The 45,448-nt window shown below is 77.4% G+C and carries 40 protein-coding genes; 20 read left to right on the top strand and 20 right to left on the bottom strand.

Going from position 1 to position 45,448, the window contains the following annotated elements:
• Positions 1 to 117: 117 nt before the first annotated feature.
• The 6 genes from ACRYR9_RS09530 to ACRYR9_RS09505 all read right to left on the bottom strand — a co-directional run bounded on the left by ACRYR9_RS09530 (position 118) and on the right by ACRYR9_RS09505 (position 7,482).
• Positions 118 to 516 (bottom strand): DUF3040 domain-containing protein, encoded by a 399-nt coding sequence (locus tag ACRYR9_RS09530; RefSeq protein ID WP_432495151.1) that lies wholly within the window; start codon positions 514 to 516, stop codon positions 118 to 120.
• A gap of 68 nt (positions 517 to 584) precedes the next feature.
• A complete protein-coding gene (locus ACRYR9_RS09525; RefSeq protein ID WP_432495149.1) occupies positions 585 to 1,889 on the bottom strand; it encodes a DNA polymerase Y family protein in 1,305 nt (434 codons plus the stop codon).
• A gap of 33 nt (positions 1,890 to 1,922) precedes the next feature.
• Positions 1,923 to 2,663, bottom strand: a complete 741-nt coding sequence (locus tag ACRYR9_RS09520; protein ID WP_432495147.1) for a methyltransferase domain-containing protein — start codon at positions 2,661 to 2,663, stop codon at positions 1,923 to 1,925.
• A gap of 85 nt (positions 2,664 to 2,748) precedes the next feature.
• Entirely contained in the window at positions 2,749 to 6,483 is a 3,735-nt protein-coding gene (locus ACRYR9_RS09515; protein ID WP_432495145.1) for a PHP domain-containing protein, read from the bottom strand.
• Between the two features lie 90 nt (positions 6,484 to 6,573).
• Positions 6,574 to 7,032 carry an SAV_6107 family HEPN domain-containing protein gene (locus ACRYR9_RS09510; RefSeq protein WP_432495143.1) on the bottom strand — a complete coding sequence of 153 codons (459 nt, stop codon included), beginning with the start codon at positions 7,030 to 7,032 and terminating at the stop codon, positions 6,574 to 6,576.
• A 30-nt stretch (positions 7,033 to 7,062) separates the two neighbouring features.
• Entirely contained in the window at positions 7,063 to 7,482 is a 420-nt protein-coding gene (locus tag ACRYR9_RS09505) for a DUF6504 family protein (protein WP_432495141.1), read from the bottom strand.
• 331 nt (positions 7,483 to 7,813) lie between these two features.
• Here ACRYR9_RS09505 and ACRYR9_RS09500 point away from each other — a divergent pair, with 331 nt between their 5' ends.
• The 6 genes from ACRYR9_RS09500 to ACRYR9_RS09475 are packed head-to-tail and all read left to right on the top strand — an operon-like array spanning position 7,814 to position 13,469.
• On the top strand, positions 7,814 to 8,389 hold the full coding sequence (locus ACRYR9_RS09500; RefSeq protein WP_432495139.1) for an aminoacyl-tRNA deacylase: 576 nt from the start codon (positions 7,814 to 7,816) through the stop codon (positions 8,387 to 8,389).
• Positions 8,386 to 9,315 (top strand): alpha/beta fold hydrolase, encoded by a 930-nt coding sequence (locus tag ACRYR9_RS09495; RefSeq protein ID WP_432495137.1) that lies wholly within the window; start codon positions 8,386 to 8,388, stop codon positions 9,313 to 9,315. The genes ACRYR9_RS09500 and ACRYR9_RS09495 overlap by 4 nt, the downstream gene beginning before the upstream one ends.
• A gap of 10 nt (positions 9,316 to 9,325) precedes the next feature.
• Positions 9,326 to 10,045, top strand: a complete 720-nt coding sequence (locus ACRYR9_RS09490; RefSeq protein WP_432495135.1) for a monooxygenase — start codon at positions 9,326 to 9,328, stop codon at positions 10,043 to 10,045.
• 60 nt (positions 10,046 to 10,105) lie between these two features.
• Positions 10,106 to 10,879: a carotenoid biosynthesis protein gene (locus ACRYR9_RS09485; protein ID WP_432495133.1), complete on the top strand. Its 774-nt coding sequence runs from the start codon at positions 10,106 to 10,108 to the stop codon at positions 10,877 to 10,879.
• Positions 10,876 to 11,994: a glycosyltransferase family 2 protein gene (locus ACRYR9_RS09480; RefSeq protein WP_432495131.1), complete on the top strand. Its 1,119-nt coding sequence runs from the start codon at positions 10,876 to 10,878 to the stop codon at positions 11,992 to 11,994. Before ACRYR9_RS09485 ends, ACRYR9_RS09480 begins: the two co-directional genes overlap by 4 nt.
• Complete coding sequence (locus tag ACRYR9_RS09475; protein ID WP_432495129.1) at positions 11,991 to 13,469, top strand: phytoene desaturase family protein; 1,479 nt, start codon at positions 11,991 to 11,993, stop codon at positions 13,467 to 13,469. The genes ACRYR9_RS09480 and ACRYR9_RS09475 overlap by 4 nt, the downstream gene beginning before the upstream one ends.
• Positions 13,470 to 13,477: 8 nt before the next feature.
• Here the strand turns inward: ACRYR9_RS09475 and ACRYR9_RS09470 are convergent, their stop codons facing one another.
• Positions 13,478 to 14,167 carry a CDP-alcohol phosphatidyltransferase family protein gene (locus ACRYR9_RS09470; protein ID WP_432495127.1) on the bottom strand — a complete coding sequence of 230 codons (690 nt, stop codon included), beginning with the start codon at positions 14,165 to 14,167 and terminating at the stop codon, positions 13,478 to 13,480.
• Between the two features lie 85 nt (positions 14,168 to 14,252).
• Here ACRYR9_RS09470 and ACRYR9_RS09465 point away from each other — a divergent pair, with 85 nt between their 5' ends.
• The 3 genes from ACRYR9_RS09465 to ACRYR9_RS09455 are packed head-to-tail and all read left to right on the top strand — an operon-like array spanning position 14,253 to position 17,957.
• Positions 14,253 to 15,383, top strand: a complete 1,131-nt coding sequence (locus ACRYR9_RS09465; protein ID WP_432495125.1) for a polyprenyl synthetase family protein — start codon at positions 14,253 to 14,255, stop codon at positions 15,381 to 15,383.
• A complete protein-coding gene (gene crtI, locus ACRYR9_RS09460) occupies positions 15,383 to 16,960 on the top strand; it encodes a phytoene desaturase family protein (RefSeq protein ID WP_432495123.1) in 1,578 nt (525 codons plus the stop codon). The genes ACRYR9_RS09465 and crtI overlap by 1 nt, the downstream gene beginning before the upstream one ends.
• Before the next feature lie 52 nt (positions 16,961 to 17,012).
• Positions 17,013 to 17,957, top strand: coding sequence for a phytoene/squalene synthase family protein (locus tag ACRYR9_RS09455; RefSeq protein ID WP_432495121.1), 945 nt, complete (start codon positions 17,013 to 17,015; stop codon positions 17,955 to 17,957).
• Positions 17,958 to 17,986: 29 nt separating this feature from the next.
• On the opposite strand, the gene ACRYR9_RS09450 is transcribed toward ACRYR9_RS09455, so the two are convergent.
• Positions 17,987 to 18,379 carry an Rv2175c family DNA-binding protein gene (locus ACRYR9_RS09450; protein ID WP_432495119.1) on the bottom strand — a complete coding sequence of 131 codons (393 nt, stop codon included), beginning with the start codon at positions 18,377 to 18,379 and terminating at the stop codon, positions 17,987 to 17,989.
• Positions 18,380 to 18,616: 237 nt separating this feature from the next.
• Between ACRYR9_RS09450 and ACRYR9_RS09445 the strand changes: the two genes are divergently transcribed.
• Positions 18,617 to 19,798 (top strand): lytic transglycosylase, encoded by a 1,182-nt coding sequence (locus tag ACRYR9_RS09445; protein ID WP_432495117.1) that lies wholly within the window; start codon positions 18,617 to 18,619, stop codon positions 19,796 to 19,798.
• 52 nt (positions 19,799 to 19,850) lie between these two features.
• Positions 19,851 to 21,821 (top strand): Stk1 family PASTA domain-containing Ser/Thr kinase, encoded by a 1,971-nt coding sequence (pknB, locus tag ACRYR9_RS09440; RefSeq protein ID WP_432495115.1) that lies wholly within the window; start codon positions 19,851 to 19,853, stop codon positions 21,819 to 21,821.
• Positions 21,822 to 21,944: 123 nt separating this feature from the next.
• Here the strand turns inward: pknB and ACRYR9_RS09435 are convergent, their stop codons facing one another.
• The 3 genes from ACRYR9_RS09435 to ACRYR9_RS09425 all read right to left on the bottom strand — a co-directional run bounded on the left by ACRYR9_RS09435 (position 21,945) and on the right by ACRYR9_RS09425 (position 25,360).
• Positions 21,945 to 23,342 carry a class II 3-deoxy-7-phosphoheptulonate synthase gene (locus ACRYR9_RS09435; protein ID WP_432495113.1) on the bottom strand — a complete coding sequence of 466 codons (1,398 nt, stop codon included), beginning with the start codon at positions 23,340 to 23,342 and terminating at the stop codon, positions 21,945 to 21,947.
• Between the two features lie 64 nt (positions 23,343 to 23,406).
• The gene (locus ACRYR9_RS09430) at positions 23,407 to 24,510 is read right to left on the bottom strand and encodes a 6-phosphofructokinase (RefSeq protein ID WP_432495111.1); all 1,104 of its coding nucleotides are present in this window, start codon (positions 24,508 to 24,510) and stop codon (positions 23,407 to 23,409) included.
• A 109-nt stretch (positions 24,511 to 24,619) separates the two neighbouring features.
• A complete protein-coding gene (locus tag ACRYR9_RS09425; protein WP_432495109.1) occupies positions 24,620 to 25,360 on the bottom strand; it encodes a lysophospholipid acyltransferase family protein in 741 nt (246 codons plus the stop codon).
• Between the two features lie 156 nt (positions 25,361 to 25,516).
• On the opposite strand from ACRYR9_RS09425, the gene ACRYR9_RS09420 reads away from it, so the two are divergent.
• Entirely contained in the window at positions 25,517 to 26,116 is a 600-nt protein-coding gene (locus ACRYR9_RS09420) for a hypothetical protein (protein WP_432495107.1), read from the top strand.
• A gap of 41 nt (positions 26,117 to 26,157) precedes the next feature.
• On the opposite strand, the gene ACRYR9_RS09415 is transcribed toward ACRYR9_RS09420, so the two are convergent.
• From ACRYR9_RS09415 to ACRYR9_RS09400, 4 genes are all read right to left on the bottom strand, one after another.
• Positions 26,158 to 26,919 (bottom strand): endonuclease/exonuclease/phosphatase family protein, encoded by a 762-nt coding sequence (locus ACRYR9_RS09415; protein ID WP_432495105.1) that lies wholly within the window; start codon positions 26,917 to 26,919, stop codon positions 26,158 to 26,160.
• Position 26,920: 1 nt separating this feature from the next.
• Complete coding sequence (locus tag ACRYR9_RS09410) at positions 26,921 to 28,000, bottom strand: ROK family glucokinase (RefSeq protein WP_432495103.1); 1,080 nt, start codon at positions 27,998 to 28,000, stop codon at positions 26,921 to 26,923.
• A gap of 53 nt (positions 28,001 to 28,053) precedes the next feature.
• The gene (locus tag ACRYR9_RS09405; RefSeq protein WP_432495101.1) at positions 28,054 to 29,067 is read right to left on the bottom strand and encodes an ROK family glucokinase; all 1,014 of its coding nucleotides are present in this window, start codon (positions 29,065 to 29,067) and stop codon (positions 28,054 to 28,056) included.
• A 132-nt stretch (positions 29,068 to 29,199) separates the two neighbouring features.
• The gene (locus ACRYR9_RS09400; protein ID WP_432495099.1) at positions 29,200 to 29,736 is read right to left on the bottom strand and encodes a hypothetical protein; all 537 of its coding nucleotides are present in this window, start codon (positions 29,734 to 29,736) and stop codon (positions 29,200 to 29,202) included.
• 177 nt (positions 29,737 to 29,913) lie between these two features.
• On the opposite strand from ACRYR9_RS09400, the gene ACRYR9_RS09395 reads away from it, so the two are divergent.
• Positions 29,914 to 31,713, top strand: coding sequence for an AMP-dependent synthetase/ligase (locus ACRYR9_RS09395; RefSeq protein WP_432495097.1), 1,800 nt, complete (start codon positions 29,914 to 29,916; stop codon positions 31,711 to 31,713).
• 19 nt (positions 31,714 to 31,732) lie between these two features.
• Positions 31,733 to 33,106: a hypothetical protein gene (locus tag ACRYR9_RS09390; protein ID WP_432495095.1), complete on the top strand. Its 1,374-nt coding sequence runs from the start codon at positions 31,733 to 31,735 to the stop codon at positions 33,104 to 33,106.
• Here ACRYR9_RS09390 and ACRYR9_RS09385 read toward each other — a convergent pair.
• The 3 genes from ACRYR9_RS09385 to ACRYR9_RS09375 all read right to left on the bottom strand — a co-directional run bounded on the left by ACRYR9_RS09385 (position 33,009) and on the right by ACRYR9_RS09375 (position 35,882).
• On the bottom strand, positions 33,009 to 34,208 hold the full coding sequence (locus tag ACRYR9_RS09385) for a glycosyltransferase family 4 protein (RefSeq protein WP_432495093.1): 1,200 nt from the start codon (positions 34,206 to 34,208) through the stop codon (positions 33,009 to 33,011). The genes ACRYR9_RS09390 and ACRYR9_RS09385 overlap by 98 nt on opposite strands.
• Positions 34,205 to 35,539: a hypothetical protein gene (locus tag ACRYR9_RS09380; RefSeq protein ID WP_432495091.1), complete on the bottom strand. Its 1,335-nt coding sequence runs from the start codon at positions 35,537 to 35,539 to the stop codon at positions 34,205 to 34,207. Before ACRYR9_RS09380 ends, ACRYR9_RS09385 begins: the two co-directional genes overlap by 4 nt.
• An 82-nt stretch (positions 35,540 to 35,621) precedes the next feature.
• Positions 35,622 to 35,882 (bottom strand): hypothetical protein, encoded by a 261-nt coding sequence (locus tag ACRYR9_RS09375; protein WP_432495089.1) that lies wholly within the window; start codon positions 35,880 to 35,882, stop codon positions 35,622 to 35,624.
• Positions 35,883 to 36,012: 130 nt separating this feature from the next.
• Between ACRYR9_RS09375 and ACRYR9_RS09370 the strand changes: the two genes are divergently transcribed.
• Both ACRYR9_RS09370 and ACRYR9_RS09365 read left to right on the top strand, forming a co-directional pair.
• The gene (locus tag ACRYR9_RS09370) at positions 36,013 to 37,821 is read left to right on the top strand and encodes a DEDD exonuclease domain-containing protein (protein ID WP_432495087.1); all 1,809 of its coding nucleotides are present in this window, start codon (positions 36,013 to 36,015) and stop codon (positions 37,819 to 37,821) included.
• Between the two features lie 9 nt (positions 37,822 to 37,830).
• On the top strand, positions 37,831 to 38,109 hold the full coding sequence (locus ACRYR9_RS09365) for an Lrp/AsnC family transcriptional regulator (protein WP_432495084.1): 279 nt from the start codon (positions 37,831 to 37,833) through the stop codon (positions 38,107 to 38,109).
• Positions 38,110 to 38,150: 41 nt separating this feature from the next.
• Here the strand turns inward: ACRYR9_RS09365 and trpD are convergent, their stop codons facing one another.
• On the bottom strand, positions 38,151 to 39,266 hold the full coding sequence (trpD, locus tag ACRYR9_RS09360; protein ID WP_432495082.1) for an anthranilate phosphoribosyltransferase: 1,116 nt from the start codon (positions 39,264 to 39,266) through the stop codon (positions 38,151 to 38,153).
• 225 nt (positions 39,267 to 39,491) lie between these two features.
• On the opposite strand from trpD, the gene ctaE reads away from it, so the two are divergent.
• From ctaE to qcrB, 4 genes are all read left to right on the top strand, one after another.
• Entirely contained in the window at positions 39,492 to 40,151 is a 660-nt protein-coding gene (ctaE, locus tag ACRYR9_RS09355; RefSeq protein WP_432495080.1) for an aa3-type cytochrome oxidase subunit III, read from the top strand.
• Between the two features lie 58 nt (positions 40,152 to 40,209).
• On the top strand, positions 40,210 to 41,043 hold the full coding sequence (gene qcrC, locus ACRYR9_RS09350; protein ID WP_432495078.1) for a cytochrome bc1 complex diheme cytochrome c subunit: 834 nt from the start codon (positions 40,210 to 40,212) through the stop codon (positions 41,041 to 41,043).
• Positions 41,044 to 41,116: 73 nt separating this feature from the next.
• On the top strand, positions 41,117 to 42,151 hold the full coding sequence (gene qcrA, locus ACRYR9_RS09345; protein ID WP_432495076.1) for a cytochrome bc1 complex Rieske iron-sulfur subunit: 1,035 nt from the start codon (positions 41,117 to 41,119) through the stop codon (positions 42,149 to 42,151).
• On the top strand, positions 42,148 to 43,824 hold the full coding sequence (gene qcrB, locus ACRYR9_RS09340) for a cytochrome bc1 complex cytochrome b subunit (RefSeq protein WP_432495074.1): 1,677 nt from the start codon (positions 42,148 to 42,150) through the stop codon (positions 43,822 to 43,824). The genes qcrA and qcrB overlap by 4 nt, the downstream gene beginning before the upstream one ends.
• Positions 43,825 to 43,907: 83 nt before the next feature.
• Here the strand turns inward: qcrB and ACRYR9_RS09335 are convergent, their stop codons facing one another.
• On the bottom strand, positions 43,908 to 45,128 hold the full coding sequence (locus tag ACRYR9_RS09335) for a L,D-transpeptidase (RefSeq protein ID WP_432495072.1): 1,221 nt from the start codon (positions 45,126 to 45,128) through the stop codon (positions 43,908 to 43,910).
• Between the last annotated feature and the right edge of the window lie 320 nt (positions 45,129 to 45,448).

The following is a 45,448-nucleotide window of genomic DNA, read 5'->3' as shown; positions in this document are numbered from 1 at the left end:
CCGCACGCCACGACGGCGTGCGGGCCCCTCAGCGCCACCGATCAGCGGGGAGCCCGCTGATCGGTGGCGGTCAGCGCGAGCCCCTGCGCGGGGTCGGTTCCCCGTGGAGCCGGGCGCTCACCACTGGCCGCCGCGACGGCGGTCCCAGCGCTGCTCCATGCGGTTCATGAAGGACCCGCTGCGCCGGGTCCGGCCGGGCCGGGCCGGTCGCGGCGGAGCGGCACCGGGCTGCCCGTCGACGGAGCCCCCCGCTCCCCGCGCCGGCGAGAACGCCCAGATCGCGCCGGCGAGCATGACGATGAAACCGCCCGCTCCCAGCCATATCTGGCTCGTGCTGACCCCGGCGACGAGGAGCACGAGTCCGGCCACGACGGCTGCGACGCCGATGACGAGGCGCCGGCGAGCGGCGCGACCGTGGCGGGAACCCCGCATGGCGTTGGCGAACTTGGGATCGTCCGCGGACAGCGCACGTTCCATCTGCTCGAGCAGACGCTGCTCATGTTCCGAGAGCGGCACCTGTACCTCCTGGCGTGCGCACGTTGTCTGTTGAGGATAAGTCCCGCGGACGGTCGGCGAAACTCGGGTTAGCACATGGTCCACCACTCGGAGCCGCCGGGTAGTGCTCCCGGGGGCTCCCACTCCTGCAGGGCTCCAACGTCCGGGGCACCGAGCGGAGTTCCGCACCACGGCGCGTCGCCCTGCGCGGGCTCCAGCAACGTGGCCGGTCTCACACTCCCGGCACCGAAGCGGGCACCGGCCCGGTCCACCGCGCCGTCGGCCTCGCGCCAGCCGAGCACCCGCTCCCCCAGCCGCAGCTGGTGCGGCTGCCCCGCGGCGGGCGCCAGGCCCTCCAGGCGCACCCCGACCCCGCGCAGCCGGGCCCGCTGCAGGCCCAGCCCGTCGAGGAGGTCCCGGGCCGTGGCGTGCACGAGCCGGGTGACGTCCGTGCGCTCGGGCAGCGTCCGGGAGCGGGTGAGCGCGGTGGAGTCCGCGAAGCGGACCCTGAGCACCACCGTGCGGCCGGCCACCCCGGCGGCCCGCGCCCGCGCCGCCGCCCGCGCGGCCACCCGCAGCAGCTCCCGGTGCACGACGCGCGGGTCGTCGACGTCGCGGGTGAAGGTCCGCTCCGCGCCGGTGCCGCGCACCGCGGCGGGCACCACCGCCCGCTCGTCACGCCCCCAGGCCAGGGCGTGCAGGCGGCGGCCCGGCCCGTCCCCCAGCGCCCGGGCCAGCGTGGTGACCGGCGTGTGCGCGAGGTCGGCCACCGTGCGCAGGCCCAGCCGCTCCAGCACCCGCGCGGTGGCGGCACCCACCCCCGGCAGCGCCCCGGCAGGCAGGGCGTGCAGGAACGCCACCGTCCGGGCGGGCCCGACCAGGGCGAACCCGTCGGGGGCGGCCGCCGCGGACGCCAGCTCGGCGACGAGCTTGGTCGCGCCGGCCCCCACCGAGCAGGTCAGGCCCTGCTCGTCGGCCACCGCGTCGCGCACCAGCTCCCCCACCCGGGCCGGGCCGCCCAGGCGGCGCACCGCCCCGGAGACGTCGACGAAGGCCGCCCCCGGGCCGAGCGGCTCGACCACGGGGGTCAGGGAGCGCAGGACCTCCAGGACGCCCGCCCACGCTCGGGCGTGCTCGGCCTCGTCGGCGGCGAGCACGGTGAGCTCCGGGCACAGCCGTCGCGCCCTGCTCAGCGGCACCCCCGGGTGCAGGCCGCGCCGGCGCGCCTGCGCGGTGGCGCACACCACCACGCCGCGCCCGCCGGCGACGACGACGGGGGTGCCGTGCAGCTCCGGGCGCCGCCGCAGCTGCACGCTCACGCGGAAGTCGTCCACCGCGACGTGCAGCACCGTGCACCCGGCCTCGTCCGGGGACGGGGCCGGCGCCGGGCTCACCCGCCCCGCCCGGCGGCGCGCCGGGCGCCGGCCTCAGCGGCGGGCGTGCAGGTGCAGGTGCCCGGCCAGCGCCAGCAGCTCCGGCGAGCGCGCCGCGAGCGCCTCCAGCTCGCGCAGCAGCGCGGCGCCGTCCTCGGCCTCCGCGCAGGCGGCGGGCACCAGCTCGCTGAACGTGCGGGTGCCCTCCACCTCGGTGACGGTGAAGCCGGCCGCCTCGGCCAGCTCCGTCGCCGAGGCGCGGTCGAAGCGCCGGCGCAGCGGGTCGGTGCCGCCCCAGCGGTGCTCGGTGCCGGACAGGGCGTGCAGGGCCTGCGGCAGCTGCCCGGCGAGCACCCGCGCCAGGACCGTGGCCGGCCACTGCGCCACCAGCAGGCTGAGGCGCCCGCCCGGGCGCAGGGTCGCGTGCGCCGCCCGCAGCGCCGCGGCGGGGTCGTCCACGACCTCCAGCACCCCGTGGCACAGCAGGACGTCGGCGCTGCCCGCCGGCAGCAGGGTCGACAGCTCGGCCGCGTCGCCCTGCACGGAGCGGACCCTCTCGGACAGGCCGGCCTCGGTGGTGCGCCGCTCCAGCGCCGCCAGGGCGTCCGGGGAGGGGTCCACGACCACCACCCGGTGGCCCAGCGCGGCGACCCGCACGGCCAGGCCGCCGGTGCCGCCGCCGAGGTCGACCACCGAGCGCGCGGCGCCGGCGTCGTCACCGGCGTCGGCGAGCAGGCGCTGCACCCCGTCCCAGAGGACGGTCGACGTGCGGGGGCGGCCCCGTTCCTTCGCCACGCGTTCCTCCCAGCGCTCGCGGACGGGCCCCACCCTAGACACCGGGGAGCCGCCGGCCGCGGCGCCACCCGCGGCGCGGCGCCGCTCAGCACCCCGGGCCCTGCGGGCCGGCGGGCCCGAGCCCGCGGACCCCGCCCGCGCGGGCGGCCGCGCGGGTGTCGCGCACGTCGTGACCGGGCGGGCGCAGGTCGGCGTACGGGGACTGCCGGAACCCGCTGGGGTGCACCAGGACGCGCCCCGCCCCCACCGGCGGCGCTGCACCGCCTCCCGGCCCGCCCGCCGGTGCGGGTGGCAGCGCGGGCGGCAGCACCCCGCCGCCCGCGCGCCAGTCCCGCCACAGGCCGGTCAGCTCCCACGCCCCGGTGGCGCGCAGCGACACCCCCCGCGGGCCCGTGCGCCGCAGCACCCCGCGCACCAGCAGCAACCAGGAGGAGAAGACCGTTCCCGCCCACTGCTCCAGGGCGTCCTCGAAGAACGCGGCGTCGGCCGGGCCCGTGGGGTCGTCGAGGGTCAGGAACACCACCCGCCGCCCCGAGCGCACGGGCGGGGTCTGGGTGGCGACCTTCGCGCCCGCCACGAGGAACTCCGAGCCGTTGCGCCGGCGCAGCAGGTCGCGCGCCGGGGTGACGCCCAGGGCCCGCAGCAGCGGCAGGTACGAGGTCAGGACGTGGGCGCTGACGTCCAGCCCCAGGACCTCCAGCTCGGCGCGCACGCGCTCGGCCCCGCCCACCTCCGGCAGGCCGGCGGCGGGCAGGTCCTCGGGGCCGTCGCCCAGGTCCAGGGCCAGCTGCCCCGCGACCGCCGCGCCGGCGCGGCGGCGCCCGGCGCGCTCCAGCTCGGCGACCTGCAGCAGCAGGTCCCGGCGCGTGGTGCGGCCCCGCCGGCCGGCGCCGGTGGCACCGCCGGTGCCGTGCAGGCGGTCCAGGGCGCCGGCGAGCACGAGGTGCTCGGCGACCGGCCGCGAGGGGCGGGCCCGCTGCCACAGGTCCGACAGGGAGCGGTAGGGCTGCCCGGCCACGATGCGGGCGACCTCGTCGGCGGAGGTGCCGCGCACCTCCGTCAGCGGCAGCCGCACGCCGTACCCGGTGCCGTCGGCCACCCCCGCGCCGAGCTCGGCGGGACGGCGGGCCGGGGCCTCCCCGGGGACGGGCTCGACCCGCTCGACGCGGTAGGCGTCTCCGGAGGCGTTGACGTCCACGCCCAGGACCTGCACCCCCAGGGTGCGCGCGTCGGCCAGCAGGAGCCGCTTGGGGTACATGCCGGGGTCGTGGGTGAGGACCCCGGCGAGGAACGCCGCGGGGTGGTGGGTCTTCAGCCACGCCGACTGGTAGGTCGGCAGCGCGAAGGCGGCCGCGTGGGCCTTGCAGAACCCGAAGGAGGCGAAAGCCCGCAGCACCCGCCATATCCGCTCGACCGTCTCCGGGGCGTAGCCGCGCTGCAGGGCGCGGCGCCGGAAGCGCGGCTCGAGCTCCTCCTGGCCCTCGCGGGTGCCCAGCCGGCGGCGGTGCTCGTCCGCCAGGGCGCGGTCGTCGCCGGTGGTGGCGCTGAGGATCTCGATCACCTGCTCGTGGAAGACGACGACGCCGTGCGTCTGCTCCATGACCGGGCGCAGCCGCTCGTCGAGGACGTCCGCGGGCGACCACCCCTGCCGGGCGCGCAGGAACGGGGTGACCATGTCCGACTGCACCGGCCCGGGGCGGAACAGGGAGATGTCGACCACCAGGTCGGCGAACGTCTCCGGCCCGAACCTGCCGATGAGCTCGCGCTGGCCGGGCGACTCGATCTGGAAGCAGCCCAGGGTCCGGGTGGAGCGCACCAGCCGGAACGTCGCCGGGTCGTCGAGCGGGACCTGCGCGCGGTCGTCGAGGTCGAGCTGCTCGCCCTCCACGCGCGCCACCTCCCGCACCGCGTGGGCCATCGCCGACTGCAGGCGGATCCCCAGCACGTCGAGCTTGAGCAGCCCCAGGTCCTCCACGTCGTCCTTGTCGAACTGGCTCATCGGGAACCCCCGGGAACTGGTCTCCACGGGGGTGCGCCGCAGCAGCCCGGGCCCGGACAGGACGATGCCGCAGGGGTGCAGCGACACCTGCCGGGGCAGGCCGTCCAGGCGCTCGACGAGGTCGAAGAGGGCGTCCAGCCGCTCGGCGCCCAGGCCGCTGCGCCGCAGCTCGGGCAGCTCGGCGGCGGCGGCGCGGGCCTCACCGGCCCGCACGTGCGGGAAGGCGGTGGCCACGGCGTCGACCTCGGCGGGCGGCAGGCCCAGCGCCGCGCCCACGGCGCGCACGGCCTGGCGCACCCGGTAGGTGCCGACGCTGGACAGGCAGGTGGCGCGCTCGCCGCCGAAGCGCTCCAGCACCGCGGCGCAGACCTCCTCGCGGCGGGCGGCCTCCACGTCCAGGTCGATGTCGGGCAGCTGCCCGCGGCGGGCGTTGAGGAAGCGCTCCACCAGCAGCCCGTGCGCGAGGGGGTCGACGCCGGAGATCCCCAGCAGGTGGTTGACGAGGCTGCCGGCGCCGGAGCCGCGGGCGGCCACGCGCACGCCCAGGGACCGGGTGAGGTCGCAGACGTCGGCGACGGCGAGGAAGTAGCTCGCGAAGCCCACCTGCGCGACGGTGCTCAGCTCCGCGTCCAGGCGGTGGTGCACCGCGGCCAGGTGCCGTTCGCCGGCGCCGGGGTAGCAGCGGCCCACGCCCGCCGCGCACCGCGCCCGCAGGACGGCGTCGGGGTCGGTGCCCGGCGGCAGCCGCAGGGCGGCGAGGTCGGGCAGGTGGTGCGCCCCGACGCCCAGGTCGGCCGCCGGGTCCAGGCGGGCGCGCTCGGCCAGCGCCGCGGTGGCGGCCAGCAGCTCCCGGGCGAGCCGGTCGCCGCCGCCCGCCGCGCGCGCCACCCGCCCGGCGGTGCGGGCCATGCCGTCGCCGTCCACGAGGTGGCCCTGGGCGCTGACGCGGTCCAGGTGCCGGGTGCCCAGCGGCACGAGCCGGCGCACGGCGTCGAGCAGGTCGGCCGTGACGGCCCCCTGCGGGGTGGCGTGGCGCACGGCCGCGGTGAGCACGGCGGGCACCCGCTCAGCGCGCGCCAGCGCCAGCAGCCGCGCGGCGTGCTCCAGGCTGCCGGGGGTCCCCGGCGGGCCGTCGTGGCAGAGCACCTCCACGTGCAGGCACCCCTGCGGCAGCGCCGCCCGCCAGCGGCGCAGCACCGCCCGGGCCAGGTCGTCGCGGCGGGCCAGCACCGCCCGGCCGACCTCGGAGGCCGGGCCGAGGAGCACCGCGAGCGCCGCGCCGCCCGCGGGTGCGGCGGCGTGCCGGGAGACCGGCTCCACGCCGGCGACCGGCCTGCCCCGCGGCCCCGCGAGGTGGGCGGCGCCGACCAGCCCGCACAGGGCCGCCCACCCGTCCCCGGCCCCGGCGCCGCGGCCCAGCCCGCTGCCCGCGCCGAGGGCGAGCACGGTGGCGCGCGGCAGGCGGGGATCCACGGCGGCGCCCCCGCGCACCGGGGTGCGGCGGGGCCGGGCCGGGTCCCGGGCGGGGCCACCGCCGGAACCGGCGGGCCCGGTGGAGGGGTCGGCCCACGGGGGCGGGCCGGCGACCAGCCCGGTGGGTGCGGTGGCGAGGTCGACGCCGAGGACGGGTGCCACCCCGGCCGCGGTGCAGGCCCGGACGAACTTCACCGCGCCGTACAGGCCGTCGCGGTCGGTGAGGGCCAGGGAACCCATCCCGAGGTCCGCGGCGCGGGCCACCAGCTCGGCCGGGGACGACACGCCGTGGCGCAGGGAGAAGCCCGAGGCGACGTGCAGGTGGGTGAAGGGGGCGGTGCTGGGCACGCGGGGGTCCTCCCGGCGGGTGGTGCGCCCGCGGGGAAGGACGGAGCAGCGGTGGGGCGGTGGGTCGGGCGAGGCGGTGGGGCGGGCGGCTCAGCTGGCCAGCGGGTGCAGCCGGCTGAGCCCGAGCTGGGCCTCGACGACGCGGTGGAAGCCCACCGCGTCGTCGAGGAGGGCGTCGGCCGCCGCGGCGTCGACGACGCCGGTGCGGCCGGCCTCCACGCGGGCCCGCAGGGGTGCGGTGGCGGCGAAGCGCCGCGCCCACTGCTCGAGCTCGGGGTCCAGGCGCGGCAGCATCTCCCACACGCTGCGCGGCTGGCTGCGCCGCGGGGCGGTGGGCCTGCCGTGCACGGCGACGAGCGCGGCGCCGGCGCGCAGGGCGGACAGGTGGGCGTGGACGTAGCGCTGGGCCGGGTCGCTCGTGCCGGCCGCTGCGCGCAGTTCGGTCTCGCACCGCTCGAGCAGGTCCAGCGCGGCGGTGGTCAGGGGGCGGGGGCGGTCGGCGGTACCCTCGGGGGCGGCGCCGGGGGAAGAAGCCCTCGGGGTGGTCATCGCGGTTCACCTCTCCGGTGCGTCCGGACGTCAGTCGCTGACGCGCAGCAGCTGCCACGCGCCGTCACCGTCCTGGGTACCAGCCGCCTCCGACACGACCGCCCGCTCACGGGCTGCGGTGCCCGCCGGCACGGGGTGCGCCAGGTCGTAGACGCCCACCGGGGCCCGTCCCACGGCGGCCTCCACGCGGAACACCTCGCGCTCCAGGTCGCCCAGGGCCAGGAGGGGCCGCGAGCTCACCGATGCCTCTCCGCCCGGCTCCTCGCCGTGCAGCGCCGCCACCGCGGGCTGCTCCCACCAGGCGCTGCGCTCGCGCCAGCGGCCCAGCACGGCGCGCACCAGGTAGAGCCTGCCGCGCCAGACGAACTGCACGGGAGCCTGTTCCGGGGCACCGGGAGGGCCCCCGCGGACCCCGCACCGCACGTGCACCTCGTCCGAGAACCGTCGCACCGCTGCTTCCCCCTCCTGCTCCAGCCGGCGCCGCGGGCCTGCCGCGGCGGGCGAGCCGGGGGAAGCGGCTCGTCGCGGGACGCCCGGGGCGCGGGCCGCGGGGCTTCCCCTCCCCCCGGACCGCGCCGCCGGGCGGCCACGGCGTTCGAACACGAGTTCGAACGCTCTTCGAAGCTACACCACGGGCGCCCCTCGGCGTCAACGGAACGACCGTCGTCCACAGGTCTGCCGGGCGGGCGGCACCTGCTGCTCCCCCGGTGCCCCGCAGCGGGTTCCCCGGCGCGCCCGCTCGGCGCGACGCCGGACCGCGACGGCCCTACCGTGAGGGTGCATGAGGTGGACGACCGCCGGTCGCACCGCCGCCGCGGGCGGTCTGCTCGCCGCGCCCGCTCCCCCCACGGCCCCCGAGGACCCCGCCGCGCCCGCGCCGCCCGCCGGCGAGCACCCCGCCGTGACGGCCACCGCCCGCGCCCTCGCCGGGCTGGACGCCACCGGGGAGGTGGTGCGGGTCCCGGCGGGACTGCGCACGAGCGCCGAGGTGGCCCGGCACCTGGGCGTGGCACCGGCGGCCGTCGCGCGCAGCAGCCTGCTGCGGGCCCCGGGAGGACAGCTCGTCCTCGTGCTGGCCTCCGGCGCCCACGACCTGTTCCCGCCCGTGCTCGCCGCGGTGCTGGGCGTGCCGCGGCTGCACCCCGTCGGCGAGGTGGAGACCGTGCGCCTCACCGGGTCGCCGCCGGGGTGCACCTCCCCCGTGGGGCTCACCGAGCCGCTGCCCACCTACGTCGACGTGACGCTGGCCGTGCACCCGGTGCTGTGGGTGCCCGCCGGTCACCCGAGCGCCCTGTTCCGCACCCGCTACGACGAGCTGCTGAGGCTGGCGGGCGCCCACCCGGTCGAGATCGGGTGAGCGCCCTCCTGGAGGGCCTGGCCGTCCGGGAGGTGGGCAGCGCCGGCCCCGGCGCGCCCCGCGTGCTGCTGGTGCACGGTCTCGGCGGCGCGGCGAGCACCTGGTCGCTGGTGGCGCCCGCCCTGGCGCACGACCACCGCCTGCTGCTGGTCGACCTGCCCGGCCACGGGGACAGCCCGCCCCCCGGCCCGGCCGAGGGGCCCGGCGCCATGCGCGCCGCCGAGCTGGGCCGGCGGTTGCGCCGCGCGGCCGTGCGGCTGCGCGCGGCGGAGGGCTCGGCGGTGCACCTGGTGGGGCACTCCCTGGGCGGCTGGGTGTGCCTGGAGGCCGCGGCGGCCGACGGCGCGCGCGACCCCGACGGCCTGCTGGGGCCGGCGCCTGCGGACCCCGCCGTGGCGAGCGTGGTCGCCCTCGCACCGGCGGGGCTGTGGGCCGCCCCCCGCCGCCGCCCCCCGCTGCTGCCCACCGGTCAGCGCTTCGCGCGCTGGTACGCGAACGCCGCGCCGCACCTGCCGTTCGACCCGCTGCCCACCCGGTGGGGACGCACCCTGGCGTTCGCGGCCACGAGCGCGGCACCGCGCGAGCTGCCGGCCGCCCTGGCCCGGGAGGCGGTGCTGTCCGTGGCCTCGGCCGCCGGGTACGCGGCAGCGGACGCGGGCCTGGCCGCGGGCGCGTTCACGCGCGGGGCCGACGTGCGGGTGCCGGTCGTGGTCGTGGCCGGGCGGCGCGACCGGGTGCTGCCGCCCTCGCACCTGCTGCGCACGAGCGCACCGCCGCACGCGCGCTGGCTGGAGTGGGACCGCTGCGGGCACGTGCCGGCGTGGGACCGCCCGGCCGACGTCGCGGAGCTGGTGCGCGAGCACGTGCGGGACGTCGGGCGGGGGGCCGACCGGACCGCCGCGGGGGGCGGCACCGGGCCCGCGTAGCGTCGCGCGGGTGCCCACCCCCCGCGCCGCGGAACGCCCGGCCCTGGTGACCCTGGACGTGTGGGGCTTGGCCCCGCGCGCCGTCCCCGGCGCGCTGGCCCGGATGGCCCTGGACCGCCCCCTGCTGGCCCGCGCGCCCGGTGCGCGCTTCGCCAAGCTGCTCGGCACCGGCGACGGGCGCACCTTCACCGTGCGCGACGCCGACCCGCTGCGGTGGGCGGTGCTGGTGGCGTGGGCCTCGGAGGAGGACGCGCTCGCCTTCGAGTCCTCGGCGACGGTGCGGGCGTGGCGGCGCCTGGCCCGCGAGCGCCTGCGGGTGGAGATGACGCCCCTGACCAGCAGGGGCCGCTGGGGCGGCCGGGAGCCGTTCGGGGGTGAGGACCTGCGCGCGGCGCGCTCGCACGAGGGCCCGGTGGCGTCGGTCACCCGGGCGCGGCTGCGGCCGCTGCGGGCGGCCTCGTTCTGGCGGGCGGTGCCGCCGGTGTCGGCGGAGCTGCACCGGGTGCCGGGGCTGCGCTGCGCGCTGGGCGTCGGCGAGGCCCCGCTGGGGTACCAGGGGACCTTCTCGGTGTGGGAGTCCACGGCGGCGCTGCGGGAGTTCGCGCACCGGCGCGCCGCGCACGTGGACGTGATGGACCGCACCCCGGCGGCGGGCTGGTACGCCGAGGAGCTGTTCGCCCGGTTCGCGGTGCGCTCGGTCACCGGGACGCTGGCCGGCCGGGCGCCCTGACGGCCGCGGCGGGCGACCGCCCCGGGAGGCGGTGTCCGGAGCCCTCCCTAGAGTGGCGAGGTGATCTCCCGATTCGCCCCCGCCCTGGCCGGTGCGCTCACCGGCGCCGCGGTCCTGTCGCAGGTCGCGCACCCGCTGCTGCGGGGAGAGGCGCTGCGGCGCACCACCATCGGCTCGGTGGGGGTGTTCTGCGCCGCCGCGGTGACCGACGCCACCCGCCGCGCGGGCGTGCGCGGCGGCGCGACGGCGCTGGCGGTGGCGGGCGGGCTGGGCCTGGTGGCCGAGGCGGTCGGCACCCGCACCGGCCTGCCGTTCGGCCGCTACCGCTACGCGGGGACGCTGGGCCCGCAGGTGCTGGACGTGCCGGTCGCGGTGCCGCTGGCGTGGACGATGATGGCCTGGCCGGCGGTGCAGCTGGGGCGCCGGCTGGCCCCCCGCGGCCGGGGGCGGCACGCGGTGGCCGTGGGCACGGCCGCGTGGACGCTGGCGAGCTGGGACCTGTTCCTGGACCCGCAGATGACGGCCGCCGGGCACTGGAGGTTCGAGACCCCGCACCCGCACCTGCCCGGCCTGCCCGGCATCCCGCTGAGCAACTACGCCGGCTGGCTGCTGACCGCGACGAGCATCTGCGCGGCCCTGCACGCCCTGGTGCCCGAGGAGCGGGAGGTGGCGGTGCCGCAGGCGGTGCCGGGTTGGCTGCTGGGCTGGACCTGGCTGGGCTCGACCCTGGGCAACGCGGTCTTCTTCCGCCGCCCCGCGGCCGCGGTGTGGGGCGGGCTGGGGATGAGCCTGACGGTGGGCCCGTACCTGCGCTCGCTGCGGCGGCGGGCGTGAGCCGGGTGCGCGCGGCGCTGCGCGCGCTGACGTGGACGGGCTCGGCCGCGGCCACCGCCCTGACCGCCCACTCCCTGCTCAACGCGCGGGCGCTGCGCACCCCCTCGCTGGACCCGCCGCCCGTCGCCGGCCGGGTCAGCGTGCTGGTGCCGGTGCGCGACGAGCAGGCGCGGGTCGGCGCCTGCCTGGCGGCGCTGCTGGACCAGGTGGGCGTGCCCGATCTGGAGGTCCTCGTCCTCGACGACGCCTCCACCGACCGCACGGCCGAGGTGGTGGCGGCCGTGGCGGCGACGGACCCGCGGGTGCGGCTGCTGCGCGGCGACGGCCCGCCGCCGGGCTGGCTGGGCAAGCCGCACGCGTGCGCGGCGCTGGCGGCCGCGGCCACCGGCGAGGTGCTGGTGTTCGTCGACGCCGACGTGGTGCTGGCCCCGCACGCCCTGGCCGCGGGGGTGGACCTGCTGCGCGGCACCGGGCTGGACCTGGTGTGCCCGTACCCGCGCCAGCTGGCGCACACGTGGAGCGAGCGCCTGGTGCAGCCGCTGCTGCAGTGGTCGTGGCTGACGACGCTGCCGCTGCGGGCGGCGGAGGTCTCCCCGCGCCCGTCGCTGTCGGCGGCGAACGGGCAGTTCCTGCTGGTGGACGCGGCGGTGTACCGGCGCGCCGGCGGGCACGGCGCGGTGCGCGCGGCGGTGCTGGACGACGTGGAGCTGCTGCGGGCCCTCAAGGCCGTCGGGGGTCGCGGCGGGGTCGCCGACGGCACCGAGCTGGCCACGTGCCGCATGTACGAGAGCTGGCCGGCGCTGCGCGAGGGGTACGCCAAGTCGCTGTGGTCGGCCTTCGGCTCCGCGCCGGCGGCGCTCGCGGTCTCCGCGGGGCTGGTGCTGACGTACGTGCTGCCGCCGCTGGTGGCGCTGGGCGGCTCGCGCGCGGGAGCGGTGGGGTACGCCGCCGCGGTGGTGGGCCGCTACGCCGCGGCCGAGCGCACCGGCGGCCGCTCGCTGCCGGACGCGCTGGGGCACCCGGCCTCGGTGGCGCTGCTGGTCGGCCTGCTGGCCGACTCCTGGCGCCGGCACCGGCGCGGCGGGCTGACCTGGAAGGGGCGGGCGCTGCCGTGAGCCGGGTCGTGGTGGTCGGCGCCGGGCTGGGCGGGCTGTCGGCCGCGGCGCGGCTGGCCGCGCTGGGGCACGAGGTCGTGCTGTGCGAGCGGGCGGAGCAGGTGGGCGGCAAGCTCGGCTGGTTCAGCCGCGACGGCTTCTCCTTCGACACCGGTCCCTCGCTGCTGACGCTGCCGGCCGTGCAGCGCGACCTCTTCCTCAAGACGGGCGCACCGATCGAGTCGGTGCTGGACGTGGTGCCGCTGGACCCGGTGGCGCACTACCGCTTCGCCGACGGCACCGAGCTGGACCTGCCCGGTGGCGGGCTGCCGCGGGTGGCCGCCGCGCTGGACGCCGCGCTGGGCGCAGGCACCGGCGAGCAGTGGACGCGCTTCCTGCGCCGGGCGGGCGCGGTGTGGGACGTGGCGCGCGAGCCGTTCCTGGAGTCGCCGCTGCAGGGGCCGCGCACGCTGCTGCGCCTGGCGCGCAGCACCTCGGACGTGCGCACGGTGGCGCCGTGGGCCTCGCTGCGCTCGCTGGGGCGGCGCTACCTGCACGACGCGCGGCTGCGGGTGCTGCTGGACCGCTACGCCACCTACTCCGGCTCGCACCCGGCGAAGGCGCCGGCCGCGCTGGCGACCGTGCCGTTCGTGGAGCAGGCGTTCGGCGCCTGGTACGTGCGCGGCGGGCTGCACCGCCTGGCGCTGGCGGTGGCCGAGCGGGCCCTCGAGCGCGGGGTGCGGGTGCGCACGGGCGCCGCGGTGGAGCGGGTGCTGGAGGCCGGTGGCCGGGTCGCGGGGGTCCGCCTGGCGGGGGGCGAGGAGCTGCGCGCCGACGTGGTGGTCTCCGCGGTGGACGCCGCGCACCTCTACCGCGACCTGCTGCCGCGCCCGCGGCTGCGGCCGGACCCGCGGCGGCGCTCCTCCTCGGGGTTCGTGCTGCTGCTGGCGCTGGAGGGGCGCACCCCGGGCCTGCGCCACCACACCGTGCTGTTCCCCGACGACTACGACGCCGAGTTCGCCGACCTGGCGGCGGGCCGCCCGGTGGCCGACCCGACCGTCTACGTCAGCGCCCCCGACGACCCGGCGCTGCGCCCCTCGGACGGCACCGAGGCGTGGTTCGTGCTGGTCAACGCCCCCGTGCACGACCCCGGCGCGCCCGCGCCGGGCGGCACGGACTGGGCGGACGAGCAGCTGGTGCAGCGGTACACCGGGCAGGTGCTGGCGACGATGGCCCGCCGCGGCCTGGACGTGCGGGGGCGGTTGCGCTGGTGCGAGGTGCGCACCCCCGCGGACCTCGCGAGCGCCACCGGCAGCGACGGCGGCGCCATCTACGGCACCTCCAGCGACGGCGCCCGCTCGGCGTTCCTGCGCCCGGCGAACCGCTCGCCGGTGCCGGGGCTGTTCCTCGTCGGGGGCAGCGCGCACCCGGGGGGCGGGCTGCCGCTGGTGGGGCTGTCGGCGCGCATCGTGACCGACCTGATCGGCCCCGCCTGACCCTCGGGTCAGAGCCGGCGGCCCAGCGCCACCGCGACCTGGACGAGCCCGACCGCGCCCAGCACCGCCCACGCGGCGGCGCCCAGCAGCGCCCACGGCGCCTGCCCGGGAGCGATCGCGGTGGCCGCGGCGCACCCGGCCGCCACGGCGAGGCGCACCGGTCGCTCGGCGACGCTGACGACGCCCACGTCGTCCACGCCCAGACCCTGGGCGCGGGCGCGCACGTACTCCTGCAGCTGCGCCAGGCCGCCGGCGAGCGCCGCCAGCCAGGCGGGGGCGCCGCAGCCGAGCAGCACCAGGGCGCAGGCGGCGTCGCCCACCCTGTCGCAGCAGGCGTCCAGCAGGGCGCCGCGGTCGCTGGTGCGCCGCCGCAGCACCGCCACGGCGCCGTCGAGGTTGTCGAGCACCCCGCCGGCGGCGACGAGGACGGCGACGGCCACCGCGGGCGCCCCGCCGGGCCCGGCGGTCAGCGCCAGCCAGGCGGCCGCGGCGGCCAGCGCGGTGCCCGTCAGCGTCACCGCCGCCGGCGGCACCCGCGCGACGGCGAGCGGGCGGGCCAGGACGTGCGCGCCGCTCAGCCAGGCACGCACCAGGCCGGTGGCGGCGGCGCCGCCGTGCAGCTGCGACCACCGGCGCAGGTACTCCTCGCGACCGGGCACGCCGGCACCGCGCGTTTGAGGGTCGCGCTGGGTGGGCACGAGGTCCACGGTAGGCGCGCTCACGGCCGGGCCCGCTCGCGCACGCCCGGTCGCCGCGTCCTGCCCCCCTGCCTAGAGTGCCCCTGTGCCGCCGCCCCCCACCGCGCCCTCGACGGTTCCCGACCCCGCCCGCCGCGCCGCCGCGCTCGGTGTGCGCGAGCGGGTCGAACAGGTCCTGACCGGCTTCCTCGACGACCAGCGCCGCGTGCTCGGCGAACTGGGCGACGACTGCGAGCCGCTGCTGGAGGCGGTGACGACGCTGCTGGCCGGCGGCAAGCGGCTGCGCCCGGCGTTCTGCTACTGGGGCTTCCGCGGCGCCGACGGCGGTGTGCCGGACGGGTCCGAGGTGGGCGTCGTCACCGCCGCCGCAGCGCTGGAGCTGTTCCAGGCGGCGGCGCTGCTGCACGACGACGTCATGGACGACTCCGACACCCGCCGCGGCAAGCCGGCCGCGCACCGCTGGTTCGCCGGGCTGCACGCGGACGCGGGGTGGGACGGCAGCGCCGAGCGCTTCGGCCTGGCCGGCGCGGTGCTGGCCGGCGACCTGTGCCTGGCGTGGAGCGACGAGCTGTACCAGCGTGCGCCGCTGGCCACCGACGCCCTGCGCCGCGGCCGGCGCGTGTTCGAGACGATGCGCACCCAGCTGATGGGCGGGCAGTACCTGGACATGCTGGAGCAGGCGTCCTCGGTGCGCCTGGGCCCGGCGGGGGCGGTGGAGCGGGCCCGGCGGGTGGTGCGGTTCAAGAGCGCGAAGTACTCGGTGGAGCACCCGCTGCTGCTGGGCGCGACGCTGGCGGGGGCGGCGGAGCCGCTGCTGGCGGACCTGTCCCGCTTCGGCCTGGCGCTGGGCGAGGCGTTCCAGCTGCGCGACGACGTCCTGGGCGTCTTCGGGGACCCGGGCGAGACGGGCAAGCCCGCCGGGGACGACCTGCGCGAGGGCAAGCGCACCGTCCTGGTGGCGCTGGCCGTGCAGGCCGCCTCCCCCGCCCAGGCGGCGGTGGTGGCCGAGCGCCTGGGCGACCCGGCGCTGGACGCGGACGGGGTGGCGGCGCTGCGCCAGGTGCTGGTGGACACCGGCGCCCTGGACGGGGTGGAGCGGATCATCGAGGAGCAGGTGGACGTGGCGTGCAGCACCCTGGACGCCGCGCCCCTGACGGAGCCGGCGCGCGAGGCGCTGCACGAGCTGGTCGTCGCGGCCACGAGCAGGAGGTCCTGATGGCCGGGTCGACGGGGTCCGCGGGGCTGTCCCGGGCGCTGGACTGGCTGCCGGGCCGCACCCGGCGCGTGAGCGGGCGCACCGACCGCGTCGTCGTCGTGGGCGCCGGCCTGGCGGGGCTGTCGGCGGCGATGCGGCTGGCCGCGGCCGGGCGCGAGGTGACGGTGCTGGAGCGCGAGGACGTGCCCGGCGGGCGCGCGGGGCTGTCCGTGAAGGACGTGCCGGACGGGCAGTACCGCTTCGACACCGGCCCGTCGGTGCTGACGATGCCGGACCTGATCGCCGACTGCTTCGACGCGCTCGGCGAGCGCGTGGAGGACTGGCTGGACCTGCGCCCGGTGGACCCGCTGTACCGGGGCACCTTCGCCGACGGCTCGCGCCTGGAGGTCTCCGCCGAGGTGGAGCGCACCGCGCAGGCGATCGCGGAGCTGTGCGGGCCGGCGGAGGCCGACGGGTACCGCCGCTTCGTCGCCCACGTGGGGGACCTGTACCGCTACGAGATCCGCGACTTCATCGACTCCAACATCGACACCCCGCTGGACCTGCTCAAGCCGAACCTGGTGCGGCTGCTGGCCGCGGGCGGGTTCAAGAAGATGGCCCCCGAGGTCGGCAAGCACCTCAAGGACCCGCGCACGCAGCGGATGTTCTCCTTCCAGGCGCTGTACGCGGGCATGTCGCCGTACGACGCGCTGGCGCTGTACTCGGTCATCGCCTACATGGACACCGTGGCGGGGGTGTTCTTCCCGAAGGGCGGGATGCACGCCATCCCCACGGCGATGGCCGCGGCGGCGGAGAAGCACGGCGTGCAGTTCCACTACGGCACCGAGGTGGCGCGGGTCGAGCGCACCGGCCGGCGCGCCACCGGGGTGATCACGACCGACGGGCGCCGCTTCGGCGCCGACGTGGTGGTGCTGAACCCGGACCTGCCGGTGGCGCACCGCGACCTGCTGGGCACCGACCCGTGGCGGGTGCGGCACCTGACGTACTCGCCGTCCTGCTACCTGATGCACGTCGGCTCCAGCGCCGACTACCCCGACCCGGTGCACCACTCCATCCACTTCGGCGCGGCCTGGGAGCAGGTCTTCGAGGAGCTGGTCGACGGCCGGCTGATGAGCGACCCGTCCATCCTGGTCTCGCGCCCCACCGTCTCCGACCCGGGCCTGGCCCCGGCGGGCAAGCACGTCTACTACGTGCTCTTCCCGACCCCGTCGCTGGCCGCGGGGCCGTCCCCGATCGACTGGGACCGCCTCGCCCCGCGCTACCGCGAGCACGTGATGGGGGTCCTGGCCGAGCGCGGCTACCCGGGCTTCTCCGACGCGGTGGAGGCCGAGGACGTCATCACCCCGGCGGACTGGGAGCGGCAGGGCATGGCGGCCGGCGCCCCGTTCGCGTCCTCGCACGCGTTCCGGCAGACCGGGCCGTTCCGCCCCGCCAACCTGTGGGGCGAGAACGTCGTGTTCACCGGCTCGGGCACCCAGCCGGGCGTCGGCGTGCCGATGGTGCTGGTCTCCGGCCGCCTGGCGGCCGAGCGGATCACCGGCCCGGACCCCTCCTACCGCTCGCGGGCCTGGCGCTGAGCACCGCCCCCGCGGCTCACGGCGCGCACCGGCACCTGGCACGATCCGCGCCGTGAGCACCCGCGACCTCGACGCCGCCGCCCGCACCGACCCGCAGCTGCGCGACCCGCAGCTGCGCGCGGCCTTCGAGCTGTGCCGGACGCTGCACGCCGAGCACGGCAAGACGTACTACCTGGCCACGCTGCTGCTGCCGCCCGCCAAGCGGCCGTACGTGTGGGCGCTGTACGGCTTCGCCCGCTACGCCGACGAGTTCGTGGACTCCCTCACCGACCCGGACCCCGCCGCGCTGGTGGAGTGGTCGGACGCCTTCCTGGCGTCCCTCGACGCGGACGGCCCGGCGGACCCGGTGGGGCGGGCGATGGCGGCCACGATGCGCCGCTGGGGCATCCCCCGGGAGCACGTCGAGGCGTTCCTGACCTCGATGCGCATGGACATCACCGAGACCGGCTACGCCACCTACGAGGACCTGCGCCGGTACGTGCACGGCTCCGCGGCCGTCATCGGCCTGCAGATGCTGCCGGTCCTGGAACCCGTCGCGCCCGGCGCCGAGGAGCCGGCGCGGGCGCTGGGCGAGGCGTTCCAGCTGTCCAACTTCATCCGCGACGTCGGCGAGGACCTGGACCGCGGGCGGGTGTACCTGCCCCAGGAGGACCTGGACGCCTTCGGCGTCACGCGCGAGGACCTGCTCGCCGGCCGGCGCGCCGGCACGACCCCGCCCGCGGTGCGCGAGCTGCTGGCGTTCGAGATCGCCCGCACCCGGGAGCTGTACGCGGTCGCGGAGCCGGGGATCGCGATGGTGCACCCCACCAGCCGCGACTGCCTGCGCACCGCCTACGAGCTGTACGGCGGCATCCTCGGGGCCGTGGAGGCCGCCGGCCACGACGTGCTCGGCCGGCGCGTGCGGGTGGGGCTGCCGCGACGGCTGGCCGTGGCGCTGCCCGGCCTGGGCCGCGCCCGCCTGGCCCGCCGCCGGGAGGCGCGCTGGACGGCCGCCTGAGCGCCGCGCGCACCCCCGGTGTGCGCGCCTCAGAAGGACAGCGCCTGCGCCCGGCGGCGCACCTCGGTCTTGCGGTTGGCCTTGAGCGCGTCGATCGGCGTGCCGGGCAGCGTGTCGTCCGGCGTGTAGAGCCAGCGGATCGTCTCGACGTCGCTGTAGCGGGAGTCGGCCAGCACCGACAGCGTGCCGCGCAGGTGGTGCAGCGGGCCCTCCGGCGTGACGAACGCGGCGGGGATCGACGCCACCGAGCGCTCGCCGCGCCGCACGGCGAGCAGCTCGCGCTCCTGCAGCCAGCGCCGCACGGTGCGCAGGTCCACGCCGGCGACCTCCGCGGCGTCGGGGACCGTCAGCCACTCGGGGACCAGGGCGTCCAGTTCGTCGCCCGGCTCACGGGCGATCTCGGCTCTCAGCGGTGCGACCACCCCCCCAGCGTGCCACCTCCCGGGGACTCGTTCCACGGGCCCGCCCGCGCGCCTCCCCCACCCGCGCCGCGCCGTGATCCACCGTGGTGACCGGTGCGCCCGCACCGCTCGGGTAGGTTGCGAGCGCCGGCCGCCGCGAGGGACCAGCAGGGCACCAGCGCGGGCACCGGCAGCCGGCACCACGAACACCTCGGCAACGAGCACCCCAGCACCGGACGACCTCGGGAGGACCCCCGCATGGCCGAGCACGGCGACGACCCGACCAGCACCGACGAGCCCCGCCGCCGCAGCCGCTGGCTCGCCGCGGCCGCGCTCGTCGGCGCGGCGGGCCCCACCGCGGTCGTGCCCGCGGGTGCCGCCTCCGCGGCCACCGGCGCCCAGGTGCCCGCCGCCGCACCGACCGTGGCGCACGCCGCCGCGGCCGCCGGCGACGGCGACCCCGTGGTCGTCGTCCGGCGCGGGGACACCGTCAGCGGCATCGCCGTGCGCACCGGCAGCACGGTCGCGGCGATCACCGAGGCCAACGGCCTCGGCCCGCAGGCGCGCATCGTGGAGGGGCAGCGGCTGCGCGTGCCCGCCCCCACCGCCGCCTCGAGCTCCGCGGCCGCGGAGCACACCGTGGTGGCCGGCGAGACGCTGACGTCCATCGCGGCGCAGCACGGCACCACCGTCGCGGCGCTGCGCGAGGCCAACGGGCTGGACGCGCGCGGCTTCATCCGCGCCGGGCAGGTCCTCAAGGTCGGCGGCGGCGCGAGCACCGGCACGACGACCGGCACCACCGCGTCCGACACCTACACCGTGCGCGCGGGGGACACCCTGTCGCACATCGCCGCGGCCACCGGCACCACGGTCGCCACCCTGGTGGAGCTCAACGGCCTGGACCGCACCGGTTTCATCGTCGAGGGCCAGGAGCTGCGGCTCGCGCAGCGCCCGACGGCCACCCCCGCCGCGCCGCCCGCCTCCGAGCAGGCCGGCTCCCTCGCGGCGGCCGTGGAGGCCAACCGGGCGCGGCTGGCGCAGGCCGACATCCCCAGCCGCGACGAGATGCGCGAGATCATCCGCTCCACCGCCGTGCGCCTGGGCGTGGACCCCTCCCTGGCGCTGGCCATCGGCTACCAGGAGTCCGGCTTCAACATGGGCGTGGTCTCGCACGCCAACGCCATCGGCGCCATGCAGGTGATCCCCACCTCCGGGGAGTGGGCCTCGGACCTGCTGGGCGAGGAGATCGACCTCTTCGACGCCCGCGACAACGCCAAGGCCGGGGTCGCGATCCTGCGCACGCTCGTGGCGAGCAACCCGCCGGACATCGCCATCGCGTCCTACTACCAGGGGCAGGCGTCGGTGCGCTCGCGCGGCATGTACGACGACACGCGCCGGTACGTGGCGAACGTGCAGACCCTGCAGGCCCGCTTCCGCTGACGCGCGCGGCGGTGCCCGGGCCCGCCCGCGGGTCTGCCTAGACTCGCTGACCGTGGACGCCATCCTCTCCGACCCGCTCGTCGGGCGCGTGCTGGACCGGCGGTACCTGGTGCTCAGCCGCATCGGCCGCGGCGGCATGGGGGTCGTGTACCGCGCCGAGGACCAGCGGCTGGACCGCGAGGTGGCGCTGAAGGTGCTGCGCGCCGACCTCGCGCACGACCCCGTGGCGCGCCAGCGCTTCGTGCGCGAGGCGAAGTCCGCCGCGCGCCTGGCGCACCCGGGCGTGGTGTCGGTGCTCGACCAGGGCGTCGACGACGGCGCCGAGCGCGGCGACGGCCAGGAGACGGCGTACCTGGTCATGGAGCTGGTCACCGGCCGCACCCTGCGCGACGTCGTCCACGAGGAGGGGTCGCTGACGGTCGGCGAGGCGCTGGACGTGACCGCCTCGGTGCTCGACGCGCTGGGCGAGGCGCACCGCAAGGGCCTGCTGCACCGCGACGTCAAGACCGGCAACGTCCTCGTCGGCGACGACGGGCGGGTCAAGGTCAGCGACTTCGGCCTGGCCCGCTCGGCGGGGCCCACCCAGGCCAGCACCGCCGCGACCGGCCCCGACCTGCTGGGGACCGCCGAGTACCTGGCCCCCGAACAGGTCTCGCGCGGCATCGCCGACGCGCGCAGCGACGTGTACGGCGTGGGCGTGCTGCTGTTCGAGGTGCTCACGGGAGCTCCCCCCTTCACCGGCGACACCCCCATCCGCGTGGCGTACCAGCACGTCTACGACGACCCGCCGGTGCCCTCGACGCTGGTGCCGGGCCTGCCCGCGGCGGTGGACCGCCTGGTGCTCGACGCGCTGGCCAAGGACCCCGACGACCGCCCCCACGACGCCGGCGAGATGCTCGCGCAGGTGCGCCAGGTGCGTGCGGGTCTGACCCCCGAGGAGCTGGCCGTCCGCTCGGCGCGCCCCGCCGCCGGCGGGGGCAGCGCCACGGTGCGCCTGGACCTGGCCGCGGACGCCCCGGCGCTCGCGGCCGGTGCCCGGGGCGGGGAGCACGGGGCGGAGGGTCCCGGGGACGGTGCGGCCGAGGGCGTCCCGGCTCCGGCGGCGAGCGCCGTCGCGGTGCCCGGGCGCCGCCGCGGCCGGCGCGGGGTGCTGGCGATGGTCCTGACCCTGGCGGTGCTGGCCGTCGCCGCGGGGGTGTCGTGGTGGTTCATGGCCGGGCCCGGCGCCTTCACCACCGCCCCGGACGTGGCCGGCCGCAGCCCCGAGGCAGCCGCCCAGCAGCTGCGCTCGGCCGGTTTCCAGGTGGACCGGCGCGAGGAGTTCAACGACACCGTGCCCGCGGGCACGGTGATCGGCACCGACCCGGCCGCCGGTGAGCGGGTGCGCGAGGACGGCACCCTCACCCTCGTGGTCAGCCGCGGCGTGCAGCACTTCGACGTGCCCGAGGTCGCCGGGCGCGAAGCCGCCGACGCCGGGGCGGCGCTGCGCGAGGCGGGCCTGGCCGTCGGCGCCGTCGTCGAGGAGTTCAGCGAGGACGTCGCGCAGGGCCGGGTGATCCGCACGGACCCCGCCGCCGGCACCTCCGTCCCGCACGACTCCCCGGTGGGGCTCGTCGTCTCGAAGGGCCGCCAGCCGCTGGCCGTGCCCGACGTGGTGGGCCAGTCCCTGGAGGACGCGCGCACCCGGATCGCCGAGGCGGGCCTGGTGGCGGGCGAGCCGACGCGGCGCACCAGCGAGACGGTCGCGGCGGGGCGGGTGGTCTCCCAGGAGCCCGCCGACGGCACCCTGTTCCGCGGCGACACCGTCGAGCTCGTGGTGTCCACCGGCCCGCCGCTCGTGGAGGTGCCCGGCGGTCTGCAGGGCGAGCAGCTCGCCGAGGTCCGCGCCACCCTGGAGGGCCTGGGGTTCACGGTTCGGGTGGAGGAGGTCCTCGGCGGCATCTTCGGCACCGTGCGCTCGGTGGACCCCGGCTCCGGGCAGTCGGTGCCCAAGGGCTCCACGATCACGGTGACGGTGGTCTGAGAGCCCGTCGCGGCCGGGACGCCGTGCCACGAGGGGCGGAGCACGGGGACGACGCACGAGGGCCCCGCCGCGGCGAACCGCGGCGGGGCCCTCGTGCCGGCTGCGGGCCGGGCCCGCGGGACCTCAGCGCTGCGCGAGCATCTCCGCGGCGAGGAACGCCAGCTCCAGCGACTGCTGGTGGTTCAGGCGCGGGTCGCACAGCGACTCGTAGCGGGTGGCCAGCGCGGCGTCGTCGATGTCCATGGCGCCGCCGAGGCACTCGGTCACGTCGTCGCCGGTGAGCTCCACGTGCAGGCCACCGGGGACGGTGCCCAGCGCGCGGTGCACCTCGAAGAAGCCGCGGACCTCGTCCACGACGTCGTCGAAGCGGCGGGTCTTGTACCCGCTGGCGGAGGTGATGGTGTTGCCGTGCATGGGGTCGCACACCCAGGTGACCTGAGCACCGGCCCGCGTGACGCCCTCCACCAGGGCGGGCAGCGCCTCGCGGATCGTGGAGGCGCCCATGCGGGTGATGAAGGTCAGCCGGCCCGGCTCGCGGTACGGGTCGACCTTGTCCACCAGGGCCAGGGCGTCCTCGACGGAGGTCTTGGGCCCCAGCTTGATCCCGATCGGGTTGCGCACGCGGGAGGCGAAGTCGACGTGCGCGCCGTCGAGCTGGCGGGTGCGCTCGCCGATCCACACCATGTGGGCCGACACGTCGTAGGGGCCGCCGCGGCGCACGTCGTCGGCCGCGGACTCCCCGGCCAGCGGGGGCTCCTCGTCCAGGGTGCGGGTCAGCGGGCGCTCGTAGTCCAGCAGCAGCGCCTCGTGGCTGGAGAAGAACTGCACCGTCTTCAGGGCGTCGAAGTCGGCGCCGCAGGCGACCATGAACCTCATCGCCTTGTCGATGTCGCGGGCCAGGGCCTCGTAGCGGACGTTCGCGGCGGTGGAGGCGAACCCGCGGTTCCACTCGTGGACCTTGCGCAGGTCGGCGTAGCCGCCGGTGGTGAACGCCCGGATGAGGTTCAGCGTCGCCGAGGACGTGTGGTACGCCCGCAGCAGCCGCTGCGGGTCCGGGGTGCGCGAGTCCGGCGTGAAGGCGTAGTCGTTGACGGCGTCGCCGCGGTACGCCGGCAGGGTCACGCCGTCGCGGGTCTCGTCGTTGCTCGAGCGCGGCTTGGAGAACTGCCCGGCCATCCGGCCGACCTTGACCACCGGCAGGCCGGCCCCGTAGGTGAGGACCGCGGACATCTGCAGCATGGTCTTCAGGCGGCGGCGGATGCCCGCGGCCGTGGCGCCGGCGAAGGTCTCGGCGCAGTCCCCGCCCTGCAGCAGGAACGCCTCGCCGCGGGCGGCGGCCGCCAGCTGGGCGCGCAGCTGGTCCGCCTCCCCGGCGAACACCAGCGGGGGGTACGAGGCGAGCTCCGCCTGGACCTCGGCCAGCGCGGCGGCGTCGGGCCACTGCGGCTGCTGGGCGGCGGGCAGGTCCGGCCACGTGATCGAGGAGGCGGCCGTGGGCGCGGTGCTCGTTCCAGTGCTCACGCGGCCCAGTCTCCCACCCCGGCGGTGCTGCCGGGGACGCCTGGGGAGGGGCCGCCGCAGCGGTTCACCAGCGCAGGCCCGCGGTCTCGGCGCGCCGCTCGGGCGGCACCGTGCGCAGCACGCCCGTGGCCTCGGCCAGCGGCACCTGGACGACGTCCACCCCGCGCAGCGCCGCCATCGTGCCGAGGTCGCCCGTCGCCAGCGCCGTGACCGCCGAGAGCCCGAAGCGGGTCGCCAGGACCCGGTCGGCGGCCGAAGGCGTGCCGCCGCGCAGCAGGTGGCCCAGCACCGTCAGGCGCATCGACACCCCCGGCAGCCGCTCGGTCAGGGCGCGCTGCAGCTGCTCCCCGGCGCCGCCGAGCTGCACGTGCCCGAACGCGTCGCGCTCGGCGGTGCGCAGCGCCTGCTCCCCCAGCACCTGCGCGCCCTCGGAGAGCACCACCAGCGGTGCGTCGCCGCGCTCGAGCACCTCGCGCAGCGTCGCGGCGACCGCGTCCAGGTCCACCGCGTCCTCCGGCAGGAGGGTGACGTGCGCCCCCGCCGCGGTGCCGGTGTGCAGCGCGATCCACCCCGCGTGCCGGCCCATGACCTCCACGAGCATGACCCGGTGGTGCGAGGCGCCGGTGGTGACCAGCCGGTCGCACGCCTCCACGGCGGTCTGCACCGCGGTGTCGAAGCCGAAGGTGGCGTCGGTCGCCGACAGGTCGTCGTCGATGGTCTTGGGCGCGCCCACCACGGGCACGCCCGCCTCGTGCAGCGCCGTGGCCACCCCCAGGGTGTCCTCCCCGCCGACCGCCAGCAGGGCGTCCACGCCCAGGCGGGCCATCGACGCGCGCACCCGCTGCACGCCCTGCTCGACGCCGTCGGCCAGCGGGTTGGTGCGGCTGGAACCCAGGACCGTGCCGCCGCGCGCCAGCAAGGGGCGCACGTCGGCCTCGCCCAGCGGCACTGCGTCGCCGTCCAGGACGCCGCGCCAGCCGTCGCTGAAGCCCAGGAAGCGCATCCCGTGGCGCTGGGTGCCGGCCAGGACGGCCGCGCGCAGGACCGCGTTGAGGCCGGGGCAGTCCCCGCCACCGGTCAGCAGGCCCACGCACCACCCCGCCCCGGGTTCCCTCGCGCCGCCGCTGCCGGTGCCGCTGCCCCCGGTGCCGCCCGTCGTGCCGGTCATGGCGCCTCCCCCGTCCGCCGGCCGCTGTGCCGGACGTGTCGATGTGACGTGGGCCACTGTGTCACCGCGATGCGCGCGCCGCGATCACCCGCGCCGACCCGGCCTCGGCTCAGGCGGGCGGGTCCCCCGGCGCGCCGCGACCGCCGGGCCCGGAGGTGCCCGGGCCGGGGACGGCGGGCGGCGCACCCCCGTGACGCGGCGCGTACTCGTCGACGTACTCCTGCCGAGACAGGCGCTGGATGGCGGCCATCACCTCGTCGGTGACCGAGCGCACGACGAACTGGTCGTCCGCGCGCCCGGCGAAGCGGGACAGGTCCATCGGCTCCCCGATGACGATCCCCACCCGGCGCACCCGCGGCAGCGCCCGCCCGCGCGGCATGAGCTCACCGGTGCCGACCATCGCCACCGGCAGCACCGGCGCGCCCGAGCGCAGGGCGATGCGCGCCACCCCCGTGCGCCCCCGGTGCAGCCGCCCGTCCGGGGAGCGGGTGCCCTCCGGGTAGATGCCGAACAGCTCCCCGCGGCGCAGCACCTCGACCGCGCCGTCGATGGCGGCGCTGGAGGCCGCCCCGCCGCTGCGGTCCACCGGCAGCTGACCGACCCGGCGCAGCAGCCCGCCGAACAGCCGCCCGCGCACGCCCGCACCGGTGAACATCTCCGCCTTGGCGATGAACGTGATCCTGCGGGGCAGCACCGTCGGCAGCAGGACGGCGTCGGCGAGGGAGAGGTGGTTGCTGGCCAGGATCGCCGGTCCGGTGGCGGGCACGTTCTCCAGCCCGCGGACCCACGGGCGCAGCACCGGCGTCAGCACCGGCTCGGCCACCAGCCGCTTGATGACCCAGTAGAGCACCGGCCGCCTCCTCGCCCCCGGCCGGCGCGCGCGGCCGGCGCTTCCGCAGCCGCGACCCTAGGGCACCGCGGACCGGCCGGCTCGGCCCACCGCGCGCCGCGGGGCGCGCCGACGCGAACGCCTCGACCGCGCGCGGTGCTCGTGACACGATGAGCTGTGCCCGCTGACCCGGACGACGCAGCCGGCCGCCTCGACGTCGACGCGGCCTTCGCCGAGATCGTCGCGCGCTGGGAGGACGAGGGCCCCGGCGACCGCAGCCCCGGGCCCGGCGCGTCCGGCCAGGACGACGCCGCCTCCGGCACCGGTGGAGCACCCGACGACGAGGGAGCCGGGCCCCGCGACGAGGCCGGCCGCGAGCAGTCCGCCGCGCCCGGGGCCGGCCCGGGAGCGCCGTCGCGGCCCGAGGGCCGCACCGTGCGCCCGGCGCGGCCGCTGCCCCCGGCGCCCCGCGAGGACGTCCCGGACGGTCCACCGCGGCGCACCGCCGAACCGGAGGAGCTGCGGGACCTGGACGCCGGGGAACGCTTCGTGCCGGCCGACCCCGCCCCGCTGCCCCGGGACCTGGTCGGCTGGGCCGCGTGGGCCGCCGTCGTCGGCGCTCCCCTGTTCCTGCTCCTGGTGGCCCTGACCCAGCGCGATGCGCCCGCCCTGGTGACCGTCGCGACGGCCGTGGTGTTCGTGGCGGGCTTCGCCACGCTCGTCGTGCGCCTGCCCCGCTCGCGCGACGATGACGACGACGACGGCGCGGTGGTCTGAGCCCACCACCCGGAGCGCCCCGCACCCCGCCGCGGAACCGTTCAGGCGTCCCCGGTCGCCGGGACGAGCAGGTCGGCGACCACGGCGAGGTGGTCGGTCGCGGCCGCGGCGCCCTGGACGCCGGGTGTCCCCACCGCGGTGACGGCCAGGCGCCCGTCGGCCAGCACGGCGTCGATGCGGCGCCGCGGTGCGCGGGCCGGGAACGTCGCGAACGCACCGCCGGCGAGCTCGGCCGCGTCGCTCAGCCGGCTCGTGAGCACGGCCCGGGCGGGCCCGCCGGGCTCCTCGTTGAGGTCGCCGGCCAGGACGAGGGGAGCGCCGCGACCCGCCGCACCGGCGTCGGGCAGCAGCCGCAGGGCGTGGTCCACCCGCTCGGCGGCGTCCAGGCCCAGGTGGACGCTGCGCACCAGCACCGGCACCGACCAGCCCGCCCCGGCCACCACCCGCACGAGCGCCTCCGCCGTCCCGCGCCGGCGGACCGGGCGCCGCGCGCGCAGGCGCGGGGTGGGCAGCGCCCGCACCGCCGCCGCCCGCACGTCCACCCGGCCCGCCGCCAGCACCGCGGTGCCCGCACCCGCCCGCCCCGCGGCCACCACCTGCAGGCCCGCGTCGGCGGCCAGGTCGCCCAGCCTGTGCGCGGCCAGCGGGTGCGTGGGCACCTCCTGCAGGCACAGCACGTCCGCGGCCGCCGCGCGCAGCACCTCCCGCAGCGCCCGGCTGTCGTCCAGCAGCTCGCGCACGTTGCAGGTGGCGACCCGCAACGGCGTCCGGCCGGTGCCGTCCCCGGCCGGTGCTGCGGGCACCTCAGCCCCAGCCGCGCGAGAGGTCCGCGGCGCCCACCAGACCGGCCGCCGGCCCCAGCTGGGCCCGCACGACCCGCAGCTCGGGCCGGAAACCCCGCCCGGTCAGGGTGCGCCGGTACGCCTCCCGGCACGGGCCCAGCAGCAGCTCGTCCGCGTCGGAGACACCGCCGCCGATGACGACCGTGCCCGGGTCCAGGGCCGCGGCGAGGTTGGCGACGCCGACGCCCAGCCAGCGCCCGACCTCCTCGAACAGCTCCACCGCCGCCGGGTCGCCCGCGCGCGCGGCCTGCGTCACCAGCGGGCCGGTGATCGCCTCCGGGTCGCCGTCGGCCAGCTCCAGCAGGGCGTGCGCCACCGGCGAGGCGGACCGGGCCAGCTCGCGCGCCTCGCGCACCAGCGCGTTGCCGGAGGCGTACTGCTCCCAGCAGCCGCGGTTGCCGCACTCGCAGCGGTGCCCGCCGGGGACGACCACCATGTGCCCGAACTCCCCCGCCAGGCCGTAGCGCCCGCGCACCACGCGGCCCTGGGTGACGATGCCGCCGCCGATGCCGGTGCCCATCGTCACGCACAGCAGGCGGCTCTCGCCGCGCCCGGCGCCGAAGCGGTACTCCGCCCAGGCCGCCGCGTTGGCGTCGTTCTCCACCACGGTGCGCCGCCCGACGCGCCGGCCCAGGCGCGCGCGCACCCGTCGCTCCACCGCCTCGCGCAGCGGCTCGTTGCGCCACGCCAGGTGGGGGGCGAACAGGACGTTCGCGCGCTCGGCGTCGACGAACCCGGCCGCGCCGATGCCCACGGAGACGATGTCGTGGGCGCCGGCGAGCTCCTCGACGACCTCGGCGATGGTGTCCTCGACCGCGCGCGGGCTGCGGGTGGGGGTCTCGCGGCGCACCTGCGCCACGACGCGGCCCTCGCCGTCCACGACGCCCGCCAGGACCTTCGTGCCGCCGATGTCCACGCCGACGGCGGGGCCGTCGCCGATGAGGGCCCGGCGCGTCTGCTGCCGCAGCCGCTGCTGGATCGCCGCTCGGCGCGGGTCCGGCGGCCGGCGGCGACGGGGCTGGCTCGGGCGGGGTGCGGCCATCTCGCGTCCTGTCGTCACGTCCTGCGCGGGCTGGGGGGCTCGGTCGTCCGGAGTCAGTCGATCCGGGCCAGGTCCGCGGCGCCGATGATCCCGGCGGCGTTGCCGCGGCGCGCGGTGCGCAGCGGCGGCGGACGGCGGTGCGTGCGGCCGGGCAGGTTCTCGGCGAGGCTGGCGCGAGCCGGGGCCAGGAGCAGCTCGCCGGCGGCGGAGACACCGCCGCCGACGACGACGACCTCGGGGTCCAGCACGGCCGCGAAGCTGGCGACGGCCTCGCCCAGCCAGCGGCCCACCTCGGCCAGCAACCTCGCCGAGGCGGGGTCGCCCGCCTGCGCCAGCCGCGTGACGGTGGGGCCGTCGACGGCGTCGGGGTCGCCGCCGGCGGCCCGCAGCAGCTCGGCGGCGGCGGGGTCCCCCGAGCGCAGCAGGTCCCGCGCCTCGCGCACCAGCGCGTTGCCGGAGACGTACTGCTCCCAGCAGCCGAGGTTGCCGCAGCCGCAGGCCCGGCCCCCGGGCACCGCGCGCACGTGGCCCAGCTCGGCCGCGGCGCCGTTGGCCCCGCGCTGCAGGACGCCGCCGGAGACGATGCCGCCGCCCAGGCCGGTGCCCACCGTCAGCATCAGCACGTCGTCGACGGGGCGGCCGTCCTCGTCCAGGCCGCCGCCGAAGCGGTACTCGGCCCACGCGGCGGCGTTGGCGTCGTTCTCCACGACGACCCGCCGGCCCAGTCGCGGCTCCAGCCGGCGGCGCAGCGGCTCGTCGCGCCAGGCCAGGTTGGGGGCGAAGACGACCGAGGAGCGCGCCGCGTCGACGAAACCGGCCGCGGCGACGCCGACGGGACCGAACTCGTGGGTCGTGGCCAGCTCGGCGATGGCGTCGGCGACCGCCTCCGTGATGGCGTCCGGGTGCGAGGCGGGGGTCTCCCTGCGGGTCTGGACGAGGATCTCCCCGCGGTGGTCGACCACACCGACGCCGATCTTGGTGCCGCCGATGTCCACGCCGACGGCGTTGCCGGGGACCTGCCCGGCCGTGCCCGGAGCGCTGCCCGTGCTCGTGCGCTGATCCGCCATGCCGTCCGGAACCCCCTGCGACGCGTGCCCCGGCCGGGGCGGTCGCACGATCGGCGACCGCCAGGAGGCTAGAGCATCGCCGCCGCGACCTCCGCGCTGGCACGCGGGACCGGCGCGCGGGCTGCCGGGGGGTCAGCCGGCGAGGGCCCCCAGCACCGTCATGGCGAGCAGCAGCAGCAGGGTCAGCGCCAGGCCGCCGCCGGCCGCGACGGCGATCTTCGCCCGGGGGGAGCCCAGGCCGCGCACCGGCGCACCGGCGGAGTCCGCCAGGGCGCGCAGCATGCGCTCGACCTCCTCCTCGTCGGGCAGCGCGGCTCCCTCGGCCGGCGCGGCGGCCGGGACCTCAGCGGGCTCCTCGACCGGTGCAGGAGGCCTGGTGGTGGGCGCGGTGGTGGGTGCGGTGGTGGACGCGGGGAGCGCGGTGGCCGGCGCGAGGGAGGCGTGGCACAGCGAGCACCACTGCTGCCCGGCGCGCACCCGTGCCGCGCAGGAGGGGCAGCGCTGCGGCGGCGCAGGCACCGGCGCGGCCGCAGCGGCCGGCGCGGGGTCCACGGGCAGGCGGCTCACCGGCGGGCCCACGTCCACGGACCCGAAGGCCGCGCTGGTGCGGGTGCCGCCGCGCGCGTCGCGGCGCGCGGCGCCACCGGGTCCGTCCAGCACCTCGTCCACCGCTCCTCCTCGCCCGGGCCGGCTCACCCGGCCCCGTCCCGGGACCATCGGCGACCGCGGGCGCCACCTGAAGCCGACGCACCCGCGGGTAGGGTCGGGGCGCCGCCGCAGCGCGCGGGCGGCCCGGACGCGGCCGACGACGGCGTCGTCCCCGGAGCACACCGAGGAGGACACCCCGTGCGGAGCAGCTGCGAGCCCCCGCTCGTCCCGCCCGCGACCACCGGGAACCTCACCGACTGCGTCGTGGACACGGCGCGCGAGGTCCCCGGGCACGTCAGCGTCAGCCGCAGGCAGGACGACGGCCGGTGGCGCGACGTCAGCGCCGCCGACCTCCTCGCCGACGTCGCGGCGGTGGCGAAGGGGCTGATCGCCGCCGGCGTGCAGCCCGGCGACCGCGTCGCCCTGATGGCCCGCACCAGCTACGAGTGGACCCTGGTGGACGTGGCCGTCTGGTTCGCCGGCGCGGTGACGGTCCCCGTCTACGAGACGTCCTCGACCGAGCAGGTGCGCTGGATCCTGTCCGACTCCGGGGCGGTGGCCTGCTTCGCGGAGACGCCGGAGAACGCCGCGCGCGTCGCGGCGGTGCGCGAGGGGCTGCCGCAGCTGCGCGACGTGTGGACGCTGGCGTCCGGGGCGCTGGAGGAGCTGCGGACCGCGGGCGGCGACACGGGCGAGGACGAGCTGGAGCAGCGGCGCACCCTCGCGGGCCCCTCGGACCCGGCCACCGTCATCTACACCTCCGGCACGACCGGGCGCCCCAAGGGCTGCGTGCTCACCCACGGCAACTTCCTGGACCTGGCGCGCAACGCCCGCGCCGCCATCCCCGAGGTCCTGCAGCGCCCGGACGCCGCGACGCTGCTGTTCATCCCCCTGGCGCACGTGTTCGCCCGGTTCATCCAGGTGCTGTGCCTGGTGTGCCGCGTCCGGGTCGGCCACACCCCGGACGCGAAGGACCTGCTGCCCGACCTGGCGGGCTTCCGCCCGACGTTCGTGCTCGCGGTGCCGCGGGTCTTCCAGAAGGTCTACAACGGCGCCGAGCAGCGCGCCGCGGCCGGCGGGCGGCTCAAGGCGGCGGTCTTCGAGCGGGCCTCGGCCACGGCAGTGGCGTACTCCCGCGCCCTGGACGCCCGGGGCCCCTCCCTGCCGCTGCGCGCGCAGCACGCCCTGTTCGACCGGCTGGTCTACTCCAAGCTGCGCGACCTGCTGGGCGGCAACGTGGCGCACGCCGTCTCCGGCGGTGCCCCGATGGGCGAGCACCTGACGCACTTCTTCCGCGGTGCGGGCCTGGTGGTGCTGGAGGGCTACGGCCTGACCGAGACCACCGCGCCGTTGTGCGTGAGCAGGCCCTCCCGCATCCGCATCGGCACCGTGGGCCCCCCGCTGCCGGGCACCGACGTGGCCGTCGACGACGACGGCGAGATCCTGTGCCGCGGCCTGGGCGTGTTCCGCGAGTACCGGGGCCGCGAGCAGGAGACCGCCGAGGCGTTCGAGGACGGCTGGTTCCGCACCGGGGACCTGGGCGAGATCGACGACGCCGGCAACCTGCGCATCACGGGCCGCAAGAAGGAGATCATCGTCACGGCCAACGGCAAGAACGTCGTGCCCGCCACCCTGGAGGACCGGCTGCGGGCTCACCCCCTGGTCTCCCAGGCCGTCGTCGTCGGCGATCAGCGGCACTACGTGGCCTGCCTGATCACCCTGGACGAGGAGGCGCTGCCGTCCTGGGGCGCCAACCACGGCCGGCCCGGGCTGGACCTCGCGCGCGCCCGCACCGACGAGGTCGTGCTGGGCGCGCTGCAGCAGGCCGTGGACCGCGCCAACGAGGCGGTCAGCCGCGCGGAGTCGATCCGTCGCTTCCGCGTCCTGGCCGACGACTTCACGATCGAGAACGGCTACCTCACGCCCTCGCAGAAGGTGAAGCGCTCCGAGGTGCTGCGGGACTTCGCCGGCGAGGTCGACGCCCTGTACGGCGAGTGAGGTCGGCGGGGGTGCCCCGGTGACGCGCCGGGAGGTCGCCGTGCTGGGGGTGTGGTGGGCGCTGACGGCGCTGGCCACGCACAGCGTGGTGCGCTACCGCTGGTGGATCGTGGCGGGCTACGTGCTGGTCGCGGCGGCGCTGCTGGTGCTGGCGGCGACGGCCCGCGACGACCGCGGTGCGGCGCCGGCTCCGCGCGCGGGGCGGGCGGCGGCCGGGGCGCTGGGCGTGGTGGCGCTGACGCACCTGCTCCTGGAGCCCTTCAGCTACCTGGGCGCCCGGGGGCTGTGGGGGGTGCGCGCCGTGCTGGCCGGTTCGGCACTGGTGGCGGGGGCGCTGCTGCTGGGCCGGCGCACCGGTGCGGCGGCGCTGCCCGTCGCGCTGGCCGGGGCGGCGGCGGCGTGGGCGCTCGTGGTGACCGGCGACCCCGCCCCGCGCATCGACGTGTGGGTGATCCTGCAGCAGGCGGCCGACGGGCTGCGCCGCGGGGAGTCGATGTACGCGATGGAGTGGGTGGGCTCGCCCGGCATCACGGACGCGTTCGCCTACCTGCCGTGGACGGCGGTCCTCACCGCCCCGGGCCGCTGGCTGGCCGGCGACGTGCGCTGGGCGCTGGCGGTGCTGGTGGCGGTCGCGGCGCTGTGCACGGCGGCGCTGGGTCGCTGGCGCGCGCCGGCCGTGGCGGCCGCGGCGCTGCTGGTGCTGGCACCTGGCGGCAGCACCCTGGTGGAGCAGGCCTGGACCGAGCCCACCGTGCTGGTGGGCCTGGCCGCCTGGGCGGTGCTGGTGGCGCGCGGCGGGACGGGGGCGTGGTGGTCGGTGGTGCCGCTGGCGGTGGCGCTGGCCGCCAAGCAGCACGTGGTGGTGCTGCTGCCGCTGCTGGCGGCCTGGCCGCGGTTCGGGCTGCGCCGCACGGCGGGGGCCGTGGGCGGTGCGGGGCTGCTGGTGGCGCCGTGGGCGCTCGGCGCACCGCGCGACTTCCTGCACGACACGGTGCGCACCATGCTGGAGCTGCCCCCGCTGCGCTTCGCGGACACCCTCTACACCGCGGTCCTCAACGAGACGGGGGTGCGCCTGCCGTTCGCGGTCGTGGGCGTGCTGGTCGTGGCGGTGCTGGCCGGGGCGGTCGTGGCGCTGCACCGCCGCCCGGTGGGGCTGGCCGGGCTGCTGACGTGGTGCGCCGCGGTGCTCATGGTCGTCAACCTCCTCAACAAGCAGGCGTTCTACAACCAGTTCTGGCTGGTCGGGGCGCTGCTGCTGCTGTCGGTGGCCGCCGCCGCCGGGGCACGCCCGGAGCTCACGGGCCCGGTGGCGCCGACGCGACCGGCACGTCCTGACCGGCCAGCAGGGCCGCCAGCCGGTCCACCTGCGCGTCCCAGCCCCAGCGCCGGCTGACCCACTCGCGCCCGGAGCGCCCCAGGGCACCGGCCCGGGCCGGGTCGCCCAGCAGGTCGGCCACGCGGGCGGCGACGGCCGCCACGTCGCGCCCGTCGACGACGTGCCCGTTGACGCCGTCCAGCACGGCGTCCGGTGCACCGCCGGAGTCCCCGGCCACGACGGGCAGCCCGCACGCGGCGGCCTCCAGGTAGCAGATGCCCAGCGCCTCCGGCTCCAGCCCGCCCAGCCGGGTGCGGGTGGGCATGCAGAAGACGTCCCCGGCGTCGTAGTGCGCCGGGGTGCGCTCCCACGGGACCGCACCGGTGAGCACGACGTGCCCGCGCAGGCCCAGGCGGTCCACGAGCCGCTCCACCGCGGGTCGGTGGGGCCCGTCGCCCACGAGCAGCAGCGCGGCCCCGGGCACCCGCCGGCGCACTTCGGGCATCGCCCGCACGAGCACGTCCTGGCCCTTGCGCGCCACGATCCGCGAGACGCACACCACCACCGGGCGCCCGCCCAGCCCGTACCGCTCGCGCACCTCCTCGCCGCCGCAGCCGGGGCGGAAGACGCCCGCGTCGACGCCGGGGGTCAGCTGGCGCATCCGCCCGCGCGCGGCGGGGCTCAGCGGGCGCTCGATGCGCGAGCGGCACCACGGCCCCAGGTGGGTGAGGGTGTCCACGCCCTCACCGATGCGGTGCAGCGCGGCGCGCGAGCCGGGCAGCGTGGACCACCACACCTCGTGGCCGTGGGTGGTGGCCACGCTGCGCCGCACGCCCGCGCGGTGCAGGCCGGGCGCCAGCAGCCCCAGGGGCGCGGCCGCGCCGAACCAGACCCGGTCGGCACCGTGCTCGCGCGCGGTGCGCCGCACGCGGCGCGCGATCGCCGGGGTGGGCACCATCAGCGGGGACGGGTCGCGCACGACGGTGGTCCCCGCGGCGGCCAGCTCGGCGTCGACGGTGCGCGCACCGCGCTGGGAGGCGGTGTGCACGACCACGCGCGCGGCGTCGCCGTCACCGCGGCGAGCCGCGGCGGCGGGCAGCAGGCGCACCACGGCGTGCACGAACGACTCGATGCCACCGGTGCGCGGGGGGAAGTCGTTGGTGACGACGAGGGTGCTCACGGCCCCCACCCCACCAGGCCGCCGGCGACGTCGGCGCGCCAGGTCCGCTGCACGTCCGCCCAGCCGGTGCCGAGGGTGGCGCGGCAGGCGCCGTCGAGGCGCTCGGCCAGCGGGGCGGCGGGCTCGCCGCCGCGTCCGGGAGCGGTGCCGAGCCGGCGCTGCAGGGCGGTGACGGCGGGGGTGCCGGCGCGGCGGGCGGCGGAGGTGACGAGCGTCCAGGCGGCGGCGTAGGCCACCTGCAGGCGGGCCCCGGTGGCCTCGAAGTCCTCGTCGGCGGGCACGGCCGGTGCGGCACCGGCGGCCACGGCCCGCAGCAGCGGCGCCGCCAGGGCGGCGGCCGGCACGTCCAGGCCGAGCCGGGCGAGGTGGTCGGCGCAGCCCTCGGAGAGCCAGCGCGGCACCGGACGGAGCCCGTCGGCGGCGGGCCGGGCGCCGGCCGTGGCCCGGGTGGCCACGTGCACCAGCTCGTGGGTGAGGGTGGCGGTGCGCCCGGCGCGCGTCAGGCGCGCGAAGCGGTCGGCGGCCAGGACCACGCGCACCCCCGCCGGCGCGCCGTCGGGCAGGGCGGCGTCCTGACCGACCGCGACGGCGTCCAGGGCGGCGGCGCGGCGCGGGTCCAGCCCGGCCAGCCGGGCTGCGAGCGCCGTGGTGGGCACCACGACGACGGCGGTGCCGCGCGGCCAGTCCGGGCCCCAGGCGGCGTCCACCCGGGCGGTGGCCGCGGGCAGGTCCTCAGCGGCCTCGGCGGCGACGCGCCCGGCCGCCTCGTCGGCCGCTGCGTCGACATCGTGCCCGGGCCGCACGAGGAGCACGACGCCTCCGGGCACCCGGTGGGCCCGGACGTCGCCCAGGTCCCACGGGTGCGGTGCGCCGGCGGCGTCCGGCAGCGCGAGCGCCCAGGCGCCGTCGCGCCGCACCAGAGCGGTGCTCCAGGGCCCGGCGACCTCACGGCCCTCCCCCACCACCCGCACGCGCAGCCGGCCGCGCACCCGCGCGTCGCGGTCGCCGCCCCCTTCGACCCCCTCGTCCACGCCCTCGACATCCACCGACCAGGAGGTCAGGCCGGCGCGCACCGCGGCGGTGTCGGCGCGGCGCAGCTCGGCGCGGGCACCGGCGGAGGCGGGGGCGCACCCGGCGGCGGCGGCCTCGACGTCCCCGGCGGCCAGGGCGCGCCCGCGCGCGGCGAGCAGTCGGGTCACCTCGGCGACGAGGGCCGGCGGGCCGCGCCGGACGGGACGGGCTGTGCAGGCGCTCAGCGGTGCGGTGCCGAGCAGGGCCGCCCCGGCGCCGGTGAGCAGGTCGCGCCGCCGCACCGACCACCCTCCCGCCACCGCCGCATCGTCGCACCCGCGGTGCTCAGGTCGTGCAGCCCGGACCGCGGGGCCCGACCCGCGGGAGCCGGCCCGCGGGGGCTCAGCCCGCGCGGCGCCGGCCGCCGTCGCCCGGGTCCAGACGCAGCGGGGGCACGAGGCCCGAGCGGGCCAGGACCCGCACCGCGTCGCGCTCCTCGGCGTCGAGCCGGGGCGCCGTCGGCTCCCCGAGCAGGACGGACACGACGCACCCCGAGCACGCCGCCGGCCGGGCGGTGCAGCTGTCGCAGTCGATGAGCACCGGCACCTCCGCGCCGTCGCGGGCCGCTGCGGCCCGGCCGGTCCCGCGACCGGCGCTGCGCACGCTAGGCGCCCCCTCCGACACACCTCCTCCGCACGTGACCGCCACCGGCCGGGCGCCGGCTCGAACGCGGGTTCGACCCGGTGCGGCGCGCCGCCGGTGCGGTGTCGGCCGCACCTGGCACCGTTCGCCCGTGCCCACCCCGACCCGCCGGTCCGCACCGGCCGCCCCGACCGCCGGGGCCACCGCGGCCGTCCCGCGGCAGACGAGCTTCGAGGAGCTGGGGCGGCCGCTGGCGGAGACGACGTTCGTGGTCGTGGACCTGGAGACCACCGGCGGTGCGCCGGCGGACGGCGGGATCACCGAGATCGGCGCGGTGCGGGTGCGCGGCGGCGAGGTGCTCGGGGAGCTGCAGACGCTGGTGCGCCCCGACGTGCCCGTCCCGCCGGTCGTGCAGCTCCTCACCGGCATCACGCCGTCGATGCTGGCGACGGCGCCGTCGGCCGCGCAGGTGCTCCCCAGCTTCCTGGAGTTCGCCCGCGGAGCCGTGCTCGTGGCGCACAACGCGCGCTACGACACCTCCTTCCTGCAGGCGGCGTGCCGGCGCGCGGGCCTGGAGTGGCCGCGCCCGGAGGTCGTCGACACCCTCGCGCTGGCCCGTGCCCTCGTCGGCCGCGACGAGGCGCGCGACCACAAGCTGGGCACCCTGGCGCGGTTGCTCGGCGCCACCTCCGCCCCCGACCACCGGGCGCTGAACGACGCCCGGGCCACCGTGGACGTGCTGCACGCCCTGCTGGGGCGGCTGGGCAACCGGGGCGTGCAGACGCTGGAGGACCTGCACGCCCTGACCGCCGCGGCCCCGGCTGCGCGGGCGCGGCGGGGCAAGCGGCACCTGGCGCTGGGGCTGCCGTCGGCGCCGGGGGTGTACCTCTTCCGCGACGCGCGGGGCCGGGTGCTGTACGTGGGCACGTCCGTGGACGTGCGCCGCCGGGTGGCGCAGTACTTCACCGCCTCGGAGACCCGCGCGCGGATGACGGAGATGGTGGGCGCGGCGGCCGAGGTGGTGCCCGTGGTGTGCGCCACGCCGCTGGAGGCGCGGGTGCGCGAGCTGCGCCTGATCGCGGAGCACTCCCCGCCCTACAACCGCCGCTCCAAGGACCCCGAGCGCGTGACGTGGGTGAAGCTGACCGCCGAGCCCTGGCCGCGGCTGTCCCTGGTGAAGCAGGTGCGCGACGACGCCGCGGCCGGGGCGGAGTACCTGGGCCCGTTCCGCTCGGCGCGCACCGCGGAGCTGGCGGTGGCGGCGCTGCACGACGCGCACCCGCTGCGGCGCTGCACGCGGCGCATCCCCCGGGCGCCGGGCCCGGACGGCCCCGGGGCGTGCGTCCTGGCCGAGCTGGGCCGCTGCGGCGCGCCGTGCCTGGGCACCGGGCGCGGCGGGCAGGACGCCGCCTCGTACGCGCTCGTGGTGGAGCAGGTGCGCTCCTCGCTGCGCGAGGACGCCGGCGCCGCCCTCCAGGCCGGTCGGCGGCGGATGCGGGAGCTGGCCGCGCAGGAGCGCTTCGAGGAGGCCGCGCAGGCCCGCGACCGGCTGGACGCCTTCCTGCGCACCGCCGAGCGCGCCCAGCGGCGCGAGCCCCTGGCGCGGGCGCCGGAGGTCGTGGCGGCGCGGCGCTGCACCCCCGAGCCGGGGTGGCCGGACGGCGGCTGGGAGCTGGTCCTGATCCGCCACGGCCGGCTGGCGGGCACGGCGCTGACGCCGCGCGGGGCCGACCCGGTGCCCCACGTGGCGGCGCTGCGGGCCACCGGGGAGGTCGTGGAACCGCCCGGGCCGGGACGGCCGGGGCTGCTGGTGGAGGAGACCGACGCGCTGCTGACGTGGCTGGAGCAGCCGGGGGTCCGGCTGGTCTCCCTGGGGGAGCCGGCGGCGGGGTGGGCGCTGCCGGTGCGGGGGGCGGGCTGGGCGCGGCACCGGCTGGGCACGGCGGGCACCGCGCCCTAGGCTGCTGGGGTGATCACCGCCATCGTCAACGTCCGCACCGACGGCCGGCGCATCCCCGAGACCGCCCAGGCGCTCGCCGACCTCACGGGCGTCTCGGAGGTCTACTCCGTGACCGGTGACGTCGACCTGGTCGTCATGGTGCGGGTGCGTCGCCACGAGGAGCTCGCGGACGTCATCGCCGGCGGCATCAGCCGGGTGGAGGGCGTCACGGGCACGACCACGAACATCGCCTTCCGCGCCTACTCCCGCCACGACCTGGAGAGCGCGTTCGACCTCGGCTTCGACTGACCGGACGCCCGAGCGCTGCGCGCGCCCGGCTCGCCGGTCCCTCAGGCGCGGGTGGCGGCCACCCAGCGCTCCAGCACCTGCGCGGCCCGGCCGGAGTCCAGCGCCTCCTGCGCGCGGCGCACGCCCTCGGCCAGGTGCGCCACCAGGCCCTGCGTGACGTCGCCGGGCGCGGGTGCGGGCGCGCGCACCCCCGCGGCCACCATGGCGGCGGCGGCGTTGAGGACGACGGCGTCGCGCACCGGCCCGCGCGCACCCGCCAGCAGCTCGCGGGCCACGCCGGCGTTGTGGCGGGCGTCGGCGCCGCGCAGGTCCGCGAGGGTGGCCGGGGCCATGCCGAGGTCGGCCACGGCGTCGACGACGGCCTCGCCGACCCGGCCCCCCTCGACGGTCCAGACGCGCGCCGGGGAGGTGGTGGTGAGCTCGTCGAGGCCGTTGGCGCTGCGGAAGACGAGCGCGGACGTGCCCCGGGAGGCCAGGACCCCGGCGACGAGGGGTGCCATGCGCGCGTCGGCGACCCCGATGGCGGTGGCGCCGGTGCGCGCGGGGTTGGTCAGCGGCCCCAGGACGTTGAACGCCGTGGGCACCCCCAGCCCGGTGCGCGCGCCCGCGGCGTGCCGGAAGGCGGGGTGGAAGACCTTGGCGAAGCAGAAGGTGATGCCGACCTCGACGGCGACCTGCCCCACGCGCGCGGGCGGCAGGTCGAGGTCCACGCCCAGCGCCTCGAGCACGTCGGCGGACCCGGAGGACGAGGAGGCGGCGCGGTTGCCGTGCTTGACGACGCGGTGCCCGGCACCGGCGAGCACCAGCGCGGCCATCGTGGAGATGTTCACGGTGTGCGCCTGGTCGCCCCCGGTGCCGACGAGGTCGACGGTCGGGCCGGGCACCTCCAGCGGCACGGCGTGCGCCAGCATCGCGTCGGCCAGGCCCGCCAGCTCGGCGCTGGTCTCGCCCTTGGCGCGCAGCGCGACGAGGAAGCCCGCCAGCGGCACGTCGCCGGCCTCCCCGCGCATCACCCGGTCCATCGCCCACGCGGTGTCGGCGGCGTCGAGGTCGCGCCCGGCGATGAGCTCGCCCAGCACCCGGGGCCAGGTCGGCTCGTCGACCCGCCCGGGGCCGGCGGGTGCGGCGGAGGGCGCGCTGGGCTGCGGGAGCGTCATGGGGGTCCCCGGTGGGTGCGACGGCGGATCGAGGGCTGAGCCCGCACCCTACTGACCGCTCCCGCCGCCACCCCCTCCCCCGCGCCCGCACGCGCTCGGCACCGCACCGGCACGAGGTCCGCCCGAGGTCCGCACGGGACGGGGGAACACCACCCGGACGGCCCACGGCGAGATCTACGACACGACGTCGGTGGGCCGGTCGGCGCACGACGGGGGTGGTGGGGCATGATGGCTGCCGTGGCGAGTGCACAGGCTGTCCAGAGCAGTACCCCGAGTCCCGCACACGGCTCGGTGAACCGGCCGAACATGGTGTCGGTGGGCGTGATCGTGTGGCTCGCGAGCGAGCTCATGTTCTTCGCCGGCCTGTTCGCCATGTACTTCACGATCCGCTCGGTGGCGCCGGCGCTGTGGGAGACCGGCCCGGAGAAGCTGAACGTGACCTTCTCGAGCGTCAACACGCTCATCCTGGTGATCTCGTCGTTCTGGTGCCAGTTCGGCGTGTTCGCCGCCGAGCGCTTCCAGCCGCGGCGTCGCGGCCGGTTGTGGCAGGTGGGCGGCTGGGGCATGCAGGAGTGGTTCGTCCTCACCTACATCTTCGGCGGGATCTTCGTCGCCGGTCAGGTCTACGAGTACGCGGAGCTGGCCGTCGAGGGCCTGACGATCGCCACGGACCCCTACGGCTCGGTGTTCATCCTGACCACGGGCTTCCACGGCATCCACGTCCTGGGCGGTCTGGTCGCCTTCCTCATGGTGATCGGCCGCTCGTTCGCCGCCAAGCGCTTCGGCCACCAGGAGGCCACCAGCGCGATCGTCATCTCCTACTACTGGCACTTCGTCGACGTGGTGTGGATCGGCCTGTTCACGGTCATCTACATCCTCAAGTGACCGAGCAGCCGCACCCCCACCGCACGCGCAAGCACCGACGGAAGCGAGCACCCCGACCGTGACCAGGACCCTCACCGCACTCAGCGCCCGACGGCGCCACCCGCTGGCCGTCGTCGTGCTGATCGCGTTGGCGCTCCTCCTCGTCGGCGGCCTGTACGCCGCTGCGGCCCCCCGGCCCGCGGAGGCCTCCACCGCGACGGCGTCCGCCGACGACGTCGCGGCCGGCAAGGAGCTGTTCCTCGCCAACTGCGCCAGCTGCCACGGCCTCGACGCCCAGGGTGGCGAGGTCATCGAGGGCAGCGGCGCCGGCCCCTCCCTCATCGGCGTCGGCGCCGCTTCCGTCGACTTCCAGGTCGGCACGGGCCGGATGCCGCTGCAGCAGTCCTCCGCGCAGGCGCCGGAGGTGCCCAAGCTGCGCTTCTCGCAGGACCAGATCGACCAGCTGGCCGCCTACGTCGCCTCGCTGGCCCCCGGCCCGGCCGTCCCGACCGAGGACGTCCTCGACGTCTCGGACGTCACCGCCGAGGAGGTCGCCCGGGGCGCCTCGATCTTCCGGACCAACTGCGCGATGTGCCACAACTTCGCCGGCAAGGGCGGCGCCCTGACCGGCGGCAAGTACGCCCCCGACCTCACCGGCGTGGAGGGCAAGTACATCTACGAGGCGATGGTGACCGGCCCGCAGTCGATGCCGGTGTTCGACAACAACAACATCAGCGCCGAGGACAAGACCGCGATCATCGCCTGGCTGACCCAGGAGGAGGAGTTCCGCCCGGAGCCGGGCGGCCAGCCGCTGGGTTCCCTGGGCCCGGTGAGCGAGGGCCTGTTCGCCTGGATCGCGGGCATCGGGCTGCTGCTGGGTTGCTCGGTGTGGCTGGGGATGAAGTCCTCGTGAGCGGCGCGGTCGACCACGACGCGGTGAGCGAGACGGACCGCGGGGCGCTGCCCCGCACGGACAGGCAGGGAGCATGAGCGACATCGAGCGCGCCGACGAGGCGCACGGACAGGGCTCCTCGGCCCTGGTGAAGCCCGAGGGCGCAGGTGTCCCCGAGCGCTTCGAGAACCCGGGCCTGCCCCCCCACCGCCACCGGCTGGGTGACGTGGACCCGAAGGCGGCCAAGCGCGCCGAGCGCCAGGTGGCGCTCATGCTGGTGCTGTCGATCCTCGGCTCCCTGGGCATCATCGCCTCGATCATCGGGATCAAGTACGACGGCGGCTTCGACCGCATCAGCGCCTCCACCCGGGCCATCGGCCTGTGCATGTTCGTCTCCCTGTTCGCCCTGGGCGTCGGGGCCGTGCACTGGGCGAAGACCCTGATGCCGGACGACGAGCGGATCGACTACCGGCACCGCCAGCGCGGCACCACCGCCGAGCGCGAGGAGGCCGTGGCCATCCTCAAGGAGGGCTCGGCCGAGGCCGGCCTGGGCCGGCGCCCGCTGATCCGCAACACGCTGGTCGGCGCCCTGGCGCTCTTCCCGCTGCCCGCCGTCTTCTTCTTCCGCGACACCGGTCCCCTGCCGGGCAACAGCCTGTCGGTCACCATGTGGGAGGAGGGCACCTACCTCATCAAGGACCCGACGGGTGGGCGCATCCGGGCCGCGGACATGACCAACGGGTCCGTGATGCACGTCATGCCGGAGGGCATCGACGAGGTCGAGCACCCCCTCAACGAGAAGGCGAAGTCCGCGGTCCTGCTCATGCGGCTGGAGGAGGACCTGCTCACGCCCAAGTCGGCGGAGTGGGGCGTGGACGGCACCGTCGCCTACTCGAAGATCTGCACCCACATGGGCTGCCCGGTGGCCCTCTACGAGCAGCAGACCCACCACCTGCTGTGCCCCTGCCACCAGTCGACCTTCGACGTGACGCAGGACTGCAAGGTGATCTTCGGCCCCGCCAGGCGCCCCCTGCCGCAGCTGCCCATCCGGGTGGACGCGGACGGCTACCTCCAGGCGAGCAGCGGCTTCCGAGAAGCCGTGGGCCCGAGCTTCTGGGAGCGCGGATGAGCACCATCGACAAGACCGCCGGGGGCGTCGCGAACTTCGCCGACGACACCGTCGGCGCGAGCAAGATCGTCAACGGCTTCGCTCGCAAGATCTTCCCCGACCACTGGTCGTTCATGCTGGGTGAGATCACCCTCTACAGCTTCGTCATCCTGCTCTTCACGGGCACGTTCCTGACGTTCTTCTACGAGCCCAGCGCGGCGGAGACCGTCTACAACGGCGACTACGCCCCGCTGGCCGGCCAGACGGTCTCGCAGGCCTACGAGTCCTCGCTGCGCATCTCCTTCGACGTGCGCGGCGGCCTGATCATGCGCCAGGTGCACCACTGGGCGGCCCTGGTCTTCGTGGCCGCCACGGTCGTGCACATGATCCGGGTGTTCTTCACCGGTGCCTTCCGCAAGCCCCGCGAGATCAACTGGGTCATCGGCCTGGTGCTGGCGCTGCTGGCCGTGTTCGAGGGCTTCACGGGGTACTCGCTGCCGGACGACCTGCTCTCGGGCACCGGCATCCGGATCGCCCAGGCGATCATCCTGGCGGTCCCGGTGGTCGGCAGCTACATCAGCTTCTTCCTCTTCGGCGGGGAGTTCCCGGGCGAGGACTTCGTCCCCCGCTTCTTCACCATCCACGTCCTGCTGCTGCCGGCGGTGATGCTCGGCCTGATCGTCGTGCACCTGGCGCTGGTCGTGATCCACAAGCACACGCAGTACCCCGGCCCGGGGCGCACCGAGGACAACGTGGTGGGCTTCCCGCTCTTCCCGGTCTACATGGCCAAGGCCGGCGGGTTCTTCTTCATCGTCTTCGGCGTCATCGCCCTGATCGCAGCACTGGTGCAGATCAACCCGATCTGGGCCTACGGCCCGTACGACCCCTCCCCCGTGACGGCCGGTTCGCAGCCGGACTGGTACATGGGGTGGCTCGACGGCGCGGTGCGCATCACGCCGGGGTGGTTCGAGTTCACGGCGTTCGGCTACACGTTCTCGATGAACATCTTCATCCCCACGACGGTGGTGATCCTGTTCGTGATGGCGGCGGGCTCGCTCTACCCGTGGATCGAGCAGGCCGCCACCGGTGACCGCCGCGAGCACCACCTGCTGGACCGCCCGCGCAACGCCCCGACCCGCACGGGCCTGGGTGTCATGGCGCTGACGTTCTACGTGCTGCTGCTGATCTCCGGCGGCAACGACATCATCGCCCACATGATGGGGCTGTCGATCAACGACATCACCCGCAGCCTGCGCGTACTGGTGTTCGTCCTGCCGGCGCTGGCCTTCGTGGTGACCAAGCGCATCTGCCTGGGCCTGCAGCGCAAGGACCGCGAGAAGGCCCTGCACGGGCGGGAGACCGGTCGCATCGTCCGCCTCCCCCACGGCGAGTTCATCGAGGTGCACGCTCCGCTGACCGACGCCGAGCGTTGGGTCCTGGTCCAGCACGACGTGAACCGCCCGATGGAGGTGGAGGACCGCGTGGACGCCGGCAACCCCGGCACCCTCTACGGCAAGGTGCAGCGTCGTCTGTCGAAGTTCTACTTCGAGGACCGCGTCGAGCCGGTGACGCCGGCGGAGCTGGATGCCGCGCACCACGAGCACCACACCGAGATCGAGAGCCAGGAGCACGCCTCGATCGAGGAGCGTGGAGAGAACGCGGCGATCGCCACGTCGCAGAAGTACCACGGCTGACCGGCGACGATCGCGGTAGCAGCACGACGAAGGCCCCGGGCGCTGCGCCCGGGGCCTTCGTCGTGCTGGAGGGAACACGATGATCAGGTCAGGGCGGACCCGGCGGTCCACTCCTCCCAGCTCTCGTTCCAGACGCTGAAGCCGTTGCCGTCCTCCATGCCGCGGTCGCTGCCCGTGAAGACCACGACGTCCCCCACCTTGGAGTTCTCGAACATCCACCGGGCGTCCTGGGTGCTCATCCCCGTGCAGCCGTGGCTGACGTTGGCGCTGCCCTGGGAGGCCACCGACCAGGGGGCGGCGTGCAGGAACTCACCGGAGTTGGTCAGGCGCATCGCGTACTTCACGGCGACGTTGTAGTACTCCGGGTCATCGGGGCTGACGCCCGTCGTCTCGGCGTCCATCTGCCGGGACTCCTCCAAGCTCATGATCACCTTGGTGCCGCTGCGGGTGATGTACCGACCGCCGTGACCGGTCTGCCCCGCGGTGACGGGGATGGTGCGCAGCACCTCACCGTCCCGGGTGACGGTGAGGGTGTGGGCGTCGAGGTCCACGGTGCTCACCACCGCGCTGCCGACGGTGAAGTCGATGTCCCTCGTCGTCCCCCAGACACCGGGTGCGACCTCGACGTTCCCCAGGTCCAGGTCGAGGTGCACGGCCGTCTGAGCGGGCCAGTACTCCCGCGGGCGGAACTCCACCTTCGTGTCCGACTGCCAGCTCCAGGAGCCCTCGACGGCCTGGGGCTGCGTGGTGACGTGGAGGTTCCGCTCCACCTCGTCACGGCGGTCGTCGGCCACCGGCTCGTCCAGGGTCACGATGACGGGCATGCCCACCCCGACGGTCGACCCGCCCAGCGGCGCGACGGCAGGGAAGGCGGTCGCGACCGGGGTCAGGGTGGTCAGCGTGGTGTCGTGGACGACCCGCTCCCCCGCGGTGTCGGTGGCCACCGCGTGCACGGTGTAGCTGGTGCTCGCGCTCAGCGGCCCGGTGCTGCTCCACGTGGTACCGGCTGCGTCGAGGGCTCCCTGCAGCACCGACCCGTCGGGCGCGGTGACGTCCACCTGCTCCAGCTGCCCGCGCGTGACGGCCACCGTGACGGGGGCGTCGAGCCGCACGTCGGTGCTGGCCTCCGCCGGGGTCACGGTGAAGCGCACCGGCGGGGTCGAGGGTGTCGCGCTGGCGCTCACGCCGTCCCGGGCGCTGTCCGCACCCGTCGTCGCGGGCCCGCACGCGGCGACGCTGGTCGCCATCGCCAGGACGAGTGCGGCTGGTGCCCAGGCCCGGACGTGCCGGTGCGGCGTGCTCACTGCTGCTTCCCCCTCGGGCCGCTCGAGCGGCCTGGTCGATCCCCTGCCGTCACGGCTCCCCGGACGGCCCCACTGGTGTGACGCAGCGGGCACCTGACGCGTTGCACGTCGAGGGGCAACGATGTGCCGGCCGGGGAACTTCCCCCTGTGGAGCCGCCCCCGGGAGGGCGGGACGCGAAAGGGCCCCGCACCTCGTGGGTTCTAGCGGTCCCCGCAACACCCTGACCTCAGGGAGTTGCGGGGACCGTGTCGTTGGATCAGGCGCGAGTGAGGTTCTTCCAGGTCCTGGATGAGCAGGACGGCAACGTGCGGGCCGCTGC

The organism is Kineococcus auxinigenes, assembly GCF_050871525.1.
Classification (GTDB): domain Bacteria; phylum Actinomycetota; class Actinomycetes; order Actinomycetales; family Kineococcaceae; genus Kineococcus.
This window is presented reverse-complemented; position numbering and strand designations above follow the sequence as displayed.

Excerpts from the sequence above, each read along its gene's own strand:
- ACRYR9_RS09510 (WP_432495143.1), bottom strand. The coding sequence starts at position 7,032 with ATGACCACCCCGAGGGCTTCTTCCCCCGGCGCCGCCCCCGAGGGTACC.
- ACRYR9_RS09500 (WP_432495139.1), top strand. The coding sequence starts at position 7,814 with ATGAGGTGGACGACCGCCGGTCGCACCGCCGCCGCGGGCGGTCTGCTC.
- crtI (WP_432495123.1), top strand. The coding sequence starts at position 15,383 with ATGGCCGGGTCGACGGGGTCCGCGGGGCTGTCCCGGGCGCTGGACTGG.
- ACRYR9_RS09445 (WP_432495117.1), top strand. The coding sequence starts at position 18,617 with ATGGCCGAGCACGGCGACGACCCGACCAGCACCGACGAGCCCCGCCGC.
- ACRYR9_RS09430 (WP_432495111.1), bottom strand. The coding sequence starts at position 24,510 with ATGACCGGCACGACGGGCGGCACCGGGGGCAGCGGCACCGGCAGCGGC.
- ACRYR9_RS09410 (WP_432495103.1), bottom strand. The coding sequence starts at position 28,000 with ATGGCCGCACCCCGCCCGAGCCAGCCCCGTCGCCGCCGGCCGCCGGAC.
- ACRYR9_RS09405 (WP_432495101.1), bottom strand. The coding sequence starts at position 29,067 with ATGGCGGATCAGCGCACGAGCACGGGCAGCGCTCCGGGCACGGCCGGG.
- trpD (WP_432495082.1), bottom strand. The coding sequence starts at position 39,266 with ATGACGCTCCCGCAGCCCAGCGCGCCCTCCGCCGCACCCGCCGGCCCC.
- ctaE (WP_432495080.1), top strand. The coding sequence starts at position 39,492 with ATGATGGCTGCCGTGGCGAGTGCACAGGCTGTCCAGAGCAGTACCCCG.
- qcrA (WP_432495076.1), top strand. The coding sequence starts at position 41,117 with ATGAGCGACATCGAGCGCGCCGACGAGGCGCACGGACAGGGCTCCTCG.
- qcrB (WP_432495074.1), top strand. The coding sequence starts at position 42,148 with ATGAGCACCATCGACAAGACCGCCGGGGGCGTCGCGAACTTCGCCGAC.